General features: G+C 38.0%; 50 protein-coding genes (2 of these 50 cut by a window edge). 19 read left to right on the forward strand and 31 right to left on the reverse strand.

Translation table 11 applies throughout. The features are described from left to right. The 8 genes from IX38_RS08535 to IX38_RS08575 all read right to left on the reverse strand — a co-directional run. Positions 1-1,024 carry the 5' portion of an ATP-binding protein gene (locus IX38_RS08535; RefSeq protein ID WP_034703812.1) on the reverse strand. Its footprint begins 707 nt before the window's first position, so only the first 1,024 of its 1,731 coding nucleotides appear in the window; it begins with the start codon at positions 1,022-1,024; its stop codon lies off the left edge, out of view. A 5-nt stretch (positions 1,025-1,029) separates the two neighbouring features. Beyond that, entirely contained in the window at positions 1,030-2,139 is a 1,110-nt protein-coding gene (locus tag IX38_RS08540) for a histidine kinase (protein ID WP_034703813.1), read from the reverse strand. 288 nt (positions 2,140-2,427) lie between these two features. Then, positions 2,428-3,516, reverse strand: a complete 1,089-nt coding sequence (locus IX38_RS08545) for a porin (RefSeq protein WP_034703814.1) — start codon at positions 3,514-3,516, stop codon at positions 2,428-2,430. Positions 3,517-3,529: 13 nt separating this feature from the next. Next, positions 3,530-4,087, reverse strand: coding sequence for a K(+)-transporting ATPase subunit C (gene kdpC, locus IX38_RS08550; RefSeq protein WP_034703815.1), 558 nt, complete (start codon positions 4,085-4,087; stop codon positions 3,530-3,532). A 10-nt stretch (positions 4,088-4,097) separates the two neighbouring features. Next, the gene (gene kdpB, locus IX38_RS08555; RefSeq protein WP_034703816.1) at positions 4,098-6,137 is read right to left on the reverse strand and encodes a potassium-transporting ATPase subunit KdpB; all 2,040 of its coding nucleotides are present in this window, start codon (positions 6,135-6,137) and stop codon (positions 4,098-4,100) included. A 172-nt stretch (positions 6,138-6,309) separates the two neighbouring features. After that, positions 6,310-8,004 carry a potassium-transporting ATPase subunit KdpA gene (kdpA, locus tag IX38_RS08560; protein ID WP_034703817.1) on the reverse strand — a complete coding sequence of 565 codons (1,695 nt, stop codon included), beginning with the start codon at positions 8,002-8,004 and terminating at the stop codon, positions 6,310-6,312. 667 nt (positions 8,005-8,671) lie between these two features. After that, positions 8,672-9,997, reverse strand: coding sequence for a sigma-54-dependent transcriptional regulator (locus tag IX38_RS08570; protein WP_034703819.1), 1,326 nt, complete (start codon positions 9,995-9,997; stop codon positions 8,672-8,674). A 94-nt stretch (positions 9,998-10,091) separates the two neighbouring features. Further along, positions 10,092-10,577 (reverse strand): GNAT family N-acetyltransferase, encoded by a 486-nt coding sequence (locus IX38_RS08575; protein WP_034703820.1) that lies wholly within the window; start codon positions 10,575-10,577, stop codon positions 10,092-10,094. Positions 10,578-10,750: 173 nt separating this feature from the next. Between IX38_RS08575 and IX38_RS08580 the strand changes: the two genes are divergently transcribed. Next, positions 10,751-13,618 carry a M16 family metallopeptidase gene (locus IX38_RS08580; protein ID WP_034703821.1) on the forward strand — a complete coding sequence of 956 codons (2,868 nt, stop codon included), beginning with the start codon at positions 10,751-10,753 and terminating at the stop codon, positions 13,616-13,618. A 323-nt stretch (positions 13,619-13,941) separates the two neighbouring features. Here IX38_RS08580 and IX38_RS08585 read toward each other — a convergent pair whose 3' ends face one another. From IX38_RS08585 to IX38_RS08595, 3 genes are all read right to left on the reverse strand, one after another. After that, the gene (locus IX38_RS08585; protein WP_034703823.1) at positions 13,942-15,021 is read right to left on the reverse strand and encodes a GNAT family N-acetyltransferase; all 1,080 of its coding nucleotides are present in this window, start codon (positions 15,019-15,021) and stop codon (positions 13,942-13,944) included. Then, a complete protein-coding gene (locus IX38_RS08590; RefSeq protein WP_034703825.1) occupies positions 15,018-16,016 on the reverse strand; it encodes a polysaccharide deacetylase family protein in 999 nt (332 codons plus the stop codon). Before IX38_RS08590 ends, IX38_RS08585 begins: the two co-directional genes overlap by 4 nt. A 69-nt stretch (positions 16,017-16,085) precedes the next feature. Beyond that, positions 16,086-18,224 (reverse strand): S46 family peptidase, encoded by a 2,139-nt coding sequence (locus IX38_RS08595; protein WP_084680234.1) that lies wholly within the window; start codon positions 18,222-18,224, stop codon positions 16,086-16,088. A gap of 430 nt (positions 18,225-18,654) precedes the next feature. Here IX38_RS08595 and IX38_RS08600 point away from each other — a divergent pair, with 430 nt between their 5' ends. Then, a complete protein-coding gene (locus tag IX38_RS08600; protein ID WP_228377927.1) occupies positions 18,655-19,143 on the forward strand; it encodes a copper resistance protein NlpE in 489 nt (162 codons plus the stop codon). A gap of 28 nt (positions 19,144-19,171) precedes the next feature. Here IX38_RS08600 and IX38_RS08605 read toward each other — a convergent pair whose 3' ends face one another. After that, the gene (locus tag IX38_RS08605; RefSeq protein WP_051884574.1) at positions 19,172-19,819 is read right to left on the reverse strand and encodes an MgtC/SapB family protein; all 648 of its coding nucleotides are present in this window, start codon (positions 19,817-19,819) and stop codon (positions 19,172-19,174) included. Positions 19,820-19,949: 130 nt separating this feature from the next. Here IX38_RS08605 and IX38_RS08610 point away from each other — a divergent pair, with 130 nt between their 5' ends. The 6 genes from IX38_RS08610 (at position 19,950) to IX38_RS08635 (ending at position 23,905) form a co-directional block, all read left to right on the forward strand. Then, on the forward strand, positions 19,950-20,504 hold the full coding sequence (locus tag IX38_RS08610) for a YdeI/OmpD-associated family protein (protein WP_034703829.1): 555 nt from the start codon (positions 19,950-19,952) through the stop codon (positions 20,502-20,504). 28 nt (positions 20,505-20,532) lie between these two features. Beyond that, complete coding sequence (locus IX38_RS08615) at positions 20,533-20,931, forward strand: immunity 22 family protein (protein ID WP_034703831.1); 399 nt, start codon at positions 20,533-20,535, stop codon at positions 20,929-20,931. Positions 20,932-21,055: 124 nt separating this feature from the next. Beyond that, positions 21,056-21,532 carry a hypothetical protein gene (locus tag IX38_RS08620; RefSeq protein WP_034703833.1) on the forward strand — a complete coding sequence of 159 codons (477 nt, stop codon included), beginning with the start codon at positions 21,056-21,058 and terminating at the stop codon, positions 21,530-21,532. A 137-nt stretch (positions 21,533-21,669) separates the two neighbouring features. Beyond that, positions 21,670-22,404 carry a protein phosphatase 2C domain-containing protein gene (locus IX38_RS08625; RefSeq protein ID WP_034703835.1) on the forward strand — a complete coding sequence of 245 codons (735 nt, stop codon included), beginning with the start codon at positions 21,670-21,672 and terminating at the stop codon, positions 22,402-22,404. A 56-nt stretch (positions 22,405-22,460) separates the two neighbouring features. Next, positions 22,461-23,195, forward strand: coding sequence for a hypothetical protein (locus tag IX38_RS08630; RefSeq protein ID WP_034703836.1), 735 nt, complete (start codon positions 22,461-22,463; stop codon positions 23,193-23,195). Positions 23,196-23,326: 131 nt separating this feature from the next. Continuing rightward, entirely contained in the window at positions 23,327-23,905 is a 579-nt protein-coding gene (locus IX38_RS08635; protein WP_034703839.1) for a hypothetical protein, read from the forward strand. Between the two features lie 237 nt (positions 23,906-24,142). On the opposite strand, the gene polA is transcribed toward IX38_RS08635, so the two are convergent. The 14 genes from polA to tssO form a co-directional block, all read right to left on the reverse strand. Beyond that, positions 24,143-26,977, reverse strand: coding sequence for a DNA polymerase I (gene polA / locus IX38_RS08640; RefSeq protein ID WP_034703841.1), 2,835 nt, complete (start codon positions 26,975-26,977; stop codon positions 24,143-24,145). A gap of 279 nt (positions 26,978-27,256) precedes the next feature. After that, positions 27,257-27,667, reverse strand: a complete 411-nt coding sequence (tssD, locus tag IX38_RS08645; RefSeq protein WP_185097677.1) for a type VI secretion system tube protein TssD — start codon at positions 27,665-27,667, stop codon at positions 27,257-27,259. Between the two features lie 246 nt (positions 27,668-27,913). Further along, on the reverse strand, positions 27,914-28,345 hold the full coding sequence (locus IX38_RS08650) for a tetratricopeptide repeat protein (RefSeq protein WP_034703845.1): 432 nt from the start codon (positions 28,343-28,345) through the stop codon (positions 27,914-27,916). Next, positions 28,342-28,866, reverse strand: coding sequence for a hypothetical protein (locus tag IX38_RS08655; RefSeq protein WP_034703846.1), 525 nt, complete (start codon positions 28,864-28,866; stop codon positions 28,342-28,344). Before IX38_RS08655 ends, IX38_RS08650 begins: the two co-directional genes overlap by 4 nt. Beyond that, positions 28,856-30,118: a PAAR-like protein gene (locus tag IX38_RS08660; protein ID WP_034703847.1), complete on the reverse strand. Its 1,263-nt coding sequence runs from the start codon at positions 30,116-30,118 to the stop codon at positions 28,856-28,858. The genes IX38_RS08655 and IX38_RS08660 overlap by 11 nt, the downstream gene beginning before the upstream one ends. 4 nt (positions 30,119-30,122) lie before the next feature. Next, a complete protein-coding gene (locus IX38_RS08665) occupies positions 30,123-31,106 on the reverse strand; it encodes a hypothetical protein (RefSeq protein ID WP_034703848.1) in 984 nt (327 codons plus the stop codon). 2 nt (positions 31,107-31,108) lie between these two features. After that, positions 31,109-33,286 (reverse strand): type VI secretion system Vgr family protein, encoded by a 2,178-nt coding sequence (locus IX38_RS08670; RefSeq protein ID WP_034703849.1) that lies wholly within the window; start codon positions 33,284-33,286, stop codon positions 31,109-31,111. Positions 33,287-33,501: 215 nt separating this feature from the next. After that, positions 33,502-33,912: a type VI secretion system tube protein TssD gene (gene tssD, locus IX38_RS08675; RefSeq protein ID WP_175548869.1), complete on the reverse strand. Its 411-nt coding sequence runs from the start codon at positions 33,910-33,912 to the stop codon at positions 33,502-33,504. Positions 33,913-34,273: 361 nt separating this feature from the next. After that, positions 34,274-35,146 carry a lytic transglycosylase domain-containing protein gene (locus IX38_RS08680; protein ID WP_034703853.1) on the reverse strand — a complete coding sequence of 291 codons (873 nt, stop codon included), beginning with the start codon at positions 35,144-35,146 and terminating at the stop codon, positions 34,274-34,276. A gap of 77 nt (positions 35,147-35,223) precedes the next feature. Further along, positions 35,224-37,719 carry an ATP-dependent Clp protease ATP-binding subunit gene (locus IX38_RS08685; RefSeq protein WP_034703855.1) on the reverse strand — a complete coding sequence of 832 codons (2,496 nt, stop codon included), beginning with the start codon at positions 37,717-37,719 and terminating at the stop codon, positions 35,224-35,226. Between the two features lie 899 nt (positions 37,720-38,618). Next, positions 38,619-41,018, reverse strand: a complete 2,400-nt coding sequence (gene tssR / locus IX38_RS08690) for a type VI secretion system protein TssR domain-containing protein (protein WP_034703857.1) — start codon at positions 41,016-41,018, stop codon at positions 38,619-38,621. A gap of 45 nt (positions 41,019-41,063) precedes the next feature. Beyond that, positions 41,064-41,972, reverse strand: a complete 909-nt coding sequence (locus IX38_RS08695) for a PKD domain-containing protein (RefSeq protein ID WP_034703859.1) — start codon at positions 41,970-41,972, stop codon at positions 41,064-41,066. Positions 41,973-42,015: 43 nt separating this feature from the next. Beyond that, entirely contained in the window at positions 42,016-42,540 is a 525-nt protein-coding gene (locus tag IX38_RS08700) for a type VI secretion system transmembrane protein TssO (RefSeq protein ID WP_034703861.1), read from the reverse strand. Between the two features lie 16 nt (positions 42,541-42,556). After that, entirely contained in the window at positions 42,557-43,090 is a 534-nt protein-coding gene (gene tssO, locus IX38_RS08705; RefSeq protein WP_034703863.1) for a type VI secretion system TssO, read from the reverse strand. A gap of 179 nt (positions 43,091-43,269) precedes the next feature. Between tssO and IX38_RS08710 the strand changes: the two genes are divergently transcribed. From IX38_RS08710 to IX38_RS08750, 9 genes are all read left to right on the forward strand, one after another. Then, a complete protein-coding gene (locus IX38_RS08710) occupies positions 43,270-43,941 on the forward strand; it encodes a response regulator transcription factor (RefSeq protein ID WP_034703865.1) in 672 nt (223 codons plus the stop codon). 137 nt (positions 43,942-44,078) lie between these two features. Then, positions 44,079-44,369 carry an HU family DNA-binding protein gene (locus tag IX38_RS08715; protein ID WP_002984212.1) on the forward strand — a complete coding sequence of 97 codons (291 nt, stop codon included), beginning with the start codon at positions 44,079-44,081 and terminating at the stop codon, positions 44,367-44,369. 366 nt (positions 44,370-44,735) lie between these two features. After that, on the forward strand, positions 44,736-46,295 hold the full coding sequence (locus tag IX38_RS08720) for an Rne/Rng family ribonuclease (RefSeq protein WP_034703867.1): 1,560 nt from the start codon (positions 44,736-44,738) through the stop codon (positions 46,293-46,295). 70 nt (positions 46,296-46,365) lie between these two features. Further along, positions 46,366-47,790: a T9SS type A sorting domain-containing protein gene (locus tag IX38_RS08725; protein ID WP_034703869.1), complete on the forward strand. Its 1,425-nt coding sequence runs from the start codon at positions 46,366-46,368 to the stop codon at positions 47,788-47,790. 90 nt (positions 47,791-47,880) lie between these two features. Further along, positions 47,881-48,357: an OsmC family protein gene (locus tag IX38_RS08730; protein ID WP_084680236.1), complete on the forward strand. Its 477-nt coding sequence runs from the start codon at positions 47,881-47,883 to the stop codon at positions 48,355-48,357. A gap of 451 nt (positions 48,358-48,808) precedes the next feature. Further along, complete coding sequence (locus IX38_RS08735; RefSeq protein ID WP_034703873.1) at positions 48,809-49,438, forward strand: NUDIX hydrolase; 630 nt, start codon at positions 48,809-48,811, stop codon at positions 49,436-49,438. Positions 49,439-49,464: 26 nt separating this feature from the next. Next, positions 49,465-50,271, forward strand: a complete 807-nt coding sequence (locus tag IX38_RS08740; RefSeq protein WP_034703875.1) for a lysophospholipid acyltransferase family protein — start codon at positions 49,465-49,467, stop codon at positions 50,269-50,271. Between the two features lie 12 nt (positions 50,272-50,283). Beyond that, positions 50,284-50,724 (forward strand): hypothetical protein, encoded by a 441-nt coding sequence (locus IX38_RS08745; RefSeq protein WP_228377928.1) that lies wholly within the window; start codon positions 50,284-50,286, stop codon positions 50,722-50,724. A 6-nt stretch (positions 50,725-50,730) separates the two neighbouring features. Further along, on the forward strand, positions 50,731-52,068 hold the full coding sequence (locus tag IX38_RS08750; protein ID WP_034703877.1) for a UDP-N-acetylmuramate--L-alanine ligase: 1,338 nt from the start codon (positions 50,731-50,733) through the stop codon (positions 52,066-52,068). 52 nt (positions 52,069-52,120) lie between these two features. Here IX38_RS08750 and IX38_RS08755 read toward each other — a convergent pair whose 3' ends face one another. The 5 genes from IX38_RS08755 to IX38_RS08775 form a co-directional block, all read right to left on the reverse strand. Continuing rightward, on the reverse strand, positions 52,121-52,315 hold the full coding sequence (locus IX38_RS08755; RefSeq protein WP_034703879.1) for a hypothetical protein: 195 nt from the start codon (positions 52,313-52,315) through the stop codon (positions 52,121-52,123). A gap of 22 nt (positions 52,316-52,337) precedes the next feature. After that, positions 52,338-52,877 (reverse strand): DUF6934 family protein, encoded by a 540-nt coding sequence (locus IX38_RS08760; RefSeq protein WP_034703881.1) that lies wholly within the window; start codon positions 52,875-52,877, stop codon positions 52,338-52,340. Positions 52,878-52,915: 38 nt separating this feature from the next. Continuing rightward, positions 52,916-53,977, reverse strand: a complete 1,062-nt coding sequence (locus tag IX38_RS08765; RefSeq protein ID WP_034703882.1) for an NAD(P)H-dependent flavin oxidoreductase — start codon at positions 53,975-53,977, stop codon at positions 52,916-52,918. Positions 53,978-54,064: 87 nt separating this feature from the next. Continuing rightward, the gene (locus tag IX38_RS08770) at positions 54,065-54,940 is read right to left on the reverse strand and encodes an aldo/keto reductase (protein WP_034703884.1); all 876 of its coding nucleotides are present in this window, start codon (positions 54,938-54,940) and stop codon (positions 54,065-54,067) included. Between the two features lie 267 nt (positions 54,941-55,207). Beyond that, positions 55,208-56,128 (reverse strand): LysR family transcriptional regulator, encoded by a 921-nt coding sequence (locus IX38_RS08775; protein ID WP_034703885.1) that lies wholly within the window; start codon positions 56,126-56,128, stop codon positions 55,208-55,210. 184 nt (positions 56,129-56,312) lie between these two features. Here IX38_RS08775 and IX38_RS08780 point away from each other — a divergent pair, with 184 nt between their 5' ends. Then, positions 56,313-57,179 (forward strand): AraC family transcriptional regulator, encoded by an 867-nt coding sequence (locus IX38_RS08780; RefSeq protein WP_034703887.1) that lies wholly within the window; start codon positions 56,313-56,315, stop codon positions 57,177-57,179. A gap of 215 nt (positions 57,180-57,394) precedes the next feature. Further along, positions 57,395-57,671 carry the beginning of an alpha/beta hydrolase gene (locus IX38_RS08785; RefSeq protein ID WP_034703946.1) on the forward strand. It continues 497 nt past the right edge of the window, so only the first 277 of its 774 coding nucleotides appear in the window; its start codon is at positions 57,395-57,397; its stop codon lies off the right edge, out of view.

Genomic DNA, 57,671 nt, shown 5'->3' on the forward strand with positions numbered 1-57,671 from the left:
AAGGGGTAATATTCCGAAGGAGAATCACCTTTCCAATATATTTCGTTTCCTTCTCCCCTGTTTTTACAATGTTAATGGGAATAATATCCTGTTCAAAATAATTTTCTTTATGATCACGAACGATTTTGATCGGTTCTTTTACCGGATGATCAATATTTTTAAGCAGCTGACGCATCAGATCGTTATTAACTGCTACTTCGTGAGCTGTTTTCCCTATAATATCTTCTTTATGGAGATTGGTGATCTTCAGGGCTTCATCATTGATCATGTAGATGAAATGGTTCTCATCCAGCCCTATTACTGCATCGTGCATGTTATTTACCAGCGTTTCGATCCGCTTTTTATCCATCAGCTGCTTGGAAAGACTGCTGCTTTCGTATTCCTGAAGTTTTTCCGCCATGGTATTAAAGGAATCTGCAAGGCTGCTGAATTCCTCACCGCCTTTAAAGTGTACCCTTTCATTATAATTTTTGGCAGCAATCTGCCGGATACTGAATGTCAGCTGGTTGATGGGTTCGGCAATAGCTTGAGGCAGGTTAAAAAGCAGAATGAAAGCAATAAGGAAACACACGGTTCCCAAACTTACGATCCAGAAAGTAGCATTTCCGGCGGTGACGACAGCAATATCGCTTTTCCTTTCGATACCTTTCATATTCAGGGACATAATTTTAGCCAGGTCTTCACGGATCAGCTTTTCTTTTTCCGGGGAAGCCTGCTTCAGGTAGCTGTTGAAATGAAGGTTCAGGCTTTGGGTTGCTTCTTTCTCCCCGGATTCCGTAAGGTTTTTTTCCTGGAGTTTATTATTTTTCTGAAAATCGTTGACTGCAATAGCGCTGTCCGTGCTTATTTTGTCCAGCGCCAGCAGCATATTCTTGGAAAATTCCAGACTGTTGTAATTGGCAGTAAGGATCTTTTCCGTCTCGGATTTCAGTTTATTGATATAAACAGACCCGATCACTGACAAGAGAACGATCAGTAAAAATAAAAGACCTACGCCTAAGGTGAGTTTTGTTTTAAGTTTCATTACTTTTAAGATAAAATAATAATATCTATCTGCCGTTCATTCAGCCTGTTCATCAGGGTATATATCCAGCTGTAGCCGGAAAGACGCTGCCAGAGCTTTGCATGGGGCTTTCCGATGCATACCGTTGTGATGTTATGATCGATCACATAATCCAGAATTCCTTTGTGGACACTGCTTTCTTTTACGCGTACCACTTTCGCTCCCAATTCCTGTGCTAAATTAAAATTATTAATCAAATACCGCTGCTTATCGAGGGCAATTTTTTCAGGATTTTCTGACGGCTTCTGAACATAAAGAACGGTCCACTGGCTGTTGTAGTAGCTCGCCAGACGGGCTGTTTTCCGGATGATATTTTTAGCGATCTTTTCATTGCTGCTGATGCATACGAGAAATTTTATCGGTTTAAAATTCTCGGTTTTGATCTCGGTTTCTACCTTTCTTTCTACATGAGCAGCCACTTCTTTTAAAGCAAGTTCCCGGAGCTGAAGGATATGGCCGCTCTGAAAGAAATTGGTAAGCGCCGTCTGGATCTTTTCCTTTTTATAGATTTTTCCTTCTTTCAGACGGGTCAGCAATTCATCGGCGGTAAGATCTATATTGACCACCTCATCGGCAAGGCTAAGAATTTTATCAGGCACTCTTTCTGCCACTTCTATGCCTGTGATCTTTTTCACTTCTTCATTCAGGCTTTCGATATGCTGGATATTCATCGCACTGATGACATTGATGCCATTATCAAGGATTTCCAGCACATCCTGCCATCTTTTTTTGTTTTTCGAACCTTCCACGTTGGTGTGAGCCAGTTCATCCACTAAAACAACTTCCGGATGTTCATTGATGATGGCCTGAAGATCCATTTCTTCCAAGTTTTTACCTTTATAAAATACAGATCGCCTCGGTATTTCGGGAATTCCATCGGTAAGGGCTACGGTTTCTTCCCGGTCGTGGGTTTCTATATAGCCGATCTTTACATCAATGCCGTTACGCAGAAGAGCCTGTGCCTCCTGAAGCATACGGAAAGTTTTCCCCACGCCTGCGCTCATCCCGATATAGATCTTGAATTTTCCTTTCCGGGATTTCTGGATCAGTTCTAAAAAATGTTTTGCTGATGACATTGATTTTTCGCTTTATTATTTTGACACAAAAGGTTTTCTTGTTTTTTGAATGCTTAGAGGAAATAAAGTAAGTTACGGTTATTCTCGATATTCTTTTTTGAACCACCCCGTCAAAAATTCTTTGAATTTCCGACACCCCTCCAGCGGAGGGGAATTTTGATCCGACGAATTTTTGTCAGCATGAAAATCTTCGATTTTTCTCACAACTTATGTGAACTTATTGTATTCAGAGCATTAAACTTAAAATAACTAAAGTTTAAAAATTTTTATGTTTAATTATTTTTGCTTTCAAAACCAGACCGCCAAGCTTGTTGTGATGAAGAAATTCCCTTGTTTCATTTCATCATTTTTCGCAAAAATGGCATCTTTAGATGTGAATCCTCTTGCTTCTGTACGGAAAATAACATTCTTCAGAATCGCATAATCGACATTCAGGGAATATCCGAAAGTTTGGAAACCATTGGGTGTTTTAGTGCTGATGATTACTCCATTTTTATCATTGTAATATTCCAATCTTCCTGCCAGAGCCCATTTGCTGTCAAGCTGATATTTCATTAATACATTCGGCGTATACCAGATATTGTAGCTGCTGCTGCCTTTCTCCTTCTGCTCTGCTCCGATATCGAAACCCAGTAAGGCCGAAAACTGATCTGTCAGCTGAAAACTTCCGTAAAGGTCATGGAAATACCGCATTCTTTTTTCCTCTTTCGATTTGTCGTTTCCGATGAATGAACTGCTGTTCAGCGTAATTTTTTCAGTCGGCTTGTAGGTTACCTGATGTCCGAAAGAAATACTTTGATTTCCTTCCGGCTTTGCAATGCGCTGCCAGCCGTTAAGGACCAATCCACTTAAAAACCATTTTCCGCTGTCTGAGGTATAAGAAATCTTTGCGCCAGTTTCAAAATACGGTGAATTTTCAGCGGCGAGGCTTCTTGTCAGGTTGGTATTGTCTTTTCCTATGGCACTTTCCCAACCGATATGGGAAGGCATAATTCCGGCATCAATCCATAGATTTTTGGTCTTTGAAATTTTGATACCCACGTTTGCTTCATTCACATAGCGTAATGCATCCTGTTCTGCGGCCATATTATCCTGCGCATAAGTTCCGGCCATTAAAGCTACGTTGGCACGAAGGTTCTCACTCTGGTAATTCACTTTTACCAATCCTAAATTCAGATTGAGTTCATTATGCCTGTTGTAGGAGTATAAAAAATTCTGACGGATATGATTGGCAGGTTCATTAAGGTCATATGTGTAGAAAAGTTCTGCATAGGCAGAAAATGTCACTTTATTTTCTGTTTTTAATGAATCTGATGACTGTGCTTTCGGGAAAAAAATCCCGAATAATACGGCACTGATAATGATATATTTTTTCACGGTGATGTCTGCATTATTTTAATTGGTCTAAAGCGATATTAAGCTTCAGTACATTTACTTTTGACGGCCCTAAAAGCCCTAAAAACGGTTTCTCTGTTTGATTTTTAACCAAATCCTTTACTTTTTCCTCTGGAATATTTCGTACTGTGGCAATTTTCTTTACCTGATACAGGGCTCCTTCTTCAGAGATATCGGGATCGAGACCGCTTCCGCTGGCTGTAACCAGCTCAACCGGGATTTTTGTATTCCCCATTCCAGGATGCTCCATTTTCAAAGTGTCTATTCTTTTCTGAACGGTTTGCAGGTATTCTTCATTGCTTGGGCCTTTATTGCTTCCTGCGCTTCCCGCTGCATTATAATTAACAGATGAAGGACGTCCGTGGAAATATTTTTCAGATTTAAATTCCTGCCCGATATTCGCATAAAACTTCTGTCCGTTATGGGTGATGATTTCCGCATTTCCTTTTGTAGGCAACACTTTTGAGCCTGCGTACACAATTAGCAGATAAATTCCTACGACAGCCAGCATTACAAAAGTCAGTCTGAATGCTGTAACAATATGATTTTTCATTTTTTAAATTTTAATAGAATAAACTGATCACTAAATCGATGATTTTGATTCCGATGAACGGAACAATAACACCGCCCAAACCATAAATCAAAAGGTTTCTTCTCAATAATGCACTGGCACCGATCGGCTTATAGGCCACCCCTTTTAACGCCAGCGGAATAAGGAAAGGAATGATCACGGCATTGAAAATAACGGCTGATAAAATCGCTGTTTCCGGGCTGTGAAGATTCATGATATTCAGCTTCTGAAGTGATGGAATGAAGGTGATAAACAAGGCCGGAATAATGGCAAAATATTTAGCAACGTCATTCGCAATACTGAAAGTTGTGAGTGTTCCACGGGTCATCAGCAGCTGTTTTCCGATTTCTACGATTTCAATCAGTTTCGTAGGATCATTGTCAAGGTCTACCATGTTACCGGCTTCTTTTGCCGCCTGTGTTCCGCTGTTCATCGCAACCCCTACATCGGCCTGAGCTAATGCCGGAGCATCATTCGTTCCGTCTCCCATCATGGCAACCAGTTTTCCTTCCTGCTGTTCTTTTTTGATGTAGTTCATTTTGTCTTCAGGCTTGGCTTCGGCAATGAAATCATCTACGCCAGCTTTTTCTGCAATAAATTTTGCCGTCAGAGGATTATCTCCGGTTACCATCACCGTTTTTACCCCCATTTTTCTCAGTCTCTGGAAACGTTCCTGAATTCCTGTTTTAATGATATCCTGAAGTTCGATAACGCCCCAGACTTTTTCATTAACGCTTACAACAAGAGGAGTTCCCCCGTTTTCAGAAATTTTGGTAACGGCATCCTGGGTTTCTTTCGGGAAGATGTTCCCGGCTTTTTCAGTCAGTTTTTTTATCGTATCATAGGCTCCTTTCCTGATTCTTGTGTCTTCAAAATCAATTCCTGAAGTTCTGGTTTCCGCTGAAAAATCAATATAGACAGGGTTGGGAACAAGAAGGTCTTCTGATTTCAGCTGGCTTAGTTCTATAATGGATTTTCCTTCCGGTGTTTCATCTGCTACTGAACTTAAGGCGGAAGCTTTAATAAAGTCCGGCAATCTGATTCCGTCAGCGGGGTGAAATTCTGTTGCTTTACGGTTTCCGATAGTGATGGTTCCTGTTTTATCAAGAAGCAGTACATCAATATCTCCGGCAGTTTCTACGGCTTTACCGCTTTTAGTAATTACGTTCGCTCTCAAAGCTCTGTCCATTCCGGCAATCCCGATTGCAGAGAGCAGACCTCCAATGGTTGTGGGAATCAAACAAACGAAAAGTGATATAAATGACGCAATGGTAATGGGAGTCTTGGCGTAGTCTGCAAAAGGTTTTAAAGTGAGCGTAACAATTATAAAAGTCAGGGTAAATCCTGCCAAAAGTATGGTTAATGCGATTTCATTAGGTGTTTTCTGTCTTGAAGCTCCTTCTACAAGAGCGATCATTTTATCTAAAAACGATTCTCCCGGTTTGGTGGTCACCTTTACTTTTATTCTGTCAGAAAGAACTTTTGTTCCGCCTGTTACAGAGCTTTTATCGCCTCCGGATTCACGGATTACAGGTGCGCTTTCTCCGGTGATGGCCGATTCATCAATGGTAGCAAGACCTTCGATGATTTCTCCGTCCATCGGGATCTGATCTCCGGTTTCACAAAGGAAAATATCACCCAGTTTCATTTCGGCAGACATTCTCAGAACGGTTTCTACCTGAAAGCCGGGTTTGTTCTCCACAACCACTTTGGCAGGAGTTTCTTCACGCGTTTTTCTGAGGGTATCCGCTTGTGCTTTACCTCTGGCTTCGGCGATTGCTTCTGCAAAATTGGCGAAAAGAACGGTAAAAAATAAGATAATGAATACGGTAAAGTTATAAGCAAAGCTTCCCTGTGATTTGTCACCTGTAAGGCTAAAAATGCTTACTATGAACATCACCACTGTTCCGACTTCTACCAGGAACATGACGGGATTTTTAAACATGATTTTCGGATTCAGCTTGACGAAGGACTGTTTGATCGCTTCGTTCACCAAATCTTTTTGAAACAATGTCTGTGATTGATTTTTCATTTTTTTGAAAGAGTTATATCATTATAAATCAATGCCAACCATTAAGAAAGAATAAAACTGAAAGGAGTGAAGATGGATAATATATTCAGGTGAATGTTTCGATGAGTTTTAGACTGGTTTCCTGACATTTCAATCTTCCTAATGGTTGACTATTGATTTTAATTTTTAATGTTTATTTAGAGAAATATTGAATCTGTTCTGCAATAGGTCCCAATGTTAATGCCGGGAAGAAAGACAGGGCTGCAATAAGAAGGATCACCGCCAGCGTCATAAATCCGAAAGTAGCCGTATCCGTTTTCAGGGTTCCTGAACTTTCCGGGATATATTTTTTCTGCGCCAACAATCCTGCAATCGCTATTGGTCCTATGATCGGAATAAATCTGGATAAGAGCAATACGATTCCCGTTGAAATATTCCACCAGGGGGTATTGTCACCCAGCCCTTCAAATCCGGAACCGTTGTTTGCGGAAGAAGAAGTGAACTCGTACAACATTTCACTGAATCCGTGGAAACCCGGATTATTCAATGTTTTTGCTCCAAATTCTGGTAGATAAGCCGTCAATGCTGTTCCTACAAGGATTAAGAACGGGTGGAAAAGAGCGACGATCATGGCGATCTTCATTTCTTTGGCTTCAATCTTTTTGCCCATGAATTCCGGTGTCCTTCCTACCATCAAACCGCTGATGAATACAGCGAGAATGATAAAGATAAAATAATTCAGGATACCAACCCCACAGCCTCCGTAGAAGCAGTTGATCATCATGGCCAGCAGCTCATTCATTCCTGAAAGCGGCATGGTACTGTCATGCATGGCATTTACAGAACCTGTCGAAATAACTGTCGTTGCAATACTCCAATATCCTGAAGACGCACTTCCGAAACGGATTTCCTTACCTTCCATCGCACCGAGATTACTGTCGGCTCCCATTTGTGTGATAAGAGGATTCCCGTTTGTTTCATTGACAACGTTCGGAACGGCAAGCGCCAGAAAACCGACAGTCATTACCGTAAAGATTACCCAGGACAGTTTTCTCTTTTTCAGATAAAAACCTAAGGCAAAAACCAATGCGAACGGGATGATCATTTGGGTGACCATTTCGGTCATATTCGTCACATAGTTTGGATTTTCAAGCGGGTGCGCCGAGTTGGCTCCGAAAAAACCTCCTCCATTGGTTCCCAAATGCTTGATCGCTACAAAAGCAGCCACAGGACCTCTGGAAACGTCAGCTTTTTGTCCTTCTAACGTTGTTATATGATCTTTCCCTTCGAAAGTCATCGGACTTCCGTTGGCGGAAAGAATCATGGCAACAAGGATACTGACAGGAATGAGAATTCTGATGATAGATTTAGTAAAGAAATCATAGAAATTTCCTAATTCCGTGGTTGTTTTTTCTTTAAAAGCCTTAAAAAGAACGGCCATTGCTGCCATTCCGGTGGCCGCAGTTACAAACTGCAGGAACATCAGATAAAGCTGGCTTAAATAACTTACGCCCGTTTCTCCCGAATAATGCTGAAGATTACAGTTTACCACAAATGAAATGGCTGTATTAAAAGCAAGATCAGGTGACATATTCGGGTTTCCGTCAGGATTTAAGGGAAGCCAGAACTGAGTCATCAGAATCAGGAACCCGATCACGAACCAAACCAAGTTGATCGTCAGCATTGCATACATATTCTGTTTCCAGGTCATCTGACGGGCTGGGTTAATCCCCGATATTTTATAAATTAATTTTTCAACAGGTTCAAAAACAGGATCTAAAAAGGTCTTTTTGTACCCGTACACATTAGCAATATATTTCCCCAGAAATATTCCAATGACTAATGTAATCGCAAACATGGCAATAACGCCTAAAATTTCTGTATTCATGACCGGTTAAAATTTTTCAGGTTTCAGCAAAACGTAGCAGATGTACACAAAGGCCAGAATTGAAAGGAAAAATAAACTCCACATAGCTTTATATTTTATCAAAAAATTCAACGGATTTATAGAGAAGCCAGAACATCACTGCAAAAAGCAGGATCAAACTTATAAGCATCATATCGTTATTATTAAGGTTAAAAGGGTCAGTAATATGTACGATGTCATCAGCAGACTGAATTCTGCATGATCACGTTTTTTGAACGTTTTTCTTGAAATTGTCATTTTTAAAATATTTTATTCACATCCTATAGGCCAAAAGAAGGCCCACTCTGAAAACAAAACACTTAAACTATTAAATAACAAATACTTACATTAAATAATTCGACTATAGCAAAGTATAAAAGCCTATCATTTTGATAGGCTCGTTTATTGAAATGATAGGGATTAGATGTTAGAGATTAGATGTTAGATTTCAGACATGAGACTTTTAGATTAAGGTGAGAATTGGAAAACGTTAATGGTAAATTTTGTTTGCAAGTCAATGGTTTTTGAGTACATATTTCATGATTTATAGCTCTAGAACACGCAAACTCTCTCGCGCTCAAACCCGGAAACTCGCATCCCGAAACTCGCAAACCCTAAAACTCTCCGGCTCGCAAACCCCGTAACTCATTTATCTCCATCCATACTCCTCCAGCTTACGGTACAGCGTTGCAATGCCGATCTCCAGCAGTCTGGCGGCTTCGGCTTTATTACCTTTGGTGTATTGCAGGACTTTTTGGATGTGTATTTTTTCAAGGGATCTCATGCTTAAAGAATCGCTTTCAGGAACGGTTTTATCTGAATAATGGGGCAAACTATCCGCATCAAGGATATTGTTTTCCATTAAAATCAGACTTCTTTCCACGGCATTTCTGAGCTCGCGGATATTTCCTTTCCAGTCGTTTTTTTCCAGGGTTTTATAATAATCCGGATCGACCTGAAGGTTTGAAAGATGCAGTTTTCGTGAAAAAATATCGATGAAGTTTTTGGCCAGTATTTTAAGGTCCTCTTTTCTTTCACGTAAAGGCGGAAGATGGATCTCGAAAACATTCAGCCGGAAATAAAGGTCTTCCCGGAAATGGCCCTGTTTAATTTCTTCTTCCAGATCTCTGTTGGTCGCAGCAATCAGCCTGAAGTCGGAATGGGAAACTTTGGTCTCTCCCATTTTGATAAATTCCCCGGTTTCGAGAACACGGAGCAGCTTGGCCTGAAGTTCGACAGGCATCTCTCCTATTTCGTCTAAAAATAAGGTTCCGCTGTTGGCTTCTTCTATCAGACCTTTTTTATCTTTTACAGCACCTGTGAATGCTCCCTGTTTGTGTCCGAAAAGTTCACTTTCAAGAATCTCTTTGCTGAATGCAGAACAGTTGATCGCTACGAAATTATTTTTCTTTCTATCGCTTCCTTCATGGATGGCATTGGCAAAAACCTCTTTTCCGGTTCCTGTTTCTCCGGTCAGAAGAACGGCAGCGTCCGTCAAAGCTACTTTTTCAGCCAGTTTTTTAGACTGAAGGATCAGAGGAGAAGTTCCGATGATCTGCCCGAATCCTTTTGATACAGCAGTTTTTCGACCCATTTTAGACCGGTTATCCTTTACTTTTTCCAGTGCTTTATACACCAGCGGAATGATCTTATCGTTATCGTCTCCTTTCACCAAGTAATCATAAGCCCCGTTTTTCATCGCCTGAACAGCATCGGTAATATTCCCGAAAGCGGTCATCAGAATGATTTCGAGATGTGGATATTTGGTTTTGACAGATTTAACAAGCTCAACCCCAAAAGCATCAGGAAGGCGCACATCGCAGAGAACGACATCAAATTCGTGCTGCTCAAGCATGGTCATTGCAGAACGTGCTGTTGAAGCTTCTTTTACGTTAAAATCTTCCTGGGAAAGAATCATTCCTAATAGTTTCAGGAGCTTGATCTCGTCATCGATGATCAGAATGTTTCCGTGCATGGTGTGAGTTTTTTGGAAAACTACTGCAAACTTATTGAATTATTTCGGAAAGAAAGTAAAGAAAGCAGATTAGTCCTACTTTCTTCAACGGTTATTACGGCTGAAAATATTTCATCAATATACTGGAATTCATTTCCGTTTGTCCGGCATCAGAGATTTCTACAAAGCCCATTTTTTTGTAAAGTTCAAATGCTTTAAGATTGTCATGTTTAACTTCAAGGTAGATTTCAATGTCTTTAAATTGGTCATCTGCCTCTTTTATAACTTTCCGGATCAGATTCAACCCTATACTTTTACCCTGATATTCTTGTTTAACGTACATCTGGTAAATATTTCCTCTGCCGTTTTCGTCTTTAACAAAAGTGCAGATTCCAATTAACTGATCTTCATCAAAAGCACCGACTACAAATCTTTCCGCCAATTGATTTTCAATATCGTATTCTATTCTGAATTTTTCAGTTTTCAGGGCTTCTTCATAATCAGCACCAAAAGATTCCGGGAATTTTTTTAAGCTTTCAAGCCTGACCGTTCTATAGATGGTACTTTCTTCGGGTAAAAGTTTTCGGTATTGAATATTCATGATCTCAATGTATGAAATAATAACATAGTTTTAGCATCTGATCAGTTGATCCTATTTTTATGTGATATAAATTAAAACTATAGATGCAATAATAAGGAAATTCTGATTTGTTCCTTTTTGATTCCTTACATTTGTAAGGCATTCTGATCTAAAAGGATGAAATGAATTAGCTTATGATTGACAAAAGATACAGAGAAACGGTTCATACAGATAAAAACAACTACGAATATACTACAGTTACGCATGATGAAAATAAGGTAAGAATTTATACGCTGAAGAATGGCTTAAAGGTTTTTCTTGCCCAAAATTTTGATGCTCCGAGAATTCAGACGTACATTCCCGTGAGAACAGGAAGTAATAATGATCCGGCTGACAATACCGGTTTGGCGCATTATCTTGAACATATGATGTTTAAAGGCACTTCCAGGATCGGGACACAGAACTGGGAAAAGGAAAAGGTACTGCTTGACCGTATTTCAGCACTGTACGAGGAACATAAAGCGGAACAGGATCCTGAAAGGAAGAAGGAAATCTATAAAAAAATAGACGAGGTATCCCAGGAAGCAAGCCAGTACGCGATCGCCAATGAATATGATAAAGCAATTTCTTCCCTGGGAGCCAGCGGAACGAATGCCCATACGTGGTTCGATGAAACGGTTTATAAAAATAATGTTCCGAATAACGAGCTTGAAAAATGGCTTAAAATAGAAAAGGAAAGGTTTTCAGAGGTTGTGCTGCGCCTTTTTCATACGGAACTGGAATCGGTGTATGAGGAATTCAACAGGGCACAGGATAATGATTCAAGGCTTGTCAACTATGAGTTGATGGATGCCTTGTTTCCTACACACCCGAACGGCCAGCAAACTACGATCGGAAAGCCGGAACACCTGAAAAACCCTTCTATGAAGGCTATTCATAAGTATTTTGATGAATATTACGTTCCGAATAATTATGCTATGGTTTTGGTGGGAGATCTGGATTTTGAGGCAACGATCCAACTGGTTGACCAGTATTTTGGGACCATTCCTTACAGGGAACTTCCTGAAAAAACACCTGTCACCGAACAGCCATTAACGGAAATTATAAAAAGAACGGTTAAAAGTCCTACAACACCCAGAGTCCAGCTGGCATGGAGAACAGACAGCTACGGCACAAGGGAAGCTATGCTGGCAGATATCACCGCCAATATTCTCAGCAACAGAGGGGAAGCCGGACTTCTTGATCTTCATATTAACCAGACGCAAAGAATGCTTTGGGCACAGGCTTTTTCTATAGGCCTGAAGGAATACGGATATTTTTCTATCGTAGCTGTTCCGAAAGAAACACAGACTTTAGATGAAGCAAAAGACATGGTTCTGGAGCAGATTGAACTGATCAAACAAGGCGATTTTCCGGACTGGATTCTCCCTGCAATCATCAGTGATTTTAAGCTTCAGCGTCTGAAAGGTCTTGAAACTGCGGACGGGCTGGCCACCAATCTTTACGACACCTACATCAAGGGGAGATCCTGGGAGCAGGAACTGAATGAGCTGGATGAATATCAGAATTTTACCAAAGAAGATGTGGCAGATTTTGCCCAGGCTTTTTTTAAGGACAACTATGTAATTATTTATAAGGAGAAAGGTGTTAATGATCAGCTGGTAAGGGTTGAAAATCCCGGAATTACTCCCATTAAAATAAACCGTGAAGCCCAGTCTGATTTTTTAAAGGAAATTACTGCGGAGAAGACAGAGGACATTCAGCCGGAATTCATTGATTATGAAAAAGAGATCCTTACAGATACGGTAAAGGATAAAAAACTGAGCTTTGTTCGAAATAAATACAACGATATTGCGCAGGTCCATTTTATTTTTCCTTTCGGTAGCGATCACGACAAGGATCTGGGAATGTCCACACAGCTTTTGCAGTATCTGGGAACCGAAGATCTTTCGCCTGAAGATCTGAAAAAGGAGTTCTTTAAAATCGGGATCAGCAATGATTTTAAAACAACGAATGACCAGCTTCAGATCTCACTGAGCGGACTGGAAGAAAATATAGAAAAAGGGATTGCTCTTCTGCAGCACTGGATGTACGGCGTAAAACCGGATCAGGAGATCTACAGACAGTTTGTAGAAACCGTTTTAGAAAACCGCCAGGCTACGAAAAAAGATAAAAACCGCATCATGACCGCCCTGACGAATTATACCAAGCTGGGCAGCTTCTCGCGCTACACGGATATTATTTCAAAAGAAGAGCTGGAAAGCAGTCATGCGGAAGTATTTACGGACAGAATGAAAAAGCTTTTCAAATATCCTTACGAAATGTTTTTCTATGGGAAAGATCTTGAGAACTTTAAACAGTATATTGGAAAATATGTGGAAAATGATAGTTATCAAATTCCTGAACCTAAGCAATATCCTGAGCCTGAAACCAATGGAAACGTCTATTTCATGAATTATGATATGGTACAGATGGAAATGAGCAAAGTGGGAAGAGGTTATGAAGTGGATACTTCAATCTTCGGAAAGATCAATGTTTTCAATGAATATTTCGGAAGAGGGCTTTCGTCCATCGTTTTCCAGGAAATCCGTGAAAGTAAAAGCTTAGCCTATTCTGCCTATGTTTCTTATGCAGCCAATTCTGAGCTGGGACATCCTGATTATATCACAACATATATCGGAACACAGCCGGATAAACTTCAGACTGCCGTAAGCACCATGAGTGAACTGATGAATGAGCTCCCGGAAGTCCCTATCCAGTTTGAAAATGCCAGAAATGCAGCTTTAAAACAGATCGCTTCGACCAGGATCACCCGTAACAACATATTTTTCAATACATTACGATTGAAAAAACTGGGAATTTACCATGATTTCAGAAAAAATATCTACGGACAGATCGAAAACCTGAAATTTGAAGACCTGAAAGTATTTTATCAAACGAAAATCAAACCGATACATTTTAATACAGCCATTATTGGTAAAAAAGAGAACCTGGATATGGATGCCGTGAACCAGATGGGAACCTTTAAGGAGCTGACACTGGAAGAAATTTTCGGACATTAAAAAATTCAAGCCGCTTCATTTATTTGAGGCGGTTTTTTTATATTAACCTGAAATCGTTTTAAGGTTTTAGAGGCTGTTTGAATTTTTAAAATCCCGCTGATTGGGCAAATTACACAGGTTTTTATAACTGAAATAAATCTGCATAATCTCCTTAATCTGAGAAAGGAATATTTTTCTTTAGTAAATTATTTCTGCATGATAATTTTTATTGAATGAATTCAAGCAGGTTCTTAAAAATAAATACAATAATAAACAAAGATTTTATAAAGCATTCAGTTCATTTTTAGGTTAAGCAAAGCCATTTCAGTGATAAGCAGGTACATCTAAGTCATCATACAATCTCCGTCCCCGTCCTGATATTCCGGATCAAATCCTTCGGGAAGGTGCTGAATCAGTTTTTTGTGAAACAGGTATCTTCTTTCAAAATCACGTTCGTAGATCCTGGGAAATGCTTTAGATTCCTCCAGCTTTTTATTGAGCTCTTTCTGGTAACTGGTTAAGGTTTTTACTTTATTGCTGACAATATAATAATTTAAGAAATCAATGAAGCGATCCAGGCCGGAAACTTCTGAAAACAGATAAGGGATCTTAAGATTCCCGTCCCTGAGCTGAAGCAGTGAACAGGCTGCTAAACTATCGCCATCATATATTTTGATCCAAACATACTTAAAAACCTCAGCATAACTTGAAAACAAATATCTGTCTTCTTTCTTTTTACTTTCCAGAACCCAGGGATTTTTTATAAATATATTGATTTCATCAGCATTCCGTTTACTCCGGAATTTTGACATCCACTCAGAACTTTCCGCATCAATCTGATCAAGGATTTCAAACCTGAATCCAGGCTTTTTAAGGACCGAATTCTTTATAGCTATTAAAGAATTGGCAACAGCATCACCCACTTGAAAAAGAGGCTTCAATGCTTTGGTTCCAGGCTTTTTCTCAGGAATCATGTGTGCTGCATCTGAACGGAAATAATATCTTTTTCCTGTTTTCGGATAAAAGTATTCAAAAACACCCAGCATATTATAAAGTGCTTCGGCTTCTTTGGTAAATTCTGTTGCGATGATATTGCCGTCATATTCCTCAAACATCTTATTCAGCAACGTTTTGGCAATCCTTTTTCCCCTGAACTCTTCGCTTACAAAGAGGGTGCTCAGCCACGCATAATGGAATATCTTTCCGTCAATTAAATAATTATCGGGAAAACAGCCTACATATCCTGCGAGTTTTCCGTCATAAAAAGCAAGAACCAAAAGGGTCTGATCATCTAATGCCTTGAGGTTTCTGACTTGGGATTTTGCGCGGTGTTCTGAAATGGGAAGAAAATCAAAACTGCTGAAATCTCCTGATGAAAAGAAATCTTCAAGTTCTTTTTTGTTAAATGTCTTCAGCTCGGTCATCTTCTCACTATTTTATTTTTGTTTATTATTTTTTTCAGCCTGAAATAAGCGGTTTCTTTTTTTAATATGTTTTCCCCGCTTTCGCCCATTTCCATCGGAATTCTGTGGAAAAGCCTTTCAATACTGTCTAATTTTGCACCTGCGCTTCCAAAACAGCAGAATATATCTTCATTTTTAAACAGCTCATCAAAGAAATCCTTTTTAACCCCAAAGTCCGTGAACGGAAATGCAAAACTTTCATACATAAAACCATTTTCTTTCAAATAATTAAAAGTGTTGTCGGTACTTTCCATCTGTTCCTTTAATGACAGTTCGCCATATTTTGGATGGTCCCAGCTGTGAGAGGAAATTCCATAGCCTTTTTGTGTCAGTATTTTTAACTGGTCTGTTGTAAGATAGGGAGTGTGTTCTTTTAAGTAAGCATTACAGTCGATTTCCAGCCGTTCGGTAAGCCTGTCCAGCAGTTCTCTTTTGTGATAAGTGATTTTTAAAACCTGCTTTTTCAAATTCTCTTTTGACGGATTTTCCAGGGAAAGCATCCGGTATATTTCCGGATCTACCGTTTTTGCTTTTTCTGCGCCATCAATGATTAAGCTTGTTTTACACCTGAACATCAGCTCCTGATTATCAATAAATGCAGGATTTATAAAATTACAGGCATATATTCCTTTCCGTTCCAGAACAGGAAGTACGGTATCGTAAAACTCCCTGAAACCGTCATCAAAAGTCAGGAGAGCTATCTTTTTCTTAGGTTTGAAGTTACCATTGACAAAGTCCCTGAATTCTGACCAGCTGACAAACTGGAAATGCTTTGAAATATGGTCCAGATCCGCTTCAAACTGCGTGGTATTCTTATATTGAATAATGTGCCTGATGTGCGGTAAATTTTCATCGGAAACACAGTGATAGACGGGCAAACAGTAATCCAGCGGAAAAGACTTCCCGGTATTTCCCGTTTCGAGGGCAGCGAGTATATTGATGATCTTATCTTTCATCTCCGTTAAATAAAAAGAATCTATTCAAATTGGATTCAAATAGATTCTTAAAGGTATTACTTTTATGTTTTATTTTACCACCTTCATTTCGTCAATAAGCCATTTGGAATCGGCAAATTTATCGATAATGAACAGGATATATTTGGTATCTACCATAATGTTCCGGCTGAAACGCGGGTCGTAATTGATGTCGCTCATTGTTCCTTCCCACTGTCTGTCGAAGTTAAGGCCCACAAGGTTTCCATTGGCATCAAGAGCCGGACTTCCGGAGTTTCCGCCCGTTGTATGGTTGGTAGCGGTAAATCCTACAGGAACGTCTCCCGTTTTATCCTTATAAGCTCCGAAATCTTTTTTGTTGTAAAGATCGATCAGCTTTTTGGGAACATCAAATTCATAATCTCCTGGAACATATTTTTCCATCACTCCTGCCAAATGGGTCTGATAACCGTAAGAAACGGCATCTCTGGGTGTGGAGCCTTTTACTTTTCCGTAGGTTACACGAAGTGTAGAGTTGGCGTCCGGGAAGAATTTTCTGTCTTTATCCGTTGCTATCTGCTGTGCCATGAATTTCTTCTGAAGATCATCAATTTTTCCCTGTAGAGAAGTAAACTGAGGATCTGCAGTTTTCATATAAGTTTCCTTCATGGAAGCATACAGCTGGTAAACAGGATCTTTTTTGAGAGTTTTGATCAACCTGTCCTGGTTAGAAAATGCCTTTTCAATATCCGCTGTGAGAGCGGCTCCGTTTACCTGAGCCCTTCCTGTGATGATTGAGTTTTTAGATATTTCTTCCACCAACGGAATGTTCTGGTTTTCGTCTTTGTATTTACTGAATCCGGCAGGCAGGAACTGAGGAGCGGTTTTATTGGCATATAAAGCCAGTAATTTTGCCGTTACCTTAGCATCAAGCTCCGCGCTGTAATCTTTATAGAATGAAGTTACCTTCGTTTTTAACCTGGCAAGCTCTTTTTCATCCATTTTCCCGGCCTCTACAGAAGCTATATAATCGTAGTAATCGCCTGCAAGCTTCAGGGTTTCAGCATTTCTTACCACTTCTGTATAATAGGCATTGTTCAATGCATAAGGAGCCTGATCGTTGTATAATTTATTGAGCTGGTCCAGGGTTGCTTTGATCTCGTGATTTTTAGCGACCAGAGAACCTTCGTACATTACTTTTTTCTCTATTGCATTTGACTTTTTCAAGCCTTCCACTTCACCGATCCACTTTTTCCAGTAATTGGCTACTGAAGCATATTTTGAAGCATATTTAATACGGGTTTCGCTGTCTGTACGCATTTTTTCGTCCAGTGTTTTCAAAGCGACCTCACGCACGGCAATCCTTGCAGGATCTATGTCTGTCATGATCTTTTCCACAGCTACTGCGGGAAGATATTCTGTAGTTTTCCCCGGGAATCCGAATACGAATGTAAAATCGTTTTCCGTTTTATCTTTTATGGAAACGGGAAGATAATGTTTCGGCACATAAGGAACGTTGTCTTTTGAATATTCCGCAGGCTTGTTGTCTTTTCCCGCATAAATTCTGAACATAGAGAAATCTCCGGTATGTCTTGGCCAAACCCAGTTATCCGTATCGCTGCCGAATTTTCCTATGCTTTGAGGCGGTGCTCCAACCAGACGGATATCTTTGTAGGTTTCTGTGGTGAAAGCGTAATATTTGTTACCATAATACATTGATTTTACAATGATCGACTGGTAAGATTCTATTTTCTGAGAGTTTTTGTAAACCTCGATATTTTTGCTGATCTTTTTAGTCAGTTCAGGCTCCACAAGGTTGTCTGTGCCTTCCAGGATCTGATCTGTCACTTCTTTGATATCTACAATGAAGTCTACTTTTACCCCTGGATTGGGAAGTTCTCCATCCGGATTTTTAGCCCAGAAACCATTGGAAAGAAGATCATTCTGAACCGTGGAATGGGCCTGGATCTGCCCGTATCCACAGTGATGGTTGGTTAGCAGTAATCCTTTAGGTGAGATAATCTCTGCTGTACATCCGCCGTTAAACTGTACTACCGCATCTTTTATGCTCGGCTTCTGGGTATTGAAAATGTCTTTGGCAGAAATTTTCATTCCCAAATCCTTCATTTCCTTTTCATTCAGCTCTGTAGGAATCCACATTCCCCCATATTGTTGCGCAAATGCCATTGCAGCCGGCAAAAGAAATACGGATAAAAGTATCTTTTTTGTCATAATCAAAATTTTGCCCTAATTTACAAAGAATATTATACATATGCTTTACGTGGCCGGTGGATTTTAGATATCAGGCGGAAAATCGTCAATGGTGAATTTTGCTCCGCAAGTGAAGGGTGAATTTTGTGAATCAGAAACAAGATTCAAGAAGCAAGGTTTCAGTGGAAATGGTAAATGGTGAATTTGCTTCGCAAGTGAATGGTGAATTTTTATGAATCAGCGCTAACGATTGAGCTTTACATTTATATTTTAGAGAAAGTAGCTTCTTTATAGATTTCCATAACTTATATCTTCATGCTTCCATCTATTCATTCAAACTCTAAAAAACTCATCAACTCTCAAACCCCACAACACTCCAACTCCCTCCTGTGGCTTGGTTTTTGTTCCTGATAAAGAACTTCAATTATTACCCTATCTAAATTATTTTATCATGATGAATAGCAAAATGTTCATTCTGGGAATTGCATCAGCTGTGTTTTTAGCATCGTGTAATCCTAAGGAAAAAACTCCTGAAACTACCGATAACACTAAGGATTCTGCAGCTGTACAGATACCTGCTTCTGACAGTATTACGAAAGCAACTCCTTCTGCTCCGGGCGATACTTCGGAAAACGCTCTTGACTGGCCGGGAACTTATGAGGCCGTGGTTCCGTGTGCTGACTGTCCGGGAATTAAAACATCTATTACTATTAACAATGATAAAACGTTCAGCATCACCGAGGAATATATTGAAAGAGATTCCAAAAATCAGGATAAGGGAACTTTTGAATGGGATGCTGCAGGAAGTGTTATCAGTCTAAAGGGGAAAAACTCTCATTCTAAATATCAGGTAGGCGAAAACGTGCTGACACAGCTGGATACAGACGGAAAAGAAATAACCGGACCGAATAAAGACCTGTATATTTTCAAGAAAAAATAAAGGACTGAGTCTTTATTTTTTGTTTTGTCTAAAACTGATAAGCTGTAATTTTAGGATCATTGATGAGGCTTTTCACTACTTCATCATGTTTTGTATGTTTCCCTGTGAGCTTCCATGTTATGGAAAGATTTGCCTGTGTATACTGCAGTTTCAGCATAAAGTGTTTCAGATGGTGGTCTTCAAATATTTTTTCGCAGTGTTTAATATCCTCTGATCGGGTCACTGTGATTTTATATTCCCTGATTTTATGGCTGCTGTCTATAAAATTCTGAAGATAAATAAGTGCACTCAGGATCAAAAGGACCAAAGCCGTTCCCAGTAGTGAAAGGTAAACATACCCAGATCCTACAGCCATTCCTATTGAGGCGGTAGCCCAGATGGTGGTTGCCGTGGTAATTCCGTCAATCTTGTTATCACCTTTAAAAATCACGCCGGCTCCCAGAAACCCGATTCCGGTGATGATATTGGCTGCCAGGCGGTCCGGATTCTCCACTCCTATTTTAATGGAAAGAATAGTGAAAAGGCAGGAGCCGAAACATACCAGAATAAAAGTCCGGAGACCCGCTGATTTGTTGCGGTATTCCCTTTCTGCGCCGATCAGAAGTCCCAGAATGACGGAGATCAGTATCAGCAGCAGTTCATTCTGTATGACATAATGATCCTGAAGAAATTCCATTGTATAGAGATTTACCTGAATAAAATTACGATAAAAAAGTTTATTTTAATGTTTTTTGACAAGCCGGTATTGTACTGTTTAAAAGAAAAGTTTTGTAATATTACATTTTTAATTTAGTAAAAGATTCACGATGGCTCCTATATTTTTTGCAACAGCGGAAGAATTCAGAAAATGGCTGGAGGAAAATCATATGAAAGAGAAAGAAATTCTGGTGGGCTACTATAAAAAAAATACCGGAAAGCTTTCTATGACCTGGTCTGAATCTGTGGATCAGGCTTTGTGTTTCGGGTGGATAGACGGGTTAAGAAGGTCTATAGATGCGGAGAGTTATTGTAACCGTTTTACGCCAAGAAAACCCGGCAGTACCTGGAGCCTCATCAATATAAAAAAAGTGAAGGAACTGACGAAAACCGGGCTGATGACTCCGGAAGGACAAAAGGCATTTGAGGCACGAAAAGAAGAAAAAACAGGCATCTATTCGCATGAGAAAGAGATCATTCTGGATTCTGTATATGAGAAAGAGTTTAAAACCCATAAAAGTGCATGGGCTTTTTTTGAAAAGCAGGCTCCATCTTATAAAAAGGTGACCATTCACTGGCTGATGAGTGCAAAACAGGAAAAAACGAGGCTTTCCAGACTGGAAAAGGTGATTTGGGAGAGTGAACAGTTAAAGAGATTAAAATAGTAAAACGATATATTAAAAAAAATAATTTATGGAGAAAGAGATTTCACACTTTTGGCTGGGATATTTTAAAAACGAAGATGCCTTTAATGATTTTGCGGAAGAGGATGAAAGGTATTACACGGAAGAGGAAACTGAGGACCTTTATGTCTCAAAGTTTGCTGAATCACAGAATATACATTGGTTTGATTATGATTTTCTGGAATATGGCTTTGAAGATGAGAATTTAGGCATCTATGAAAAGTTTACGGATTATTCTTATGCGGATCAATGGATTCCCATTGTGGAACAAAAGATCAATGAGCTGGGTCTGGAAACTCCGGTGAATGCCATTATTTTCGCTAACAGGCATACGATTCCCAATCCGGTTTCTGTGAATGATGAAGATTTTGCATTATACTATATCGGCGAGATTGAATATACCATCTAGCTTTTTATGAAAAGGGCTTCAATAAAGGATCATGAGAATCTGCTGAAGGTTTTTGTGGTTCTTTTCTATTCTCAGACATTTAAACTATTTATTTTTTAAGTATCTTAGGCTTAATAATTTACTGATGAAACAGATTTTATTTATTTTGCTGATATTTTATACATCAACTGCATCTGGACAGAATAAGTGTAGCCTAAAACTCGAATCCAATGTTACCCAGCTTCAGAAAAAAGGAATTATAGAGCTTTCTGTAACTAATACAGGAAACAGAAAAATTAAAATTAATAAAGATTTTTCAGCTTATAGGCTGCAGCTTTTAAAAATCCGGGAAAACGTTCCAAACAAGGAAAATAGAATAGACTATACTGCTGACGTTGACTGCTTTGCCGACTGTATAAAAAACACCGTGAGATTAAAGCCTGGGAAAAATTATATATATACTATTCCTATAAAAGAAACCATTCAATATGCAAAGCTGCTCAATGGCAGAACATACAGTTTCCATTTGTTTTTTGACTTTATTGACCTGACTCCTGAAGTCTGCAATATTTATGGCCTGACGGATAACGAGGTTGTTTATACAAAGACAAATTATGAGTAGCTTCTTTCTGTCGTAGAGATATTTCTTTTCTGATGAGAAGATGGATCTTTTTTTCTATCATATTTTGTGATTGATCAGATAATAAATAATATATAAATTCCTTTCAGTTTCCCAAATTAAACCTATTTTTATCGTCAATGAATATTTACTCTGCCCTTCAGATGGGAGATTATCATACTCATCACTGTGAGGATGATCTACTCATTAAGAAAATTGGCTCCGATCAATTGTTATGTGCCGTATTGGATGGCTGTTCTACAGCTATGGACAGTCACTTTGCATCAACTCTTACTGGAAAACTTTTAAGAAAAACAGCATTTGAAAAAGGGTATCAAAAGCTGTATGAAAACGATGATACCAAAAGTTTGGATGAAGAATTGAAAGAAATCTTACGGAATCTGTTCAAAGAGATGGCTTTTGTTAAAAACAGGCTTATGCTCGATGAAAAAGAACTGCTGACAACACTTATCATTCTTCTTTATGATATTAAGAAAAATAGAGGTGTTGTTTTATCAGTCGGAGACGGAGTAATCTGTATCAATGGGGAAATAACCGAATTTGACAGGGATAATAAGCCGGATTATTTAGCCTATCACCTTCATGAAAATTTTGATGAATGGTATGCTCAGCAGAATCAAAAAATATTTTTTGATCACTCGAATGATATTTCCATCGCTACTGATGGTGTTTTAACCTTTTCAAAAGTTAAGAAAACTAACAATAACAATAAAATCAATCCTGTTGAATATTTGATGACAGATCAGTCTTATGATGATACTGAAGAAATGCTTAACAGAAAGCTTAAAAACCTGGAACATCATTATGGATTAAAGCCTACTGACGACCTTGCTATTGTCAGAATAATACGGTAGAATTAAATTATAAAAAAATAAAAGTTAGATTTATACTGTCCCAAAATAAAAATCAATTGAAAAAAAACATACTCCTACTCGTTTCATGCCTTCTGCTTCTCTGCTCCTGCAAAAAGGATAAAAAGCCTAATGCAGATCAGAAAAATAATCCCGCAGAAAAAGTTATCAAAACAGATACAGTAAGTAATCCCGTTTCTGAACAACAAACTGCACACCTTAAAAGCGGAAAACTATCCGACCTGGTTCCTGACGGATATGAAATTCAATATGATGCGGAAGGAGATATTAACCAGGACGGACTTTCCGATATCGCGCTTGTCATCAGGAAAAAAGAAGATACGCTGGCCGACAGAAAGATGATGATTCTGTTAAAGAACACGGATCAAACTTACAAACTGGATAAGATATCTGACACTGTCCTTCCCGATGAATACAATGAAGCCGGCTACAAGATGCATGATCCGGAAGATATTTCCATTGAAAAAGGAGAACTGGCTATCAATTTATATGATATCGGCCCCAATGGAAATCAGTTCAGCAGGTTTAAATATTTGAACGGAAATCTTATCCTCACCTATATTGAGACGTATAATATGGGAGCCGGCTCCCACTCTGCCCTGTATTATGAGCCGATGAAAGGAAAACTGACGCTTGAGACCGTAAATACCATGAAAGAAGAAATGCCTACAGAGTCTAAAACTTTTCACCTAAAAAAGGCAAGGTATTTATTTGAAGAAACGTCTCCGGAAAATGTTTTACAAAAGGTCTACGGTTCCGTAAATGATGAATAAACATTCCTTCATTTGAAAATCCTGTAAATAAAAATAGCGAAAAGGGGTAATTGATATTCGTGTGTAATAATTAGAATTTTGTTATATCAGGTTTAAAAGCCAATACAACAGAATTAAAAAACAACAATATCATGAAAACTCTACATTTCGGACTTTTAGGAAAGGAAAATACAAGTCCTTTTATTGTTACTGCCATCGTGTACAGTATCATTCTATGCCTTCCTTTTATTTATTTTTTATATCTGAAAGGACAGCCTCATTACTCCAATTTTCAAAACACCAATGAGGAAGGGCAAACCATCGTTGTAAAAGACTGGAGAAACGATGCGGAATCCAGACAGTTTAAACTCCTGACAAGAGTGGCAATTTTCAGTGCGGCCTTATCTTTTGGGGCGCTGGGAGCAGCGGTAAGTCTTATCACGCGTGCAAGAAGGTCCGGGGTTTTCAATAATAAAATAACGATTAAGGAATTGATTTCGATACAGACCATCGGGGCAGTTTTTGCTTTTATTCTTTCTCTGATTTTTATGGGTGAAATGATCGGCGGTACATTATTCCCCAATTCCGAAGAATTTTATTATATCGTTTATATTCCCGCAGCATTGGCAAAGCTCCTCGTCTGGTCCTTCCTCGCAGGTTTCGCTGAAAGATTCGTTCCCAATATTCTTGAAAACCTTACTAAACTGAAAGATACAAATGAAGAATCCTGAAAGTAAGGAAAACAGGGATATTTCATTCAGCAAAGAAATACAAAATACTTGCCCTGTATTGTTTATTGATAAATGAAATGGTTTTGTTTAGCGTAAAAATCAACTGAATGCTTTATAAAATCTTTGTTTATCATTGCGTTATTTTTAATCTTTATCCCGAATTCAGATCAAATAGAAAAAGGACAAAAAAATAAGGTGAGCTTACAAACTCACCTTATTTTAATTTACAATATTTTATTAATGCGCTTCCAGCCAGTTGTTTCCAACTCCCACTTCTACCAACAGAGGCACCTGGGTTTTCAAAGCACTTTCCATTTCGGTTTTAATCAGTTTTGAAGCAGCTTCAATCTCATCTATCGGAGATTCAAACACCAATTCGTCATGCACCTGAAGAAGCATTCTGGTTTGCAGCTGCTGGGTTTTAAGCTGCTGATCGATTTTGATCATAGCCAGCTTTACGACATCTGCCGCACTTCCCTGAACCGGTGCGTTTACGGCATTCCTCTCTGCATGGCCTCTCACCACGAAATTATTGGAATTGATATCTTTCAAATGGCGCTTTCTTCCTAATATGGTTTCCACATAGCCTATCTGGCGGGCTTTGCTGACCTGCTCTGCCATATATTCCTTTAATTTGGGATAGGTTTCAAAGTAGGCTTCGATCATTTGTTTGGCTTCGGTTCTGGAAAGCCCGGTCTGCTCTGCCAGCGCAAAGGCTCCCTGGCCGTAGATAATCCCGAAATTCACGGTTTTGGCCTGGCTTCTCTGGGTCTTGGAAACCTCTTCCAAAGGAATTTTAAACAGTTTAGCTGCTGTTGAAGCGTGAATATCTTCTCCATCCTGAAAGGCTTTGATCATATTTTCTTCTCCTGAGATCTCGGCTATCAGGCGAAGTTCAATCTGGGAATAATCGGCGGAAATGATCTTTTTCCCTTCTCCGGAAACAAAAGCTCCCCTGATCTGCTGTCCGCGCAGTGTCCTGATCGGAATATTCTGAAGGTTAGGGTTTACACTTGCCAGACGTCCTGTAGCAGCCGTAGTCTGGGAGAAATTGGTATGTACCCGGCTGTCCTGTTTGTCGATCTGCGAAGGCAGCGCATCTACGTAGGTAGATTTTAATTTCTGATAGGTTCTGTATTCCAGGATATGTTTGATGATCTCATGTTTTGAGCTCAGTTTTTGAAGAATGTCTTCGGAAGTGGCGTACTGTCCTGTTTTTGTCTTTTTTGCTTTTGGATCGAGCTGCATTTTTTCAAACAGGATCTCTCCAAGCTGTTTCGGCGAATTCATATTAAATTCTTCACCTGAAAGCTCAAAAATTTTGGATTCCAGCTGTCTAAGGTCATTTTCAAGATCTATACTTTCCTGTGCCAGCCATTTTTCATCGAGTGAAATTCCGGCCAGCTCCATTTTAGCCAAAACTTCCACCAGAGGCATTTCTATTTTAAAGAAAAGCTCTTCCAGATTTTCTTTTTTCAATTGTGGGGCAAACAGTTCGTACAGCTGGAAAGTTACATCGGCATCTTCTGCTGCATAATCGGTCTGTGTTCTAAGGTCCGCATCTCTGAAAGTCCCCTGGTTTTTACCCTTTTTCCCGATAATGGTTTCAATGGAAACCGGTTTGTAGTTGAGGTACACCTCGGAAAGATAATCCATTCCGTGTCTTCCGTCCGGATTCAGCAGATAATGGGCGATCATGGTATCAAATACAGCTCCTTTTACCGTAATATCGTACTGTTTTAATATTTTGTAATCGAATTTTAAATTGTGAGCGATTTTTAACAGGTCTTCTTTCTCGAAGAACGGCCTGAAAATTTCCAGTGTCTGAAGCACTTCACCTTTGTCCTCGGATAAAGGAACATAGTAAGCCAGACCTTTTTTATAGGAAAAACTCATTCCTACAAGTTCAGCTTCCAGCTCGTTTAATGAAGTGGTTTCGGTATCAAAACAGACTGCTTTCTGCTTTAATAAATTACTGGCCAATAGTTTCTGTGCTTTGGGATTATTCACAAACTGGTACAGATGGTCATTCTGCTCAATGGAAGTTTTGGTAGAAGTGGCCTGATCGAGCTCTTCAAAGTTGGCAAACAGATCAAGCTGCATCACCTGTCCTTTTACCTGTGTACCCTGAGATGTCTGTTTAACCTCAACCTCACTTACAATAACAGTTTCCGAAGGTGCGGCAGCGAATGCACGGTAAAGGTTTTCGTATAATCTTCTGAATTCAATTTCGTCAAAAACTTCTTTTACTTTTTCAAAATCTGGTGTATCAAGGTCATACTGTTCCTGATGGAATTCTACAGGTGCGTCACAGATGATGGTTGCCAGTTTTTTGGACAGGATTCCCCGTTCTGCGGAAGCTTCTATTTTTTCCTTCAGTTTTCCTTTCAGCTTATCTGTATTGGCCAGCAGCGTTTCTATATTTCCGAATTCTTTTAGGAACTTCATGGCCGTTTTCTCTCCCACACCATCCAGTCCCGGAATATTATCTACTGCATCTCCCATCATTGCAAGGAAATCGATCACCTGTTTCGGATCTTCTATCTCGTATTTTGCTTTTACCTCTTCTACTCCGAGGATTTCTATATCCCCTCCTTTTAAACCGGGTTTATAGATTTTTATTTTGTCTGTAACCAGCTGGGCAAAATCTTTATCGGGCGTCACCATGAAAGTGGTATAACCTTCTTTTTCCGCTTTGCAGGCAATGGTTCCTATCACATCATCTGCTTCATATCCTTCTACTCCTAAAATGGGGATATGCATCGCCTCCAGAATTCTGTGAATGTATGGAATAGCTATTTTGATCGCTTCGGGAGTCTCGCTTCTGTTGGCCTTGTAGTCTGAATAGTCATCGGTTCTTACGCTTGCCTGCCCTACATCAAAAACAACTGCCAGATGGCTTGGCCTTTCTCTTCTGATCAGTTCGATCAGGGAATTGGTAAACCCAAAGATAGCAGAGGTATCTACACCTTTGCTGGTAAGCCTGGGATTCCTGATCAATGCGTAATATCCTCTGAATATCATCGCATAAGCATCGATGAGAAAGAGTCTTTTATCTTGTGTTGCGTCCATAATGTCTATAATGAACAAATATAAGAAAATAGGAATATTTTTTTGAGTTATAAGTTATGAATTATAGAGGGCGGGGTTTGAGAGTTTGAGTATTCGGGAGTTTGAGGGTGGGTGTATCAAATAAGGGGCTTCCTCTTATAGTATTGTTCTCAGTCTAAAATCTCATGTCTGAGATCTGATGTCTTGATTCTAATCTCTTCCCAGTTCATAAAAAAACAGAACAGCATTTCTGCTATTCTGTCTTGGATGTTATTTTTTAAATAAAAGACTTGGGTCTTCTTAATGACCTGATGAAGGCCACATTCCGCGGTACTCAGAGTTACCAAGAGTGATCACTTCTGCACTGATTACGAAGCTGATCAGCATGCTGTTGCTGTCAATTGCATCGAAGTCTACTTCATGCTGGATCACATATCCGTTTTCCCATTTCAAAGTAGTTAATGTACCTTCTTCATGAGATTTATTGAAAGTAACTTCTCCTGTGGTAGGCTTGTACTTTCCGTTCAATAAACTTTCCAGAATATCAGATTTTTCAGTTGCTTCTACTGTCACTTTGATCAGTGCATTTGACGGATCTGATGCTACACGTCCTGAAACGTCTGTAGATCTTGATACGCTGTAGTTAAGCTTTAATAATTTCTGTCCTTCTCCTCCGTTGAATTTTAAGATTCCTCTTGAATTTGCTGCCATGATTGGTGATTTTAATTGTTATCTATTATATAAATAGTGATTGATTACAGAACAAAGATATACCTGATCAGGATAAAGAAAAAGTTTTTGGATATAAATCTGAAATATTGTAGTAATTCTACGATTTGATGTAGTAATTCTACGACTTTTGATTTAACATAATATTGTAAATGCTTGTTATAAAAGGTTTTTATAGTTTTATAAAGCTAAAAATATGATGTTAAGTAAAATATAAACTTACACCAGCTATTTGATTTTAGTTTCTAATTCTTTTAAATTATTCAGGCTTGTGGTATTTCCCAATTCTGCTGCTTTTTTCCAATACTTTTTAGCATTTTCAATATCATTGAATTTGAAATAGGCAACTCCTAAATCGTTTAATGCAAATTGAGCATCGTCACTTTTAGGATCAACTGTCTGAAGGTATTTTTCAAACTTCGGAATTGCTTTTTGGGGTTCACCAGATTCCAAATAAATTGTTCCGGAATACTTTAAGGCTTCTGTATTATTAAATGCTTCTGCTTTTTCCAAATAAATTAATGCTTCATTATATTTTTTCTCATTGTAATATTCAATTCCCTGATCAAGAAGTTTCTGATCATCTTTTTTAAATAAAAACCGGTAGGACATAAATCCTAATAATGCAACAACTCCTAAAACAGCAATTACTTTTCTCATAGTATTAAAATTAAAATTCCATAAAATAAATATAAAAGAATCAATACTTCAAAAATCCTCATTTTGAATGTATATATGCCATATGCATTCAAACACATCATCAGGATACAAAACATAAAAAAAGGCAGTTTGCCCAACTGAGAAAACTGATAATAAAATAAATCGATAAGAATATTCTTTTTCTGCAGCCCAATATACTTGATATCTTTTCCTTTTTTAATTCTGGAAGTATCATTTTTGTTTATAAAAAATGTGATTTTCTTATCATTTTTATTATATAAAATTTCCCTGTCACTTTTAAAATTAGATAAAAAACCTGTTCCTCCGTTATAAAATACATTCGAATAATCAGAGATACGAAATCTATAAAAAGGAATTCTTGTACCTGATTTTTTAACCTCAATTAATGATCCCTGAATGGGGGTAAGATTATTATTTAGAATTATTAGTTTCAATGGAATATATAAAATCCCTATTACTGAAACTATTATGATTATAAAAAACCTGATATTAGAATTCATGCTCTCTTACTTTAATACCCTCTCTTGCTTTTAATTCATTAATTAAGCTCTCTTTTATTTCTTCTTCTCCATAATGGGCCATTAAGTTGAATGTTATAAAATCTCCAATATCTTTAATGACATTTTCTATAAGTCCCTTGCCTACAGTCGATTTAAGCTGATCAGGAAAATTAGTCTGAATGTTAAGATTTGATTGAGTTGTAGTGTTATTAACCTCTGTAATAGATGGAGAATGATAGCCCGTTGTTGTAGACGATGAAGAATTTATATTAATATTAGTCGTTCGCGGGCCTGCACCGGTACCTGTAGAAGAATTGATTGTTTGAGATCCAATAGTAGTTTGTTGAACGGATGTACCTGGTAATATTATTTCGCCGTTAGGTGTTATTATTGTCGTTCTATTCTGATAAATAGAGGTATTTTGGGTAACTGAAGTATGGCTGATTTGTGTATTAACATCATCAATCTCAGATGCCCCACCCCATAATCCCCCTTCAGGAGAAGTTAGATAATCATAAGTTGATGTACCAGTAGAGGACTCATTTTCAGGATTAATAATACTTCCCATTTCTGTCAAATCCTTTACCCAATCATAGGTCTTTCCTGCACCATAGTTCAATCCAACAACGGATCCAGCCTGAATCAATGCAATCCAATTTTTTGCTTTTATGGCAGTAAACAGAGCCGGTACACCTTGAACCACTCCCTGAAGCAGACTTCCGCCGAAATAAGAAAAACCGATAATAACAACTGTATTTCTAAGCGTATCTACTCTATTTTTATTAACAATAGCATCCGCATACTCTGCAGAGAAAGTTATAAATATCTTACCTCCAAATAAACAATCCAGTGTGGAACTGCCAATTAAAGCTTTTTTGCCCTCAAAATGCACATTTTGATGAACAGGGGCCCAATCATACATTAATGTCGTCATGGCACAAATAGGATAATTAATTGCTGATGCAAGTCCGGCAGCAGCTCCACCGGCAGCACCGGCAGCCATTAATGTACCAAGAGCAACACCGGCAGCTCCACCGGTAAAGAATATAGCCGCACCAACGGCTGCACCGATTAATGCTCCCGCAATAACCATTTTTGAGCAAATAAAGTTTCCACCCGTCCTATCGTTGATTGTGGCGAGATTTTTATTCTGTGTTTTTATTGTTGTTTGGCTTGAGACTTTTATTTGTTGCTTTTTCATACCTGAAGTACAGACCAGCCATGATCCATCAGGAACATATAAATTACCCATAATCTTACATTTTATTAATTTCGTATCTAGATTTTGCTACGATAGTATCATTAATATTTTCAATAAAATCAGCATTACAACTATCAATTCTATTATCTTTAATATTATAATGAGATATCAAACTGAAATCATAATTAAAATTATTTCCAAGCAAATCTCTAAAAGTTGCATTATAAAGCTCTCTTAGAATTTCTACGTTTGCTTTTTCTAAAAAAGATTTATTTTCTACAGTTATCTTATTATTATTTTTTTCAATAATTTTATTTTTAAATTTCAACAAAATCTTTGAACCTGAAAATAATGAAGAGTAAAGCCTGGTTGAATTACCTTCATTGATTTTAGCATTATCAGAATTAAATTTACCTGGATAAAGAAGATTATATTGAAGATTGGCCATAATATGTGGCAAAGAATCTGTATAAACTGTTTCTCCATCCCTGATAATTCTATTCAACATTTCTTTATCATCTGTAACCTCTGATAAACCTTTCTGTACCAGGTGCCATTTTTCTTTTATTTCTTTTTGATTTTCAATTTTTTTTATTGTTCCAAAATCATCAGTAATTAAAATAATATCTTCAAAAGGCTGATCAAGCAATGATAATAAAACCAAATAACTATCATAATGCGGAGAACTGCACTCAATTAATTTTGATTTCTGACTTACAAAGTATTTATTGTCATCTAACTTTTCTATCTCTATTTCTATGCTATTTTGGGTGGAGTACACCAGTTTTTTAAAATTAAAATATTCGTTTTTAGATATTATTTTATAAGCGGTTATGTCCCTTTCACTTTCAGGTTTTTCATATTTAGCATTTATTAGAATAACATCAATATGTATAGGAATATACTCACTATTTATTTGCTGGGTCAAAACAGCTTGACTATTGTGAAAATCCAAAAGTTCATTTACTGGTCTGTCAAATTTTTCGGCAATTGAATGCAACGTATCTCCTACTTGTATTTTGTATTTAATGATTTCCATTTCTAATTAATATCAACCTGCGGTGAACCTTTAATTGTTGTACTTCCTTTAAATATCGCTTTAGCAGTTGTTCCTCCGGTTATAGTAACATCATTATTGCCAACGATCCCTACTCCATTAGCTCCCAGCGCAATAATATCTCCCTGAATAGTAATCTTCCCGTCAGAAGACATCGTAATCGAGCTGCTTCCTGTCTCCAGCTTTATCTCTGTAGTACTTTTAATATTTATTTTCCCGGCATTATCCATTGTTATTGTAGACTTCCCTTTTCCAATATCAATAATACTTTTTGTCTTGACATTGACAGTCTGATTATTCCCGATATCTTCCGTACTGTCATTACTTACCTCTGTCTTAATATCCCCAGTTCCACTTAACGTAACATGATTTCCACTTCTGTCTTTAATCTCAATCCCACATCCATCATGAAACTGAATAATATTCCCGCTTTTACTGCTTAAACTCATCACATTATTCCCGGCACCTCCACCAGCGCCAATACCTCCGTGAAACATGCCTCCCATTACGAAAGGACGGTCCGGATGCTGATGAACAAAGTTGACGATAATCTGGTCTCCTACTTCAGGAACAGACATAAAACCACGGTTTTTGTTCACTTTATCGCTGCTTCCTGCATCCGGAGACATAACGCGGATAAATTCTGTGGTATCCTGTCCGCTCTGCCAGTCGAACTGAACTTTTACTCTTCCCTGATTCAATGGGTCTGTATTGGAAATAACTTTTGCAAACTGTGATTCTGCTTTCGGGGTTTCAAATTCCGGGCGGGGGATAAATCCTGTGTCCGCCGCAATGGCTTCAAAAGTCCCGTCATAATAACCTCTTGCATCTACTTCATGGGTAACACCTACAATCATTAATTTTGTAAAATAAGAGGTGTCATTGGTATCTGTTTTGCGCATTTCAATATCTGCGGTACATCCTGGATATAAGAACGGAACCGTTGTAGATCCTGAAGTTATAAACACTTCCGATGCCTTGCTTCCTGCTGTTCCTTTCTGGGATGCATCAATATCCATAAATGATGTGGCCTTAATCGGGGCCACTCTTAAAGAAGGGGTTTTAAACGTTCTTTCTGATATTTCATAGGCACGTTTGGCAATATCCGAAGTATGGCTGATCTTTGATCTTCCGGTGGTCAGTTTTTCATTTTTACTGCTGTTGTAGCCATAAAAGCTCGGACTCACGTGCTGAGCTTTCATCTTAATCGCAATATCACTTACACTGCTTCCATAGGTAAGCTTTACGGGTTTTTCCTGTGGCGGAAGCTTCCCGAAATGCAGGACTTCACCATCATAATAAAACTGTTCACCATATGCTTCGGCGATTCTTGCTAAATAGTTATAATGGGTTTCTTCATACTGACAGCTGTAAGGAACGTTTCCGTGCTGGGCATCTACCCTGAAATCAAATTTATTCTGTCCCAGTCCTTCTTTTATCACATGATCAGCAATACTGTTCAGGCTTACTTCCTGTCCGCCTCCGAAACTCTGAATATGAGGTGCCGCATCCAGAAGCACTGTCGGGCTGAAACCCGTAAGAACGATATTCCCAAGGCTGCCTTTTTCCTGACTAAAACCTACTTCCGTAATAACTCCCACAAAGTTTCGCTCAGGCCCCTGCTCAATATCTTTATATTTAAATACTACTGTGATTCTTTTTCCTAAAAAGTTTTGTGCTTCCTGCAAATTATGATTTTCTGCGCTGCCCAAACTATCGTAGGCCAGCATAAGGCTGAATTCATGATGTTTAGAAGCGCTCTGCACCAGCTTAAAATGTTTGAAATGCCTGATCATCTGCCCTTCTATCACAATATCCAGCATCACAACACGGTTAATTCCCGCAATAATACTCTCCGGAATGGCTGCTGCATTATGTATTTTGGATGTAGGCTGCTTTGACCATACTCTGTTTTCAATTACAGAAGGGTCATTGGGAACGAGAGTCTGATTCATGAACATTTTGGAGTTCTGAGCAGTCCCGGAATAAATTTCCTGTGCTTTTTTTGCTGATTTTTTTACAGCTTCATCTGCTTTTTGAAGTTTAGCATCTATTTTTTGTGCAGCAATATCTTCAGCACCTTTCAGCTGTTCTGTATCTGCTATATTTTTTGTACTGCTTTTCGGGCTCTGTACATTTATAGGTTGATCATCCTTAAACATAATGTGTATTTTGCTTAATTATATAATAAATTTGAATAGCTGCCCGTTGCTTGGCAATATCGAGCTCGTTTGTCAATCCTTACATAATCCGGGTTATATAGGAACTTCGGTAAACCTTTTGGTCCATTTGTCCAAAAACGGTAAAAACAGAACAGTATATCCTTACGAATACACTATTCTGTACTAATTTATTTTACTAAGATGATTGTTCAGGATTAATGACCTGATGAAGGCCACATTCCGCGGTACTCAGAGTTACCAAGAGTGATTACTTCTGCACTGATTACGAAGCTGATCAGCATGCTGTTCTCGTCTACAGCGTCGAAGTCCACTTCATGCTGGATCACGTATCCGTTTTCCCATTTTAAAGTAGTCAGTGTACCCTCTTCGTGAGACTTATTGAAAGTAACTTCTCCTGTGGTAGGCTTGTACTTTCCGTTCAGTAAGCTTTCTAAAATGTCAGATTTTTCAGTAGCTTCTACTGTTACTTTGATCAGTGCATTGGAGGGATCGGATGCTACACGTCCTGAAACGTCTGTAGATCTTGATACGCTGTAGTTAAGCTTTAATAATTTTTGCTCTTCTCCTCCGTTGAATTTTAAGATTCCTCTTGAATTTGCTGCCATGATTTGTAAATTTTAATTGTTAATATTTTGTGATTTGGTGATTGATTACATAGCAAATATATAACGTCCTATTTTGATAAAAAAGCTTTTAAACAAAAATTTTAAATTTTGTAGTAATTCTACGATTTGATGTAGTAATTCTACGACATTAGATTTAAAACAAACACACAAACAACTGATTTAAAATACATTAAATAATCATTAAAACAATTTTTAATTTAATATTTTAACACCTAACAGAGAAATATTAAGAATTTTTTAAGAATATCAGGCGTAATTTTAACAATGATTTAAAACACCAATGATATAAAAAAACCGTCGCAGAAAGTGACGGTTTTAAAAATGATATAGAGGTTCATATTTATTGCTGTTGAGTGCGGTTCCCTTCTTTTATAGATCGGGAAAGAATTTTATTTTTTTTAAGCAGGAAATCCGGCATAAGATCGGTAGGAAGATAAAGGGGGCTCTCCCCTTTTTTCTGAAGTTCATCCACAATCCCCGGATTCCAGGCAAGAATCTCATTCATTTCTACATTGAGTTCATCAGCAATGATATTCAGATTAAATCCTGCATTAATTTCCGTTTCCTGAAGGGGTGCGGCATTATTTTTACCACTTCCGCCTTCTGTAAAGAAAATTTTATTGAGCCTTGAAGAATTATAGTTATTCAGAACGCTTTCCAGTTCACCGGTTGCATAGCAGGCATTCAGATATTTTTTAACATGATTGATGGTTTCAGCCGGAAGATATTTAGAAAATACATGATATTGGCTTGAACCCGCGCTCTGCATGGCTTTGGCAATATTTCCCTCGCCACAGTTATAGGCTGCAACAACAGTGATCCAGTCGCCGTACTTCCTGTAGAGATTGGCCAGGGAAATTACCGCTGTCTTGGTACTTTTATAAACATCTGTACGGTTTTGCTCTGTGAGTCCGTACTGGTTGGCGTGTGAGGTCATAAACTGCCATATTCCTACTGCTCCTGCTCCTGAGGTTATATTTCTGTTGAAATGAGATTCAATCAGGGCCAGGTTTCTCAGATGTTTTGGGAGACCTTTCTGTACCAATGAATATTCGATGAATTCAACGATTTCCTTATTGGCATTTATAATGTTATTGTACTTTCTCACGCTGCTTTCCGAAGTATCGGAGGCTGCGAGAAACTGTCCGTTCACCATTACAAGAGTCCCTGACAGCATCAGTCCTGTAAAGATTTTTTTGAATACAGTTTTCATTTTAATTTATGGTTATGGCAAAGAAAGCTGATTGGGAAATTTGTTTATTCCCCTATCAGCTTTCTCTGTTTTTATTTTTAATCTACTTTCCAGATCAGTTTGTCTTCTTCGCTGTTCCAGTCTACATGGATGGTCTGTCCGGATTTCACTTCTTCCCTTACAATCATTTTAGAGATCGGCCTTGCGAGCTGTGCCCGGATTACTCCGGAGATCTGTCTTGCTCCGTATTTGCTGCTGAATCCTCCCAGTGCGAGATTTTTTACTGCTTCGTCGGTGATCTTTAAGGTCATTCCCAATCTCATCAGTGAAGTATGAAGTGATTTCAGCTGGATATTGAAAATTCTTTCTGCGATAGATTCCGTGATCGGTGCAAAAGGAATAATCTCAGTGATCCTTGCCAAAAATTCCGGCCTGAATCTTCCTGAACCGGCCATAATCTGCATCAGTTTGGATGATTCCGGAACTTTTCCTTCTTCAAACTGTTTTACGATTTCTTCACTTCCGATATTGGAAGTAAATAGTATCAGGGCGTTACTGAAATCTCCTTCTTTTCCCAGTTTATCATGAACTTTTCCCTCATCCATAATTTGCAGGAAAACATCAAAAACGGAATGGTGGGCTTTTTCAATTTCATCGAACAAAACAACGGTATAGGGCTGCTGCCTGATCTTATTAACCAGCATTCCCCCTTCTTCATATCCTACATAACCCGGAGGCGCTCCGTACAGCAATGCTGCGGAATGTTCTTCTTTGAATTCGGACATATCAAAACGTACCATGGCTTTTTCATCGTTGAAAAGAAGTTCTGCCATAGATTTTGCCAGTTCGGTTTTCCCTGTTCCGGTAGGTCCCAGCAGGAAGAATGACCCGATAGGCTGCCCCGGTTTATTCAGTCCGCTTCGGTTTTCAACAATGGCATCTGAAAGAATTTTTAAGGCATGATCCTGCCCTACAACTCTGTTCAATAGCATAGATTCCATATTCAGAAGCTTTTCTTTCTCCTGGGCCTGGATTTTCCCGATTGGAATATTTGTTTTTGCCGCCATTACTGCTGCCAGTTCTAAGCGGTCTACTTTTTCTCTTTTTTTAGCTGCATGCTGTAAAAGCTCTGCATAGGTATCATCAATGATCTTGTGGATCTGATCAACAGGCATTGAATTGTCAATGGCGGGTTGTTCGTTCAATGATCCCCAAAGGATAGGGCTTATCTTATCTCTCAGAAGGTTATAGTTCCAGATCAGTTCGTTTGCCTGGTCTTTGGTATCGGTAAATTCTTCTTTTAAAATACCCTCGTAGGTTTCTTTCCATCCTGCTAGTTCTTTTTCTGAAAGCTCATCAAGCATTTTGATAGCGGCCATAGTCCGGTCTAAAAGATCAATCGCTGCATCAGGTAGTTTTTTGCCTTTTGCATATCTTTTTGCGAGACGTACACACTCGGGAATGGAAGTTTTCTCTACTTCTATGCCATGGTGTTTTTTGTAGCCGTCAAGCAGGACATCAATCATTTTCACACAGGTCTGTTCATCCGGCTCATTGACTGTAAGAACTTCAAAACGGCGGTTGAAAGCCTGTTCAGGTTCGATAATTTTTCTATATTCTTCCTGCGTTGTAGCTCCGATCACTGTAATTTCGCCTCTTGCGAGTTCGGGCTTAAGAAGGTTGGCCACATTTCCGATGCTCCCTTTCGGGTCTAAAAGGGTGTGGATTTCATCTATAAAAAGGACTGCTTTTTCAATTTTCTTGCATTCGTTGATTACTTTTTTCAGTCGGTCTTCAATTTCACCTTTATAAGAAGTCCCAGCTAATAATGCTCCGGTGTCCAGTTCCAGAAGGGTAGCATTTTTAAGCATTTCGGGAACATTCCCTTTGGTGATTTCTGTCGCAAAGCCTTCTACCAAAGCTGTTTTCCCAACGCCCGGCTCACCGATGATGATCACATTCGGCTTACTTCTGCGGCAAAGGATCTCAACGAGCATTCTGAGCTCTTTGTCTCTTCCTATGATGTTTTCAAGATCGCCTTTCCTGGCCTGTGCCGTTCTGTCTACACAGTAACTTTTAATTGACGGAAATGATGAATCTGTGAAATCTGATCCGTTTGAAAAAAGGGAAGAGAAATCACCGTCTTCAGATACGGCAAAAGGGGTATCTTTTCTATATAAATTGAAAATTTCATGTTCTCTCAGGGGAAGTGATTTCAGCTGCTGCAGTGAAAAAACTACCTGAGGTTTTACAATAGCGGTAAGGATACAGATCGGTGTGATCTCATCCAGCCCAAGTTTTAAGCGAATATCGTCAGCTTCTTCCGTAAGGATATCTACAGCTTCATCCTGTCGTACTTCATCCGGCAGATGGGCTGTTTTCGGATAGTCTTCGATGCGGACATCTGCCCATTCATAGAAATAGCCGGGATCTTTATCAATACTTTTCAGGAATTCATTAAGCCCGATATCTTTATGCATTAACGCCTGCAGAATATGCGGACCGCCGTATGTGGCATTGTAATTCTCCTTCGCTATCGACTGAGCAATATGAAATAGCTGCTTTACTGTTTCGTTGGTTACTAATACTCCCATTTATCGTTTTCTATTATTAATATGTCTGTGTTTGCTTCGGTTTATCAGATTATTTGGTGTAATCTGTTAAAGTATATTTTTTTACAAATATATCTTTTTTATGCAATGTATATAGGGTTAAAGATAGTTAATTCTTTGATTAGAGAGTAATAAGTTTTTGCCGTACCAGTAATTTTAACAATTAAGACATAAGCCGTTTATAAAAACTTCATCTACAGGATCCCGGGCAAAAAAGACTGTCTTTTCAGGGACAGTCTTTTTCTATGAATGTTGATGTGTAATAGTGTTTCTTGTTTATGGCGTAATCTGCAGGCAATCACTATATTCAATAACTTATACTATTTCCGTCACTGAATTTTTATGATTCCTGAATTTCCCGTCATGATTGTAAATTTTCCCGTTATTAATATTTTGTGATGTGGTGATTGTTTAACAAATATATAGCGCTTATTTCTATTTCAAAAGTATTTTAATATAAATTTCATATTTTGTAGTAATTCTACTACTTTTGATTTAAGAATCCCCGCCAGAGATCACTGAAAAGGGGTTTCGATTATCAGCCTATATACAAAAAAGAGATATTTTACACTTAAATGAGAAATACGGGTGTTTTTTGAAACCTAATATTGACTTTCATAATACAGCTCTGCAGGTATAGTGTTTAATTAAAATTAACGTGAGCTTAGTATGAATAAGAGCAATTTTATTCTATCGCAAAGAAATACAAAATATTTCCTGTGTATAAGTAAAATGGGTTTGTTTAAAAATTAGAGTTCTGAAAAGTTTCAGAGCTGCCCGGATTTAAGATTTAAAGTGATGATGTGGTATTTAAGCCATTATCCTTTTAACACAAAAAAGCAGAAGTTTATACTCCTGCTTTTGATATGCTAAAATAGTGATTAATGTTTTGTGTATTCCGGCTCGTCAACAGTCTGAGTGGTCGGCATAAAGTATTCATTAAGCCAGTAGAAGGTTTGTCCGTTCTGCTGGATCTTCACTGCCGGATTGTTTCTGTGGGAAAGCATTCTGTCGGCTAATTCTTTATAGTCCTTGAAATACTTTCTTACCCTTTCATTCAAAACGATTTTAGATTTTTTCCAGCCTTTAAGTTTGTATTTAGACATCAGCTCATCTTCTGAATTATCAAAACCAGTGCTTAATCCTACTGCATAAGCCATTGGCTTTTCATAAAGCTCAGATTTATCCAGGAATTTTAAGGTAGGATTATATTTTTTCAGAAGCCTGATATATTCCTTGATCGCTCTGGCCTGTTTAAAATCTGCTCTTTCAGGCTGTGTTTTAAAATAAACTTCAGTGTAAAAGTTCTTTAAGTTATCATATTCTGTTTCTGAGATAAGGATCCCTTTTTCTATACCCGGCTTGTAATCTTTCAGATCTTTCGGGATATATCCTTTTACAAGGAACGGGTTTCCATAGTTGATCAGCTGGGCTGCAATTCCTGCAGAAACCGGATTCGTAAGGCCCGGGAAGAGGTATTTATATTTCAGGTCCACATCTGTTCTTCCTGCTCCTACCGAGGAATGGAAATACTCATTCAGTGACTTGTCAACCGTTTGATTGTCTAAGGTAACCTGTGCAATCAGGCTGTCTACGGACTTTTTCAGGTAACCCGGCATAGCTACATCACCTTTTTTAGGGAAAATAACGAATCCCTGGGACATGCTCTGCTTTGGATAATCCAATGAGAAGAATCCGGCATCGCCTTCCACAAGGCTGAAGTTATTTTTAGTAAGAACATCACTCTGGTTAATGATCTTCTGCTTTTTAAGCTCGGCAATATTTTTCGCTGTGTTGGTCACCACATTTTCAGCCATTAACACAAAATCATTGTATGTATCGGCTGATCTCGCACTGGTCTGGAACATGATCAGCCTGGCCTGTGCCTGTGTAAGAGAGCTGATCACACTGTACATATTTCCGCTCTGATTGGCAGAAGTTCCTACAGTGACTACAATATTGGTTTCATCCGGAACGTTCGACAGCAGATTTCCTGCAGCAGAAAGCGCTTCATCCACCGGTTGGTATCCGCTGTTGCTGTCACAGTTCATTTCGTTGGTCTTTTCATCAATGAACTTCGTAATCTTACTGTAGTCTGCATTTAAACTGGAAACCAAAACATTTTCTCCGCACGGATTATTTTTATACAAAACAACTCCATATTTTACGCCATTGAAATAAGAAGGTTTTTCAAATCTAAGCTGAAGATCCTGAAGAAGAGACTTCACAATCGGGGCATAAGGGGCATTGGGAGCACTTACATCCAGTGCAAAAACAATGTTTATATTTTTATCTCTTTCCGTGATTTCCCTGTAGCGGTCAAAATAGATCTCCTCACCCAAAACATTGAATACATAATTTTTGCTGTAGTCTAAAATATTGGTAAAGTATTTTGTTTTGGAATCCGGTGTGGGAGTTTCATTTAAAGCCAGGCTTACCGGGTAAATATTCTCAAGAGGGGTTCTCTTATGGGTATCGGTAAGAAGAATGGCTGTTCTGCTTTCTGCATCTGCTCCGCCTGGGTATCCTTCGTGCACGCCTAAGGCAGATTCGGTAACTTTTGTATCGTTTTTAAGCTTTACGGCAGAACGCTCACCCCAGGCAGAGATTACGTTGGCATTTACCCATCCGTAAAGGTTTGTGCTGATGCTGTCTATATCAATGGAAGGCTTTTTACCTACCAAAAACCGTTTATTGTTTTCTGCCTGTTTGTAGACATATACCATCTGGCCGTTTGGAATTTTGACATTGGCAGCTTCTACCAGGCTTGGTGAATTGAACACCATGATTGAGTCATTCTTATAATATCTCTCTGCACTTCTGATCACTTCACTGTGATTCGGAACTACAGCCACTCTTACAGGGAAGCCTGTTTTTTCGCTTTTTAAAGAATTATTCCATAAAAGAAGGTCGGATTCCGGGATCCAGCCGTAGGTTTTAATAGATTTTGACGAAACTTTTTTCATTAAAGCATCCGGAACGTATTCCGCTACTTTCACCATTCCATCTCTATGTTTCAGAACCATTAAAGGCTCAAGGAATTTAACTTCTTTGTACGATTTTTCGTCACTCTTATCAAGATAGGCTGTATTTCTGGACCTGTCCGAAATAACGATCCACGGGACCGCTTTTTTCGGGTACCCGTTCACTACCGGCGAATTGTCTACCTGCCCGTACTGTGACGGCTCAGGAGTTCTTTTAGATGGCAGCCTCACCTGACAGCCTGCTAATAATACTGATAATCCGATATAATATGCTGCTAGAGGAAATTTATTGTTCATCCTATTTTATTTTAATGATTGGTGTCTCCGGAATACCGGATTATATTATTTGCTTTGATTGATATCTACCTTGGTTACACAGTTCTGCGTATCATCTAAGTTCACTTTTACACTCTGAATGACAACATTTTTGTCAAACTGAAGGCCTGCACAGTACATATAAAAGTTATTCGCTTTGCTGTCGCTTACCTTTACTACCGTATTCTCGTTGTTACACAGATAGGTTCTCAGCAGGTAGTTATAATGCATATTAAAGCTGTTCCCATTGGCAATCTGCTGCAGGTGATATTTGAAATCATCATCAACCTTTTTATAAGAATCTTCTACAGGTATTTCATCCTCCTGCAAAGAGTTGTAAGCCGGAAGAATCTTAATAAGGTGGTAGATAGGTTCCTGGCTTTCCTCCGTGAATAATGCCACGCGGTAATCTCCCGGTTTTTTATAAGAATAAATGGCCATCTTCTCTTTGGCATCTATATTTCCCGTTTCACCAAACTTCCATGCAAACTGGGTAGCATCCGAAACTGCACGGAACTGCACATTTTCATTCTGCATCGCCTGGGCAGGAGCTTCTATAACAGTACTGATCTTCGCACTGTCTTTCGGCTTCTGGTATCTGGCCGAAACCATCACAGGGAAGGTCTTGCTATATTTGTTATCAATAATCAAGCTTACCGAATAATACCCCGGTTTATTGTAAAAGTGTATTCCGGTACTTTTGTCTGAAGTTGTTCCGTCCCCAAAATTCCATCTCTTGGTTTTTGCGAACTGGGTTTTATCCTCAAATAAAAGGGTATCGCCTACAGACAGCGAGGAAGGATAGACTACTCCTACAATATCATCGGCAGAATGGATCACCTTTTTCTGCAGCCATAGCGCAACGAGTGCCGCAATAAGCAGCGTTGCGATAACACCAATAATAATGTTCTTTTTGTTTTTTTGAAAATAATTCATAGTTAAGTGATTGTGATGTTTATTCCTTTAATGTTTATTTCTTTTACTGGGTTCTTTCTCTTAGGGCATTTTCTCTTTCATAAAGGCGGTTTTGCTTGTCTTTAAAACCGATTCTGCAGTCTTCCACCTCTTTTTCGAATCTTTTTACATCTTCTGTGGTTGTAGAAATAACTTTTTTGTCCTCAAAATACATTTTGTAGAATTTAGCGATCTGCGGATACGCATCTTTTCGGATATCCATGACATCGTTAGCATGAAAGTAGCTTGCAAGGCCATTGATACCATTGAAAATATTGCTCTCGGCAAAGGGTTCCGGAGATTTATCTGCAATTCTGCTGATCATGGTGTAAGTACTGTCCATTTCCGGCTGCAAGATCTTTTGGTGACCATCGAATGCCGCTTTCTGTTCAAGACTTTGTATTCCTCTTACATCTTCTTCGGAGAATGGGGAATCGTATCCCTTTAAAAAGATGATTCCGAAGAATATCATAGCTGCTAAAAGCATCAGTATTAAATAAAAAAACTGATAATGCCTTTCTTTCTTAGATAGTGTAATAGATCCCTGCATATGATTTATTTTTTTATTACCTTTTTTTTCCTCCTGTAAAATTCCTGGTAGGATCTTTTTTAAGCTGGCCGTTCGCTCTTCCTACCTTTACTATGCACTCCTCAAGATCCCTGAGGACTATCTTTTTCTGGGATTCTACCCCGATAATATCATTCTTTAACTTCAACATCGGCTCTATCTGCTTCATCAGAACAGCATAATGCTTGAAATTATTAGCACTGTCTTTACCCATAATGTTTTTTACTTCCCTCACATCATCCATAATTCTGGTTCTGAGGAAAACATCATTTTCTACCTTATTGATGTTGAGCTGGTTCATCTGGTCATAGATTTTATCTACATGAGCCCTGAGAACGTCACCACGCATCATAAGTTCTTTGTAAGCATCCGATTCCTTTACTATTCCTTCCCGCTGTATATTGTAGCTTTTAAAAAAAAGGAATAGGCACAGAAAAGACACCACCGATAAGACGACGAAAGACAGAATAAACTTCCAGATGCCTATTCTGACATCAGATTTGTTTAGTTTTTTTTCTCTGTTAGAAGACATATGTTTGCGATTTGTTTGGCCTGTGAAAATATAAAAAAAAAAATTTATGTACAATACGTATTTTACCTAATGTATTTTCGTGAAAACCCTAATTAACGAAGTTTAATTTTAACTTTCATAAGTTTTTCATAAATTAGGCATCTGAATTTTAAATATCATATACCAAATCGATATTAAAAGTGAGTAAATTATTATCAAACACAGTCCGGTTTTCTATAGCTGACAGCGACTTCTACTTTAAGAAGATCATGATCAAAACACTGATGGAAAACCCTTTCTATATGCTTCTGAATGACTGTAACAACGGTCATGAGCTTGTGAACAGGATTTACAGGAGACAGGAAGACGTGTTTATCATAGAGCTGTTCATGCCCGTACTGAGCGGGATAGAAGCTATCAAATACATCAGGAAAAACAATACGGAAACCCCTATTGTAACTTATTCCAGCACGTATCAGGAAGATATGGCTGAGATCCTTTCTAAAATTCCCAATATCTATTATTGCCAGAAAAAAAGCAATATTATTAAAGATATTATTAAAGGAAGTATTGCTTCTGACGGCTTCGACTATGACAAATATTCTAAGGAATGGGAGCAGCAGCCACTCGCGGTACAGAACTATATGGAGAGGCAGAAGAAGGGCCAGGAAGAGCTCAGCCCTACCGAAATACAGCTTATGAAATTCTGCTACGAAGGCTACAGTAACAAGGAAATCGCAGAAAAACTGAACCTCAGTACCCGTACCATTGATACCTACATCAACAGGCTTACAGAAAAGCTGGGACTGAAAACCAAACTGCATCTTATCCGTTTCTGTGTAGAAAACGGCTACTACAATTCCAGCATGTAGGAAGATTTAATGTAATATTAATATTGACTAAACATGAAAACTCTAACCCGATGAGCAAAAAATTTTGCCACTAATTTGCTAGTATTCAATTTTTTTAACTAAATTTGCACACCTAAAATTTAAAATTAAAAAAGGAAATGACAAAGGCAGAATTGGTAAACACCATCTCAAATAAGTTGGGAACAGAAAAGAATGAAACACAGAAAGTTGTAGAAGCTTTTATGCAGGAGATCAGGACTTCTATGTATAATGGGGATAACGTTTATCTAAGAGGTTTTGGATCTTTTATCATTAAAACAAGAGCTGCTAAAACAGGAAGAAATATTTCTAAAAACACTGCAATTGAGATTCCTGCTCATAACATTCCTGCTTTCAAACCTTCAAAATCTTTTGTAGAGAAAGTAAAAACTAAAGTCGCAGTAAAATAAAAAATTAACTGAATATTAACTAGTTACTAAAAAATTAAAATTATGCCAAGCGGAAAGAAAAGAAAAAGACACAAGGTTGCAACTCACAAAAGAAAGAAAAGAAGAAGAGCGAACAGACATAAGAAAAAATAATCTCTTTTTCCGAGATTTACAATATAATAATATAGTTGGTGGTTTTAATTTTTTAAAGATCACCGACTATATTTTTGTTTGCAACCAGTAAGATTTAAAGGGAAAAATAAGGTTTTTACAGATGTTAAAAAAAAATGCAGCAATTTCAATCTAAATTCTTATATTTAATATTATTTATCTGCTAAAAAATACGCCAATTTCCTATAATCTTAATAATTTTATCTTATAACAAAAATGAAGAAAGAACTAATAGTTTCGCATGAAGACGATCTTACAAAGATTGCACTGCTGGAAGACGGAAGACTATGTGAACTTCATGAACAAGAGGACAAAAGCGAATTTATAGTTGGAGATCTGTTTGTAGGAAGAGTAAAAAAACTGGCACCCAACCTGAATGCTGCCTTCGTAAATATCGGCTACGATAAGGATGCATTTCTGCATTATCAGGATCTGGGACCGCAATACTTAACGTACAAAAAGTTTTTAAAAGATACTATTTCTAAAAAACAGAGCACTTCAAGCTTAAAAAATTTCGAGATCCAACCCGAAATAGACAAAAACGGAACCGTAGAAAAAGTCATTGTAAAAGATGATCTCGTTCTGCTTCAGATCACCAAAGAACCTATTTCCACAAAAGGTCCGAGAATTTCTACCCAGGTTTCTCTGACAGGACGTTTTCTGGTCCTGATCCCTTTCGACAACAAAGTTTCCATTTCTAAAAAGATTAGAACTAATGAAGAAAAGGAAAGACTGAAAACGCTTATAGACAGCATCAAGCCTGAAGGTTTCGGTGTTATTATAAGGACTGTAGCGGAAGGAAAAAAAGTAGCAGACCTTCACAATGATATGAATCAGCTGATCCAGAAATGGGAAAGCACGTTCAAAAACATTCAGAAAAGTAAGGTTCCGGCCAGAGTTTTAAGCGAAGAAGACAAAGCTTCAGCTATTTTAAGAGACAATTTCAACCAGGATTTCGTGAGCATCATCTGCGATGATGAGCAGATGGCAGCTGAAATGACCAGCTATGTGGAGGTCATAGCTCCGGAAAAAAAGAATATTGTCCAGTTTTATAATTCACACATTCCTCTTCTGGAATATTATAACGTTGAAAAACAGCTCAAGCAGAGCTTCGGAAAACACGTTAATATTCCAAGTTCAAAAGGTGCTTACCTAGTCATTGAGCATACAGAAGCACTTCACGTGATCGACGTCAACTCCGGAAATAATATCACGACCGGAAACTCAGCCAATAAAGAACACGCCATGAACGTGAACAAAATGGCAGCAACAGAAATCGCAAGACAATTGCGTCTTCGTGATATGGGAGGCATTATCGTTATTGATTTTATCGACATGCAAAATCCCGACCACAGAAGAGATTTGTTTGAACATTTGAAAGAAGAAATGAAACGTGACAAAGCACGCCACAAAATTCTTCCCCCGAGCAAATTTGGACTGATCCAGATCACCAGACAAAGAAACCGCCCGGAAAAACAAATCGAGACCAAAGAAGAAAATCCTAATAAAGACGGAGAAATCACAGCTCCGATCGTTGTTGTGGAAAGATTGGAAGAAACCATAAGAAATATTATACAGAAGGATAAAGGAAAACTTTACCTGCATGTACATCCTTTCGTGGAAGCTTACCTTACAAAAGGCATCAAAAGCATCCAGATGAAATGGTTCATGAAATATAAAAAATGGGTAACCGTCATCCCAAGGGATTCTTTCAAATATTTAGAATACAAAATTTACAATTCGAAAAAAGAAGAATTGATTGGATATTCTAATTAACACAAAATTTTAAACCTCCGGCTTGTCTGGAGGTTTTTTGTTATATTTACAGTCTTAAAACACATACACAATGACAAAAAATTTATTTCTTGTGCTGCTTCTTGCAGTACAGACTGCTTTTGCACAAATCATTTCTAAAGATCCCACTTTTGCTTCGAATGGAGTATCTAACGTTGCCAATTATACGCTTGCCTGGACTATGGCTCAAGATTCTAATGGAAGTATTTATTCATCTTATTCTATCCCGAATAGTACCGAAACATTTGTATATAAACTTACAGCTAATGGAGTTCTAGATTCAGCTTTTGGAAACAATGGAAAAATTCAACTGCCTTATTATACTTATCTATGTCAATTAAAAATACAGTCGGATGGTAAATTGGTGATTTTTGGTTTTGGCAATACCAGTGGTGGAGTTTCCGGTTCTATTGATGTAGGAATAATATATAGAATACTTCCAAACGGGCAGTTAGATGCCACTTTCGGAACCAATGGCATTTCAATAATATCTAATGGTTTTAGTATTGGTAGTGATGTAAATGGTCGTTCTTTAGGACTAATTTTACAAAATGGGAAAATAATTGTTCATGACTCTGCTACTATATGGAGATGTAATGCTGACGGAAGTATTGATACCTCTTTCGGAACCAATGGTTCTGTAGCTACTCAGGGAAACTTTTATTATGGTGCGTTTGTACTAATGGATAACCAATCTAATCTTATCTGTATTACCAAGATCAACTCTGCCTATGCTAATGGCATCATTGAAAAATTCAGTCCCGATGGACAGCCGGTAACGAGCTTTGGAAATAATGGTATTTTACAATCAAATTTGGTTTTTGAACCTTTGGGTACTGCAATTATAGACAGCAATAATAAGATTGTTATTTCAAAATCAAATTCCACAGGCAATGAAATTTTTAGACTAAACCCGGATGGAACTCTTGATAGTACATTTAATTGTGCCTTATCTATAATACATCCCAGCGCTTTGGCTAAAAGTATTGTTGAAAAAAATGGATATTATTACATTGGAGGAAACCAATCATCCCATCCCTATATCCCTTATAGTTCAGACGAATCTCCTACCTTTTTTACAAAGCTCACTCAAAGTGGTTCGATAGCTCCTGATTTTGGTTATTATCCTGACAGTTCATTTATGAGTGTTGAAGAAATGATTGTTAATAACAATAATATTATTTCAAACGGAGACGCAGCAATCGTAAAATATTTACTTAGTACTGCAACATTATCAACCGTTGACGCTACAAAAACAAGTATCGATATATCTTTTGAAAATCCGGTCAATCAAAATCTGGTTTACAAATCGGAAAAAAAGGTAAGTAAAATAGAAATCTATTCCCTTGACGGAAAACTTCTAAAGACCGTACAGGAAAATAATTCAAATGCTTCTGAACTTCCGAAAGGAGTTTATCTTGTGAAAGTAACTTTTGACAATGGAAAAGTTTCAATAAAAAAACTTATGAAGAATTAAAAAATAAAATTTCTTAAATCTAATTTAAAAAGTATTTACATAATTTTAGTAAATACTTTTTTATTTTTCAAACTAAACAAAAAATTCAGAATGAGTAAAGAGCACCACTATAAAGCAACCATACACTGGACAGGAAACAAAGGAACCGGCACTGGCGGCCATAGAAGCTACGAAAGGAGCCATACCATTCAGATTGAGAATAAAGCCCTTATTGATGGCTCTTCTGATCCCGCATTCCGTGGAGATAAAACCAAACACAATCCTGAAGACCTTTTTCTTTCTTCACTTTCTTCGTGCCATATGCTTTGGTACCTTCACTTCTGTTCAGAAGAAGGAATCATTGTCACCGGTTATACAGACGAAGCTACGGGCATTATGTCCGAAAATACCAATGGGAGCGGAAACTTCACTTCTGTAACACTGCACCCGACAGTTACCGTCACAGAGGAATCTATGATTGAAAAAGCAAAAGAGCTCCATCATAAAGCTAACGAATTTTGTTTCATCGCCAGATCGGTAAATTTTCCCGTAGAACACATCCCTACCCTGTTAATTAAAAAAACGTAACCACTGCCACAGTATAAATTAATTAACATAATGATAAACAACACACAGGAAATATTTCGTATTCCTGAATGAAATGTCTTTGTTTTTCTTGAATTTGTTTAAACTTTTTTGTTGGACAATCGCAAAGGCGCAAAGTTTTAATCTGTATGGATGTTTTCAGGCGAAAGAAAATTAAAGATTTTCAGCAAAAACTCTATAATAAAGTGAGAAATTTTATAGCAGATAAAATCTTTGTGCCTTAAAATGTTTTTATAATATAATTTGTGCCTTTGCGATTGGCTAACTATATAAAATATAAGTTTAAACAGATTTCTTATTATACATAACAGAAAATACCTTTTGTTTGCCTTTGCGATAAAATAAATTGCATTCATACATTTCTTATCCGAACTCAGGTTAATTAATGTTAATCCCTATTCTTTTCTTCAGTATATATTGCTAAATTTGAGGTATGGAAAATTTTGGAAAAGATTTATTGAGAAAAATTACCAATGTAGAACTGCCGGGGATACATGCCCACGGGGTATTTTCACCTCCTTCCCGTCCTGTATTCACCTATGATGAGGTATTGGCAAAAAATCCAAAATTTGCAGCCGTTAATATTGTTCTTTATTTAAAAGATAATGAATGGTATTTCCCACTGATTCAAAGAACCATTAATGAGCACGACAGGCACAGCGGACAGATCTCACTGCCCGGCGGCAAGCGTGAAGAATTGGACAGGGATTTTGCAGAAACCGCAGTACGGGAAACCTCGGAAGAGATCGGTATAGACAAGCATTACATAAGGGTGATCAGGGAGATGTCTCCTATCTATATTCCACCGAGTAATTTCTACGTGTACCCTTATATTTCTTATACTAAAAAGAACCCGCTTTTCGTTCTTCAGCAGACTGAAGCGGTAGAAACTATAGAATTTCCTATCACCTCTTTTCTCAGCCTTCCGGATAATCCCGAAATCATGGCACTTCCGGGTGCTTCCGGGCATGAAGTCCCGGTCATTAATTTCAACGGATACATCATCTGGGGCGCTACAGCAATGATATTGAGCGAGTTTAGCCAGTTGCTGAAAAAAATGTAACTTTGCACTACAGTGTTAATTGAGAGATGGCGAAGAAAAATATTTTCACCGATGCATTCGGAACACCTTATTTTTTAAAAAGGTTTATTATTTTTATTTTAGGGGTTGTATCTTACAGAAGGTTCAACGGCTTTAATAAATTAAGGATAACCGGTACGGAACACCTGGTGGATCTTCCCGATTCCAACGTGCTTTTCGTATCCAACCATCAAACCTATTTTGCAGACGTAGCAGCAATGTACCATGCATTCTGCGCTGTAAACAACGGATATCTGAACACAATTAAAAACCCTATCTACCTGCTCAACCCAAAGATCGACTTTTACTATGTAGCAGCAGAAGAAACCATGAACAAAGGGATTCTTCCCAAGATCTTCAAGATCGCGGGTGCTGTAACGGTAAAAAGAACCTGGAGGGCAGAGGGTAAAACGGTCAACAGGATGGTAGATCTAACGGAAGTTGACAATATTATGAAAGCTTTGGACAATGGCTGGGTAGCTACTTTCCCTCAAGGTACTACATCTGCTTTTGCCCAAGGACGAAGAGGTACAGCCAAACTGGTCAAAAATCAGCGGCCGATCGTGATTCCTATCAAGATCAACGGTTTCAGAAGGGCATTTGACAAGAAAGGCCTCCGTGTAAAGGTTACGGGCGTAAAACCTACCATGGAATTCAAAGCACCTCTGGATATAGATTACGACAATGAAAAAGCGCCTGAAATTCTATTGAAAATCATGACTGCCATTGAGCAGACAGAAGATTTCAATGTACTACACAATTATGATGAAGAACTTAAAGCTAAAAAATTAGAACAAAAGGATTCAAATAATTAAAGTAAGTAGAAAATGATGAACAAAATATTAGGGATCTTATTCACGGTCATAGTATTAGTTTCGTGTAACAGTCAGAAGGTATATTCAGATTTTGATATAAGCTATTCCAGAAGCGGAGGTTATGCTCCTATGTACGAGAATTTACTTATCAAAGGTAATAATGCACATTATTCTTTTGAGGAAGGGGGGGAAAAGTATAAAAAGGACTTTAAAATTTCTGATGAAGATTTGAAGAAACTGGATCAGACACTTTCCCAGAACAATTTCAGAAGGATACAGGAAGATCACAAAAAGCTGTATGATCATGTGGCCACCACCGTCAATGTAAAGAAGGGTCCGAACGAAGGCAACAAGTCTGATGCCAGCATGATGATGCCGAACTTTACAACGAACTGGAACAATATTCTGAATGCCTTCCAGGAGATCATTAATAATAATGTAAAAAAACAGTAAATACAATTGAAAACCCACTTCATTGCTATCGGCGGAAGCGCCATGCATAATCTTGCGATTGCGTTAAAGGACAAAGGATACCAGGTAACAGGTTCAGATGATGCTATTTTCGAGCCTTCAAGATCCAGACTGGAAAAGAAAGGAATTCTGCCCCGGGAAATGGGCTGGTTCCCTGAAAAAATAACTTCGGACATTGATGCAGTTATCCTTGGAATGCATGCCCATCAGGACAATCCTGAGCTGGCAAAGGCAAAAGAGCTGGGTTTAAAAATTTATTCATATCCTGAATTTCTTTACGAACAGTCAAAAAACAAGACAAGAGTGGTAATCGCCGGATCACACGGTAAGACGACAATCACTTCAATGATTCTTCATGTCTTGAATTTCCATCAGAAAGATGTTGATTATATGGTAGGTGCGCAGCTGGAAGGCTTTGACTGCATGGTAAAGCTGACGCAGGACAACGATTTTATGGTGCTGGAGGGTGATGAATACCTTTCCTCACCTATCGACCTCCGTTCAAAGTTCCTTCTGTACCAGCCGAATATTGCTTTAATGAGCGGTATTGCATGGGATCATATCAATGTATTCAAAACATTTGACGATTATACAGAGCAGTTCAGAAGATTCGTTGCAAGCATTACTCCAGGCGGTGTTCTGGTATACAATGAAGAAGATGCAGAGGTGGTAAAAGTAGTGGAAGCCGCCGAAAATTATTTCAGAAAAATCCCTTACAAAACTCCCGAATACGAAATCATTAACGGAAAAGTTCATTTAAAAACTGAAATGGGTGATGTTCCGCTTTCGGTTTTTGGAGCACACAATTTACTGAATCTTGAAGGAGCACGACATATTTGCCATACGTTGGGAATTATGGATGAAGATTTCTATGAAGCCATCATGAGCTTCAAAGGCGCGTCAAAACGTCTTGAAAAAGTAGAAAGAGAAGATAAAGGAATTCTTTACAAAGATTTTGCACACGCTCCCAGCAAGGTAAAAGCTGCTGTAAAAGCTTTTTGTGAACAATTTAAAAACGAAAAAAAATACGGTTTTCTTGAATTGCATACCTATTCAAGTTTGAATCCTGTATTTTTAGAACAATACGATCACGCAATGGACGGTCTGGATGAAGCGGTTGTTTTCTATTCTGAAGACGCCTTAAAGATCAAAAGAATGGAACCAATTTCGCCTGATCTGATCAACGAAAAATTTAAAAACGAAAATTTAAAAGTATTTACCAATGCCAAAGAGCTTCATGCTTACTGGGATACGCTGGATAAAACCCAGGGTGTTTATATGATGATGAGTTCGGGTAATTTTGGTGGTTTGGATTTGACGAAATAAATTTACTTATATAAAACAAGATTCCTTTCAGATCAAGAGGAATTTTGTTTTATTAATTATTGTTTTTTCTTGCTAATACTTTAGCAGACTCATAAGCTATTCTAAAATTTTCCGCTTCTTTTTTATTCCTAATTGATTGGGATAACGAACTTTTTTCTTTGCTCAAATGAGTCTCCGAAATAAATTTTCCATCTTTGGAAGCTCTTATTCTAATAGAATCCATTTTATCTTGAATACTTTTTTTCATAATTACAAAGTTAATAATTATTTTATTTTCTTTCTATTAAATAATATCTGTACAAGTTTGATGCCTTTCTTTCTAAATCAAAAGGTTCAGGCCTGGGTTTAAATAATGCCCTATCATATTGATCTCTTTCAACATTTCCATTTCTCAATAATTTTACATACCAGTCAACGCCTATTATTACGACCAAATCATTTAATTCTTCATGATTACTTATAAACATTCTATGATATAAATAGGCTCGTGTATCATCAGAACCATCTATTCCTATCTTTTTATCTTTGTTTGTATCAAGAAATGTTATAACAAAAAATATGATTGTTGAAAATAGTTTATTTATATTTTTATGTTGTAATTTGATTGTATCATCAATTTTTCCATGTTCATCTAATGGTCCATAAGCTAGATTATAAACATTTGGCAAAAAAGGGTCTTCATAATCATAAAATCTCACATATAAATCCTTGCTTTCGCCACTATTTAATTCAGAATGAAAAATAAACTCTGTTAAATCATCACTAATAGAAATTGGTTCGTAAGTATCTTCTAGATTAATTTTGATCATTGTGTTTGTTTACGGAAAAATAAGAAAAATTCTCTTAATTATTTCATTCCAACGCTTTGAATCAAATTTTTCAGGATCTCCTCTGTAGAAAGTTCACTGTAATTGTGAATAGACTGCCCGGCCCAGATGCTTACAAAATCAGTATTATCCAGCGATTTTGAAACTTTACGTAATTCATTCGTCAGTTTATTCTGATAAGGATAAGGCAGAATATATGCTGAGTTTTCAAGAGTTTCAATATATTTGTTTTTAATTCCTCTTGCGTACCGTCCCGAAAAGCTTTTCGTAAGAACAATATCTTTTTCCGTTACATTTTTCAGTCTTTCTTTTTCAAACGGATGCAACGCACTTTCCTGGGATGCCAACAATAGACTTCCAACCTGGAATCCCTGTGCTCCAAGTTCTTTTGCTGCTCTTAAAGTTTTTCCGTTATGAATACCGCCTGCATAAATCAACGGAACTTTCACATGATCATCAACTTCTGACAGTAAAGAAATTCCTCCGATTTCCGGAATATCATTCGCATCAAAAGTTCCTCTGTGTCCCCCGGCTTCAATTCCCTGTACACAGATCATATCAATCCCGGATTTTTCCAGAATTAAAGCTTCTTCCACTGAAGTACAGGTTCCGATGAGGATTACTTCATTTTCTTTTAGCTTTTGTATGCTTTTATCATCAAGATTCCCGAAAATAAAACTCAGAATTTTGCAGCCCTCTTCCATAATAGCATCTACCTGATCATGGTAGCTGTTCACTTGAATGTCTTCAAGATCCGGAAGCCTGACTTCTATATGATTTTCTTTTGCCAGCCGGGTAATAAATTGTTTAGCTTCAGAAAATTTTTCTCTCAATGAATCTGTCAGTTCAGGAATATGATGGACAAAAATATTGACAGCAAAGGGCTGATTTGTGAGTTTTTTAGTCTTCCTGATCAGTTCAACAGATTGATCCGCAGAAAGATCAGCCAATGCCAGTGAACCCAGACATCCGGCTTTTGCCGCTGCCGCAGTCATTCCAGGAGTGCTTACGCCAAACATCGGAGCCTGGATTACAGGATATTTTATATTTAAAATTTTACTGATTGTATCCGGCCAGAACATAGAATTATTTTATTTAAAATTTACAAAGTGTGATATCCTTGCTATAATCCTGAATATATGCATTAACCGCACATCAAGCTGACGGATTTAGATATCAGCTCTGGATTTCAGCATTTTTTCTTCCCAGTCAGGATCTTTAGGATCAAAGAACAGTCTTTTTCCTGTATCTAAAGAGCGGACAATATCCATTTCCTCTTCAGTCAGTTCAAAATCAAAAACATTAAAATTTTCTTCAATTCTTGAAGGAGTCACAGATTTCGGAATAACAACAAATCCTTCCTGAAGGTGCCATCTCAGGATCACCTGTGCTGCTGTTTTACTATATTTTCCGGCAACAGCTTCTAATTGTGAATTGTTCAGAAGATCTGCATTTCCGTTCCCAAGCGGGCTCCAGGGCTGTGTTATAATATTGTTTTCCCTATCATATATCTGAAGTTCTTTCTGCTGGAAAACCGGGTGAAGCTCGATCTGGTTGATCACCGGAGGAACGGTTGAATTGGCTTTTAATTCCTCTAATTTCTCCACGGTAAAGTTGCATACACCAATAGCTGTGATTTTTCCTTCGGCATATAATTCTTCCAAAGCTTTCCAGGTACCTAAAAAGTCCCCGTACGGCCAGTGAACCAGATACATATCCAGATAATCCATCTGCAACCTGTCCAGTGTTCTCTGGAAGGCCTTCTTCGTTTGTTCGTAGCCATGGTCCTGAACCCATACCTTGGAAGTAATGAACAGCTCATCTCTGCTGACACCACTGTTTTTCACCGCCTGGCCTACTGCTGTTTCATTCTGGTAAATGGCCGCGGTATCAATCATTCTGTATCCTGTATGAATGGCTTTCACTACTGCTTTTTCACATTCATCCGGGTTTTCCATCTGCCAAACTCCAAAGCCTAAAGCCGGAATATCCACCCCGTTATTTAATGTCACTACAGGCTGCCCTGCGTATGTTTTCTTTTGCATAATTCTTTAATTTAATTTTTTAATATTAATGTAAAGCCTAACAAATTTGCAATAAAAAATTGGAAATTCTGCTTACCATTTTTACTGTTTTATGTCTGGAGCTTATCCATGAGCTGGTTCAGTGGCGCAATCGCTAACATTAACTGCAGGAACTTCAGATACCGGATTCTGCCAGATCAGATTCTATGAAAAGAACGGTTTTGTAAAAAAGGGAATACGTAAATATTTTTCACAGTCTATTACCCATTCCCTATTTATGAAAACGGATTACAGATGCATGACATGGTTATTCTTACCCATGACCTTTCTGAATAATCCTTTAATATGATTGATCTCCGGCTGATAATTGGTCTTTTTTCTACATCCGAAATACAGTGTATTTTCCAGTTTTTCCCCACCTTCCCAGATCAGCTTGATGTCACCGTTCTCTATTTCATTTTTACATAAAAAATCAGGAACAACGGCCAGCCCGATGCCGCCTTTCAGACAACGGATAATTGAATTTAAATTCGGGACAATATAATTGGGGCGGAAATTCGGTTTATGCCCGAAATTCATGATCCAGAACTGAAACAGATGTTCCATATCCCCCGTGGTTCCGTACCATTTCTCCTGCTTCAGCCATTCTTCAGCATGTTCAACACCTTTTGTTTCCAGGGTCTTGAGGAAACTTTCGGTATCTACATCTTTTCCGCCTACAAGAATGATCTGCTCGGAAGAAAATGGCTCATGCTCAATATTGGGTGAAGTTCCTTTTTTGGGTGTAATGATAAGATCCAAAATCCCTTTATCCAGCTGGTCCAGCATTTCGGGATATTCTCCGAAGCTTATAATCAGATTGAACGGCAAAGTAGAAACATACTGCTCCAGTGTGGTCTGGAAGGTCTCAAAACACATTCCTACACTGATCGTAGGTGTCAGCTTTTCTGTAGATTTCTGAAAGTTTTTCTCTACGTCTTCCAGTTTTGTAAGAGGTTCGGAAACAGCATTGAATAAGACTTTTCCTCTTTCTGTCGGAATCATTTTCCGTCCTGTTCTGTCGAATAATTTATACCCGACATATGCTTCCAAAGAGCCTAAATGCAGACTTACTCCGGGTTGCGAAATAAATAAACTTTCTGCGGCCCCGGTTAAGGTTCCTGTTTTATAAATTGCCTTGAAAGTCCGGTACCATTCTAAGTTTACCATGATTACAATTATCAATATTCTGATACAAAATTAAAAAATAATTACAATAATAATATGTAAAATAGTTTGATTCAACCTATCAAGTATATTTTTAATTTGTATAAATTTGTTAAAAGAATCATAATTTGTAAACAGTTTTGATAAGTTTACAATTAATTATCACTGTACTTATATTCAGCTAACCATGAAATTCATCAGTCATTACGAGTATAATCACAAAATGTTCGGCTATCTCATTATCGACGGAAACTCGATTGATGAGATCAGTACTGACGAATACAATGATTATATAAGAATATTTTTCTTTCCGAAATCCTGCCATATCACCATAGATTTTGATGAATATATTACTGACGGTCCGGCATTGTTTTTTGTAGGTAACCATCAAAAAGTAAGAATTAAGAATGCCGAACAGCAGGAAGTGCATTTCATTTATTACAACAGAGATTTTTACTGCATCCAGATTCATGATGCGGAAGTCGCTTGTGATGGTATACTTTTCAATAATATTTACAATCTTCCCCAGACAAAACTTTCAGACGAAGAATGTCTTTATACAGAAAACTTATACCTTCATATTAAAAATGAGCTTACAGCTAAAGAATCTTCCCAGGAAGAAATGATAAGAACCTACCTTAAACAGCTTATTATAAGAGCTACCCGTGCCTGGAAAAAACAACAATTGGGACAGCTTAACGACGAACCTCCAAGAGAAATGGAGTTTTTCAGGGATTTTAGCCGCCTGGTCGAGATACACTTCCGTAAAAAACATGGTGTTGCCGATTATGCCGATCTTTTAAACATGGCCCCTAAAACACTTTCAACGAAATTCAACCGTCTTAATTTAGCTTCTCCCAACGACATTATCAAAGACCGGATTGTGCTTGAAGCCAAGCGCCTCTTATGTTATTCAAACTATACAATTAAAGAAATTGCCTACAATTTGGGATATGATGATCCTGCTTATTTCAACAGATTATTTACTAATAAAACAGGATTGACGCCTGCCGTTTTCAAGAAAAGCAACCAACAAGAGAAAAAAGTACAATAAATATCAACTTTTAACTATTTTTTCGGCCGTACCACTACCCTACCTTTGTCATGTAAATAATTCCAGATACGGAAGCATGGTAAAGTAATTTGGGTAAGCCCGTTTATTTTCCCGGATTAATGAGGCAGTGAAATCTTTGTATTAAAACTGCCGGTGTATACCAAATGGAAATTGTTTATTCATATTTAGTAATTATTAATCTTAAATTATATACAATGAAAACATCAATTTTAAAATCGTTCGGATCAATTTTATCCATTTTCTTTATGTTGTTAGGCGGAATCTCCGTATCTGCTCAATCACCAATGATTAAAAATGTAGTTCTGGTACATGGCGCTTTTGTAGACGGGTCGGGTTATAGAGGCATCTATGACATTCTGAGCAAAAAAGGCTATAATGTTACTGTTGTACAAAATCCGCTGAGCTCACTGGCGGATGATGTAGAAGCAACGAAAGCAGCTCTCGACAGACAGGACGGACCAGCCATTCTTG

The sequence above is a fragment of the Chryseobacterium luteum genome (assembly GCF_000737785.1).
Lineage (GTDB): Bacteria > Bacteroidota > Bacteroidia > Flavobacteriales > Weeksellaceae > Chryseobacterium > Chryseobacterium luteum.

Excerpts from the sequence above, each read along its gene's own strand:
- IX38_RS08540 (WP_034703813.1), bottom strand. The coding sequence starts at position 2,139 with ATGTCATCAGCAAAACATTTTTTAGAACTGATCCAGAAATCCCGGAAA.
- kdpC (WP_034703815.1), bottom strand. The coding sequence starts at position 4,087 with ATGAAAAATCATATTGTTACAGCATTCAGACTGACTTTTGTAATGCTG.
- kdpB (WP_034703816.1), bottom strand. The coding sequence starts at position 6,137 with ATGAAAAATCAATCACAGACATTGTTTCAAAAAGATTTGGTGAACGAA.
- kdpA (WP_034703817.1), bottom strand. The coding sequence starts at position 8,004 with ATGAATACAGAAATTTTAGGCGTTATTGCCATGTTTGCGATTACATTA.
- IX38_RS08570 (WP_034703819.1), bottom strand. The coding sequence starts at position 9,997 with ATGCACGGAAACATTCTGATCATCGATGACGAGATCAAGCTCCTGAAA.
- IX38_RS08575 (WP_034703820.1), bottom strand. The coding sequence starts at position 10,577 with ATGAATATTCAATACCGAAAACTTTTACCCGAAGAAAGTACCATCTAT.
- IX38_RS08580 (WP_034703821.1), top strand. The coding sequence starts at position 10,751 with ATGATTGACAAAAGATACAGAGAAACGGTTCATACAGATAAAAACAAC.
- IX38_RS08585 (WP_034703823.1), bottom strand. The coding sequence starts at position 15,021 with ATGACCGAGCTGAAGACATTTAACAAAAAAGAACTTGAAGATTTCTTT.
- IX38_RS08590 (WP_034703825.1), bottom strand. The coding sequence starts at position 16,016 with ATGAAAGATAAGATCATCAATATACTCGCTGCCCTCGAAACGGGAAAT.
- IX38_RS08595 (WP_084680234.1), bottom strand. The coding sequence starts at position 18,224 with ATGACAAAAAAGATACTTTTATCCGTATTTCTTTTGCCGGCTGCAATG.
- IX38_RS08600 (WP_228377927.1), top strand. The coding sequence starts at position 18,655 with ATGATGAATAGCAAAATGTTCATTCTGGGAATTGCATCAGCTGTGTTT.
- IX38_RS08605 (WP_051884574.1), bottom strand. The coding sequence starts at position 19,819 with ATGGAATTTCTTCAGGATCATTATGTCATACAGAATGAACTGCTGCTG.
- IX38_RS08610 (WP_034703829.1), top strand. The coding sequence starts at position 19,950 with ATGGCTCCTATATTTTTTGCAACAGCGGAAGAATTCAGAAAATGGCTG.
- IX38_RS08615 (WP_034703831.1), top strand. The coding sequence starts at position 20,533 with ATGGAGAAAGAGATTTCACACTTTTGGCTGGGATATTTTAAAAACGAA.
- IX38_RS08620 (WP_034703833.1), top strand. The coding sequence starts at position 21,056 with ATGAAACAGATTTTATTTATTTTGCTGATATTTTATACATCAACTGCA.
- IX38_RS08625 (WP_034703835.1), top strand. The coding sequence starts at position 21,670 with ATGAATATTTACTCTGCCCTTCAGATGGGAGATTATCATACTCATCAC.
- IX38_RS08635 (WP_034703839.1), top strand. The coding sequence starts at position 23,327 with ATGAAAACTCTACATTTCGGACTTTTAGGAAAGGAAAATACAAGTCCT.
- polA (WP_034703841.1), bottom strand. The coding sequence starts at position 26,977 with ATGGACGCAACACAAGATAAAAGACTCTTTCTCATCGATGCTTATGCG.
- tssD (WP_185097677.1), bottom strand. The coding sequence starts at position 27,667 with ATGGCAGCAAATTCAAGAGGAATCTTAAAATTCAACGGAGGAGAAGGA.
- IX38_RS08650 (WP_034703845.1), bottom strand. The coding sequence starts at position 28,345 with ATGAGAAAAGTAATTGCTGTTTTAGGAGTTGTTGCATTATTAGGATTT.
- IX38_RS08655 (WP_034703846.1), bottom strand. The coding sequence starts at position 28,866 with ATGAATTCTAATATCAGGTTTTTTATAATCATAATAGTTTCAGTAATA.
- IX38_RS08660 (WP_034703847.1), bottom strand. The coding sequence starts at position 30,118 with ATGGGTAATTTATATGTTCCTGATGGATCATGGCTGGTCTGTACTTCA.
- IX38_RS08665 (WP_034703848.1), bottom strand. The coding sequence starts at position 31,106 with ATGGAAATCATTAAATACAAAATACAAGTAGGAGATACGTTGCATTCA.
- IX38_RS08670 (WP_034703849.1), bottom strand. The coding sequence starts at position 33,286 with ATGTTTAAGGATGATCAACCTATAAATGTACAGAGCCCGAAAAGCAGT.
- tssD (WP_175548869.1), bottom strand. The coding sequence starts at position 33,912 with ATGGCAGCAAATTCAAGAGGAATCTTAAAATTCAACGGAGGAGAAGAG.
- IX38_RS08680 (WP_034703853.1), bottom strand. The coding sequence starts at position 35,146 with ATGAAAACTGTATTCAAAAAAATCTTTACAGGACTGATGCTGTCAGGG.
- IX38_RS08685 (WP_034703855.1), bottom strand. The coding sequence starts at position 37,719 with ATGGGAGTATTAGTAACCAACGAAACAGTAAAGCAGCTATTTCATATT.
- tssR (WP_034703857.1), bottom strand. The coding sequence starts at position 41,018 with ATGAACAATAAATTTCCTCTAGCAGCATATTATATCGGATTATCAGTA.
- IX38_RS08695 (WP_034703859.1), bottom strand. The coding sequence starts at position 41,972 with ATGAATTATTTTCAAAAAAACAAAAAGAACATTATTATTGGTGTTATC.
- IX38_RS08700 (WP_034703861.1), bottom strand. The coding sequence starts at position 42,540 with ATGCAGGGATCTATTACACTATCTAAGAAAGAAAGGCATTATCAGTTT.
- tssO (WP_034703863.1), bottom strand. The coding sequence starts at position 43,090 with ATGTCTTCTAACAGAGAAAAAAAACTAAACAAATCTGATGTCAGAATA.
- IX38_RS08715 (WP_002984212.1), top strand. The coding sequence starts at position 44,079 with ATGACAAAGGCAGAATTGGTAAACACCATCTCAAATAAGTTGGGAACA.
- IX38_RS08720 (WP_034703867.1), top strand. The coding sequence starts at position 44,736 with ATGAAGAAAGAACTAATAGTTTCGCATGAAGACGATCTTACAAAGATT.
- IX38_RS08725 (WP_034703869.1), top strand. The coding sequence starts at position 46,366 with ATGACAAAAAATTTATTTCTTGTGCTGCTTCTTGCAGTACAGACTGCT.
- IX38_RS08730 (WP_084680236.1), top strand. The coding sequence starts at position 47,881 with ATGAGTAAAGAGCACCACTATAAAGCAACCATACACTGGACAGGAAAC.
- IX38_RS08735 (WP_034703873.1), top strand. The coding sequence starts at position 48,809 with ATGGAAAATTTTGGAAAAGATTTATTGAGAAAAATTACCAATGTAGAA.
- IX38_RS08740 (WP_034703875.1), top strand. The coding sequence starts at position 49,465 with ATGGCGAAGAAAAATATTTTCACCGATGCATTCGGAACACCTTATTTT.
- IX38_RS08745 (WP_228377928.1), top strand. The coding sequence starts at position 50,284 with ATGATGAACAAAATATTAGGGATCTTATTCACGGTCATAGTATTAGTT.
- IX38_RS08755 (WP_034703879.1), bottom strand. The coding sequence starts at position 52,315 with ATGAAAAAAAGTATTCAAGATAAAATGGATTCTATTAGAATAAGAGCT.
- IX38_RS08760 (WP_034703881.1), bottom strand. The coding sequence starts at position 52,877 with ATGATCAAAATTAATCTAGAAGATACTTACGAACCAATTTCTATTAGT.
- IX38_RS08765 (WP_034703882.1), bottom strand. The coding sequence starts at position 53,977 with ATGTTCTGGCCGGATACAATCAGTAAAATTTTAAATATAAAATATCCT.
- IX38_RS08770 (WP_034703884.1), bottom strand. The coding sequence starts at position 54,940 with ATGCAAAAGAAAACATACGCAGGGCAGCCTGTAGTGACATTAAATAAC.
- IX38_RS08775 (WP_034703885.1), bottom strand. The coding sequence starts at position 56,128 with ATGGTAAACTTAGAATGGTACCGGACTTTCAAGGCAATTTATAAAACA.
- IX38_RS08780 (WP_034703887.1), top strand. The coding sequence starts at position 56,313 with ATGAAATTCATCAGTCATTACGAGTATAATCACAAAATGTTCGGCTAT.